Below are 56159 nucleotides of genomic sequence, written 5' to 3'. Positions count from 1 at the left end.
TTCATCCCTGCCAGGCGACGAACGCGGTCCACGAGGACGGTTCCACGGCGAACGTGGGGCCGTCCTGCACCTTCGAGTCCCGGAGGTGGACGGCGTGGGGGCAGGCGGCGACTTCCACGCAGTTGCCGCCGCCGTCGTCGCTGTACGAGGACTTGTGCCAGGCGAAGGCGACTTCGACGGTGTTTCTTTTGGCCCGCTGATCACCGTGGGCGCCTGCTCAACGGGACATGAAGGCGCTCTGTCTGAGTGACGTGTCGTGAGTCGATCAGCCGCGCGTGAGGTGTTCTGAACGCACGCGGGGTGGCAGCATCACCTCGTGATCGCTGGCGTTGGAGAGGGTGAAGTCGTGCTTCAGGGAGACGAGGTGGTGCGGGCACTTTTGGCGGCGGTGGCGACCCTGGAGGATCTCGTCAAGGTCGGGCCCGACTCACAGATGGCGTTGAGCACCTTGGAAGAGATCGCCTTTGAGCTCGGCAAGATGGACTCAGGGGAAGGTCGGCGGTTCATCGAGGCGCTGGATCGTGTCGCCGCTGCGGAGCCGGACCGCGCTGCCTGGATCCGGGACATTCCGAGTGCGCTGGGCCTTGAGCACATTTGATCAGGCAGAGTGCCGGGCAGCCGCCGGGTGTCGGAAGCAGATGAAGGCGGCGGCTATGCCTGCGAAGCCGAGGAAGTGCTCGGACTTTCGCTCGTAGCGGCGGTGGAGCCGTCGGCACCCAGCCGGCCAGGACACGGTCCGCTCCACCACCCACCCGTGGCGGCCCAGGCGACCGGAGGGCTCGATCCCGCGGCGGGCGATCCGGTGTTGGATCCCCCGGCCTCGAAGCCACCGGCGCAGGTAGTCGTAGTCGTATCCCTTGTCCGCGTGCAGCTTGCCCGGTCGTCGCCGGCGCGGCCCACGGCGCGAACGATCGGCGGGATGCCCTGGACGAGCGGTTGCAGAGCCAGGATGTCATGGGTGTTGGCGGCCGAGACGCCGAGCGAGATCGGGAGGCCGTTGCGGTCACAGATCAGGTGGATCTTCGACCCTTTCTTGCCGCGGTCGGTCGGATTCGGTCCGGTCAGGGGCCCCCTTTGGTGGCGCGAATACTCACAGAGTCGATCGCGCACCGGGACCAGTCGAGCTCTCCGCGACTGCCAAGCTCGTCCAGGATCACGCGGTGCAGCTGTGCCCGGACACGGTCGCGGCTCCACTGGGCAAACCGCCGGTACACGGTCTGCCGGCACGGCCCGAACACCGGCGGCAACTGTCGCCAGGTGCAGCCCGACGTGGCTACGAAAACAATCGCCGCCAGCGTTTCCCTGTCGCCAGCACGACGTCGACCGCCTCCCTGCGGACGCCGGGTGACCGTCTCCGGAACCACCCGTCTGAACAACTCCCACAGTTCGTCAGGCACCAGACGCTCGGCAAGACCCTCCACGCCAAGCTCAACGCGCCAGCCAACCAAAGGAAACGGTGTCTTCGACGCATCCCCCGCCGCCGCTGTCGCTGTAGCTGGACCTGAACCAGTGCGGGGCGTCGTTCACCTCCGTGCTCCCGCGAACTCCTCGATGAAGCCCGGCGACCTGCGCGGATCCAGGGCCTGTGCCCGGATCTTCGCGTACCGCTGCCGGTGGGTGCTGACCTTCGCCCGGTCGGTGATCAGCAGGATCCCCCTGGATCTCCAGGTACGTCACGTGGTCGTGGGTGGGGGTCTCGATGACCGTCGAGTTGCCGCTCCGGCGTCGGCTTCGGATAGCCGTCCGCGATCAACGCCCGCTCGTACGACTCCGTTTGGAACAGGCCGTGCACGACGTGGTTCGCGTACAGGCACAGCGCCACCGCCTTCTGCTCGATCGGCGCGTACCCCCGGAACTGCTCCGGCAGTTTCTCCAGCCGCACGAGTTCCCGCATCTCCTCGAAGATGCCCGTCCCGTCGCCGAGGACGCGTTCGAGCTGGACGAGCATCTCGTCGCTCACCGGATGGATGAGCCGTTCCATGGCGCTGACGGCCGCGCCCGTGAAACCCGTCCGGGCGCCCAGGCATTCCTGCGTCCACCCCTTCTTCTGTCGCAATCGCTTCGCTACGGTGGCCGCCATCCTGGCCGCGGGGCCGACCGTTTCCCTGCTCTCCGCTCGTGCCATTCATGCTCCCCATCCGGACTCAACCGATCTCAATCGGTCTCAACTGCTCCCCGCCGAATTCGACTGCGCGCGAGGCGCGTTGACGCAGGTCAAGGGGTTGTCGACGCGCCCGCCGCAGTCGTGGAAAACGCTGGCGCCGACGCGGGAACATGGTCTCGTGAATGAAGAGGATCGGGAAGTGAAGGTGGATTGGATTCCAGTTTCCGGATTCCAACTCCGTAAGGCGGGAGTGCAATTCGACGCCGTTCGCGTGGACGGTGACGAAGGGCGTCGACTGGCCGACTGGATGGAGGCGCTGACGGGCGGGGACCCGGGGCCGGTGGTCATCGAGGCGAACGGCCGACGCGGGGTCTATTTCCTCGTACCGCCCGGGTCGACGGCCCGCCGGGCGTGGCCGCGCGGGGTGACGCGCCTCAACGCGGGCCCGGCGCACATCAGTTACGTGCCGGTCCCGGCGCTGACGGGCCGGACCTGGCCCCTGGCGTGGCGCTGCCCGCCGACGTGCGCGGACCGTTTCGTGCACCCGCTGCTGCTGCGGAGCGCGGTGACGGAACTGTTCGCCGACCCGTACGCCGTCCGGGCGCGGTGAAACCGGTCCGAACCCTTTCAGACCCGCTTGACCAGCCAGGTGAGGGCCAGGGCCGGAGCCGGCACGGCGAGGAGGGCGAGAGGCCGGTCGAGGCCCGCCACCTGGAACTCCAGGGCCATCGGCAGGAGCAGGACCAGGCCCGCGAGGAGGATGCCGAGCGCGGGCAGGTGGACGCCCGGCTCGAAGCGGCGCAGCCGGTGGAGGTCGTCGGTGTCCATGTGGCCCGTCAGCCCCCCCGCCCACGATCAGGACCCACGGGCCGCCCAAGGCCGCGAAGGCGATGAGGCCGAACAGCCGCCCGTCGCGGGTGCCGTTCTCGACCACGGGCACCTCCGGGTCGCGGGGCGCGAAGTACACCTCCACCTTCGTGCGGCCGGGCACGGGCGGCTCGAAACGGGTGTAGAGCCCGCGGACGGTGACCTCGCGCGGGCCGGACTCGTACGGGATCCGCAGTACGAGGTCGGTGAGGTAGTACGGATCGCGGTCCTCGTCGCCCTCGTGGAACACGGGATCGCCCGCGAGGCGGACCACGGGGACCTCGTACTCGCCGTACCCGACGCGCTCCAGGCGCTCGGTCTCGCGGCCGTACGCACTGCTGTCGACGAAGAGCGTCAGGAACGCGGCGGCGGTGGCGAAGGAGATGCCGAAGCCGAGCACGTACCGCAGGACACGGTTCGGCCGGCGGGTCTCGCGGTACGGCTTGGCCAGCGGGTCCCGGGAGCGGGCGCCGGCCCGGTGCGAGGCGACGGCCCAGGCGGCGGCGAAGAGGACGGCGAGTCCGGCGAGCGCCAGCGGCGCCACGAGCGGCGGGTACGGGGAGACCCCCGCGAGGGAGACGAGCACGGCCGCCCAGGCGCTGAGGAGCATTCCCCAGCCGGTGAACGTCGTGGCGGCGCTGCGACCGGGCGTGTACATGCCGCGCAGCATAGGAGGGTCCGCCCCCCACCCCGCAACGTGTCGGGTCCGCCCCGGTCTCGGTGGACAAGATGGCCATGGCCCCTCCCACCTGCGCTTCCTTACCCTCGACGCCATGACCCCTCATGTCGAACCCGACCCCCAGGCCGGCGCGGCCGTCAAGGCCGCCGACCGCGCGCACGTCTTCCACTCCTGGTCCGCCCAGGGCCTGATCGACCCGCTCGCCGTGGCCGGCGCGGAGGGTTCGTACTTCTGGGACTACGACGGCAACCGCTACCTCGACTTCACCAGCGGCCTCGTCTACACGAACATCGGCTACCAGCACCCCAAGGTCGTCGCCGCCGTCCAGGAGCAGGCCGGTAAGCTCGCGACCTTCGCGCCCGCCTTCGCCATCGACGTCCGCTCCGAGGCCGCACGCCTCATCGCCGAGCGCACCCCGGGCGACCTGGACAAGATCTTCTTCACCAACGGCGGCGCCGAGGCCGTCGAGAACGCCGTCCGCATGGCCCGGCTGCACACCGGCCGCACGAAGGTGCTCTCCGCCTACCGCTCGTACCACGGCGCCACCTCCACCGCGATCAACCTGACCGGCGACCCGCGCCGCTGGGCCTCCGACACAGCCTCCGCGGGCGTCGTGCACTTCTGGGCGCCGTTCCTCTACCGCTCGCCCTTCTACGCCACCACCGAGGCGGAGGAGAGCGCGCGGGCCCTCCAGCACCTGGAGGACACGATCGCCTTCGAGGGTCCGGCGACGATCGCCGCGATCATCCTGGAGACCGTGCCCGGCACCGCCGGCATCATGACCCCGCCGCCCGGCTACCTCGCCGGCGTCCGCGAGATCTGCGACAAGTACGGCATCGTCTTCATCCTCGACGAGGTCATGGCCGGCTTCGGCCGCACCGGCAAGTGGTTCGCCGCCGAGCACTTCGACGTCGTCCCCGACCTGATGACCTTCGCCAAGGGCGTGAACTCCGGCTACGTGCCGCTCGGCGGCGTCGCCATCAGCGCCGAGATCGCCGCCACCTTCGACAAGCGCCCCTACCCCGGCGGCCTGACCTACTCCGGTCACCCGCTGGCCTGCGCCGCCGCCGTCGCCACCCTCCGGGTGATGGCCGACGAGAAGGTCGTCGAGCACGCCGCCCACATCGGCGAGACCGTCCTCGGCCCCGGCCTGCGCGAGCTCGCCGAGCGCCACCCGTCCGTCGGCGAGGTCCGCGGCACGGGCGTCTTCTGGGCGCTCGACCTCGTCAAGAACAAGGAGACCCGCGAGCCGCTCGTCCCGTACAACGCGGCGGGCGAGGCCAACGCGCCGATGGCCGCCTTCGCCGCCGCGGCGAAGAAGCAGGGCCTGTGGCCCTTCGTGAACATGAACCGCACCCACGCCGTTCCCGCCTGCAACGTCTCCGAGGCCGAGGCCAAGGAGGGCCTGGCGGCCCTGGACGCGGCCCTCGCGGTCGCCGACGAGCACACCGCATAACCGCAGTACCGGGAGGTCCCCTCCGTCTGGACTAGGGTGTCCGGAACCGTACGGAGGGGACCGACCACATGCCCGCGAGCGGAGCTGTCACGCGCAACACCTTGCGACAGCAGATCGCGGACGCGCTCCGTGACGAGGTGCTCGCAGGCCGTCTCCAGCCCGGCGAGGAATTCACCGTCAAACAGATCGCCGAGCAGTACGGCGTCTCCGCGACGCCCGTCCGCGAAGCCCTCGTCGACCTCTGCGCCCAGGGCCTCCTCGACTCCGACCAGCACCGCGGCTTCCGCGTCCACCAGTACTCGATCGACGACTACCGGGGCATGGTCGAGGCCCGGATGCTCGTCGTCGACGGCATCTTCCGCCGCCACGCCCCCGCGACGACCCCGCCGCCCTCCGCCCCGGAGCCCGACCTCAACATCGGTGTCGCGCTCGTCTCCGTCCGCCGCCGGGGCGAGGCCGCCGCCCGCGCCGCCCGCGCCGGGGACCTCGACGTCCTCATCGGCTACGACATCCGCTACTGGCGCGAGCTGGGCCGCCTCGTCTCCGCCAACGACTACATCGCCGACTTCCTGCACCGGCTCCGCGTCCAGGCCTGGGTCTTCTCCGTGCCCTACCTGCGCTCCGAGCGGGACGTCCTCGGCTGGCTGTGGAGCGGACACGTGGACCTGGTCGACGCGATCACCCGCGGCGACGCGGAGGCGGCCGTCGCACTCGTCCGGGCCTACAACGCGCACTCGCTGGAATGGGCCGACCGCCTGGAGGCGCGGGCCCGCTGAGCCCCCGTCGGGTTGAGGCCGGGCCCGCGGGGGCAGGTCATCGACGGGTGGGCGTCGTCGGCCCGGCCGACTACCCTGGCCGTCCCTGCATCTGACGGAGAGCGAGCCTCCCTTGGCCTGTGACCTGTGGCTGGTCCCCCTCGTCGACGTGCTGTGCCACAGCCCCGACAATCCCTTCGCCGAAGAGATAGCCGCCTACGACGCCGTGCTGACCGCGTCCGGCATGCCGACCGTGCCCGTCTACGCGTACATGCCGGGGCTCTCCGGGGACGTCGCTCCGGTCGCCGGTTTCGACTACACGGCCCTGCACTTCCTGCGCCGCGCCTATCTGCTCCGGATGTGCGGGCTGCCGGTCGAGCCCGTCGACGAGCTCGGCGGGGACTACGAGCAGCTCCTGGAGATGTTCGAGGCCACCGCCCAGCAGTCCCACCTGGTCTGGCACTACGACCACGCGGGCGCTTACGTGCCGGTGGACTTCCCCGTGCCGCTCGCCAACGACGAGCTCCTCGAAGGCGGCGGCCCGCTCGGCTCCTCGTACGGGCTGCTGCGGGAGCTGGAGTTCGTGGCGCCCTCGATCGGCATCGACCCGGCGAACCCGCCCGCGGCCCCGCTGCCGCCGGATCGGCCCACCACCCTGGAGGAGCCTGCCGCGGCCGTGCCGTACGACGGCCATCCCTTCGCGCGGGAGCGGCACGTCTGGCTGGGACTGCACGCGGCGGCGACTCGGAGCCTCGCCCAGGGCTCGATGATCATCCTGAGCTGAGGCCCACCGGGCCGTCCCGGGAAAGGTCCCTCCGGGCCGTCCCCGGGGGAGGTCCCTCCGGGCCGTTCTCGGCCGAGGCCCCCGGAGCAGCCCGCGTCAGCGGGTCTCCGGGGGCCGCTGACGCGGCATGTTCGGCCGGGTGCCCGGCGGCAGCGGGAAACGGCCCGAGGGGTGGGGGCTCTCGGGCCTGGCCGGGACCACGCCGACCGACTGGAGCGCCAGCGGCGCCGGACCCGATCGGAACTCGACCATCCAGTCCGCGGTCTCCGCCCGCACCAGCTCCGTCACGTCCTCCGAGAAGCGGCGCAGCACGCCGAGACAGCGCTCGGCCGCCTCGCTCGCCGTGCCCTCCGTGGGGCCCAGGACCTCCCGGACGCTCTCCGAGGCCCAGTCGAACTGGAGCGCCTGCAGCCGGCGCTGCACGGCCTGTGCCGTCGCCACGTCCCTTATCCAGCCGGACGTCAGCCCGAAGTACCGGTCGCAGGCCATGCAGGCGGCGCCGAGCAGCAGCGACAGATAGCCCCAGCCCGCGATGCCCTCGGCGACCCCGGTCAGGTCGAGCAGCGGGAGCGCGGCGCCCGCGATCACCCCCACGGCCGTGCCGATCCGCAGGATCCGGGCGGCCCGGCGCTTCCAGACGCGGTCGGAGAGGTACCACTCGGCGGTGCGCAGGGCGTTGCTCTCGACCCAGCGGTACAGCTCGTCGAGCCGTTCGGCCGGCTCGCCCCAGTCGCCCAGGGGGAAGGGCGTACCGGTCAGATCGCGGTGGACGTCTCCCCCGGGGGGTCCCGGTGGCTGCATCTCCGGCTGCTGGCTCACCGGGGGACTCCTCTGTTCAGCTCAGCGCTCGTGTCCTTCTGTGACGTGCGGTGCACGTGGTGCCTGCCCTTCCTACCGCCGAATGGTGGGCGATGGGCCCGGAATCCCGGGATTTCCGCCCACAAGAGGGTGTTGATCAGGTAGAGGAGCCCGCAGTTTCTCACTCGAAAGAGTTGCGTCGGCGCCCCGGTCCGCGACCACGTAGGCTCGGCATACCGACATATCGAACCTGAGGAGTGACCGTGATCCCCGGTGGTGGCCAGCCCAACATGCAGCAGCTTCTCCAGCAGGCCCAGAAGATGCAGCAGGACCTCGCCCGGGCCCAGCAGGAGCTGGCGGCGACCCTGGTCGACGGGCAGGCCGGCGGCGGCCTGGTCAAGGCGACCGTCACCGGCGCCGGCGAGCTGCGCGCCCTGGAGATCGACCCCAAGGCGGTCGACCCCGAGGACACCGAGACGCTGGCCGACCTGATCGTCGCCGCCGTGCAGGCCGCCAACGACAACGCGCAGCAGCTCCAGCAGACCAAGCTCGGTCCGCTCGCCCAGGGCATGGGCGGCATGCCGGGCCTCGGCTTCTGAGCCCTTCTCCTGAGCCCTTCTAAGGCTCGCTCCCAGCCACTACCGTAAGAATCAAGCACTCCGAGAGAGGCGTTCCGTTGTACGAAGGCGTGGTTCAGGACCTCATCGACGAACTGGGCAGGCTGCCCGGCGTCGGTCCCAAGAGCGCGCAGCGGATCGCCTTCCACGTCCTCCAGGCGGAGCCCACGGACGTCCGCCGTCTCGCGCACGCCCTCCTGGAGGTCAAGGAGAAGGTCAGGTTCTGCGCGGTCTGCGGGAACGTGGCACAGCAGGAGCGGTGCAACATCTGCCGCGACACGCGCCGCGACCTGACCGTCATCTGCGTGGTCGAGGAGCCCAAGGACGTCGTGGCGATCGAGCGGACGCGCGAGTTCCGCGGCCGGTACCACGTCCTCGGCGGCGCGATCAGCCCCATCGAGGGGGTCGGTCCGGACGACCTGCGCATCCGCGAGCTGCTCGCACGGCTCGCGGACGGCACCGTCACCGAGCTGATCCTCGCGACCGACCCGAACCTGGAGGGCGAGGCCACCGCGACGTACCTGGCGCGGATGATCAAGCCCATGGGACTCAAGGTGACCCGGCTCGCCAGCGGCCTCCCGGTCGGCGGCGACCTGGAGTACGCCGACGAGGTGACCCTCGGCCGTGCCTTCGAGGGGCGGCGGCTGCTAGATGTATGACGACAGGGCCGGCGCGCGCCGCGCGTTCTCAGGAAGGCTGCTCGATGTCTGATCCCACACTGCACTCCGTCACGCAGGACCCGGACGACTTCGCGGTCCAGATCGCCGACTCGATCGAGAGCTTCATCGTCGCGACGACCGAGGTCGCCAAGGGCGACGAGCCGGACAGCGCGGTGCCCTTCCTGCTCCTGGAGATCTCCCAGCTGCTCCTGGCGGGCGGCCGGCTCGGGGCGCACGAGGACATCGTCCCGGACGAGCGGTACGAGCCGGACACGGGCCCCGAGCCGGACGTCGACGACCTGCGCGAGCGGTTCGCGGTGATGCTGGAGCCGGTCGACGTCTTCTCCGAGGTCTTCGACCCGTACGAGCCGCGCAAGGCCCCGGTGCCGGCCCGGATCTCCGACAACCTCGCCGACATCGTCACCGACCTGCGCCACGGCCTCGCCCACTACCGGGCGGGCCGCACCAGCGAGGCGCTGTGGTGGTGGCAGTTCTCGTACTTCTCCAACTGGGGCCCGACCGCCTCGGCCACCCTCCGTGCCCTCCAGTCCCTCGTCGCCCACGTCCGCCTCGACCAGCCCCTCGCGGAGCTCGACGGCCTGGACACGGACGAGGACCTCACCGAGGAGGACCTGGCGGAGGAGGCGGGCCGCGTGATGCTGGAGGAGATCGCGACCCCGCTGGGGCTGCGGATCCGGTCTTTGAGGAAGTAGAGGAAGCAGCGGCCGGGCCCTGGCCGAGTACCGGGACCCGCTGCCCGTCTGCGTGCGCGGCCTGGGCGAGCGCCACCCCTGCACGGGCCACGTGGCGGGAGAGTCGCCGAACCGCCCCGGTGATCACTTGCTGAGCGCCCTGTCTCAGGATGCGATATACGGTCGGCGTTTCCGGGTCCCTCGATAGACTGAGTCGATCGCAGCGCCGGCTGCGGCACAGACTGAGCGAGGAGCGCACGTGGGCCTTGTCGTGCAGAAGTACGGAGGCTCCTCCGTTGCCGATGCCGAAGGCATCAAGCGCGTCGCCAAGCGGATCGTGGACGCCAAGAAGAACGGCCACCAGGTGGTCGTCGTGGTTTCCGCGATGGGCGACACGACGGACGAGCTGATCGATCTCGCCGAGCAGGTATCCCCGATCCCTGCCGGACGTGAGTTCGACATGCTGCTGACCGCCGGAGAGCGGATCTCCATGGCCCTGCTGGCCATGGCGATCAAAAACCTGGGCCACGAGGCCCAGTCGTTCACGGGCAGCCAGGCAGGCGTCATCACCGACTCGGTCCACAACAAAGCGCGCATCATCGATGTCACGCCGGGCCGGATCCGTACCGCCCTCGACGAGGGCAACATCGCCATCGTCGCCGGCTTCCAGGGCGTGTCCCAGGACAAGAAGGACATCACCACGCTGGGCCGCGGCGGTTCCGACACCACCGCCGTCGCGCTCGCCGCGGCGCTCGACGCCGAGGTCTGCGAGATCTACACCGACGTCGACGGTGTGTTCACGGCGGACCCGCGCGTCGTGAAGAAGGCGAAGAAGATCGACTGGATCTCCTTCGAGGACATGCTGGAGCTCGCCGCCTCCGGCTCCAAGGTGCTGCTGCACCGCTGCGTCGAGTACGCACGCCGTTACAACATCCCGATCCACGTCCGCTCGTCCTTCTCGGGGCTGCAGGGCACCTGGGTCAGCAACGAGCCGCAAGGGGACCGCAAGGTGGAGCAGGCCATCATCTCGGGCGTCGCCCACGACACCTCCGAGGCGAAGATCACCGTCGTCGGCGTGCCGGACAAGCCGGGCGAGGCCGCGGCCATCTTCCGCGCCGTCGCGGACGCCGAGATCAACATCGACATGATCGTGCAGAACGTGTCCGCGGCCTCCACCGGCCTCACGGACATCTCCTTCACCCTCCCCAAGGCCGAGGGCCGCAAGGCCATCGACGAGCTGGAGAAGGCGAAGACCGCGATCGGCTTCGAGTCCCTGCGCTACGACGACCAGATCGGCAAGATCTCCCTGGTCGGCGCGGGCATGAAGACGAACCCGGGCGTCACCGCCGACTTCTTCAAGGCGCTGTCCGACGCGGGCGTGAACATCGAGCTCATCTCGACCTCCGAGATCCGCATCTCGGTCGTCACCCGCGCCGACGACGTCAACGAGGCCGTGCGCGCCGTCCACACCGCCTTCGGTCTGGACAGCGACTCGGACGAGGCCGTCGTCTACGGAGGCACCGGACGATGAACCCGAAGCCGACGCTCGCGGTCGTGGGAGCGACCGGGGCGGTCGGCTCGGTGATGCTCCAGATGCTCACGCACCACGCGGACGTCTGGGGCGAGATCCGCCTGCTCGCCTCCCCCCGCTCGGCGGGCCGCAAGGCCCCCGTCCGGGGGGAGGAGTGCGAGATCCTCGCGCTGGGCGAGGAGGCCTTCGAGGGCGTCGACCTGGCCCTCTTCCTCGTGCCCGACGCCGTCGCCGCCCGCTGGGCGCCGATCGCCGTCTCCAAGGGCGCCGTCGTCGTGGACACCTCCGCCGCCTTCCGCGCCGACCCCGACGTGCCGCTCGTCGTCCCCGAACTCAACGCGCACGCCGCACGGCTGCGCCCCCGGGGCGTCGTCGCGGGACCCGGCTCCACCACCCTCGCGCTGATCGTCGCCGTGGGCTCCCTGCACGCCGAGTTCGGGCTCGCCGAACTCGTCGTCACCGCCCAGCAGGCCGCCGGCGGCGCCGGACAGGCGGGCGTCGACGCGCTCCGCGCACAGCTCGCCCTGGTGGCCGCCGACGGCGACCTGGGCACCCTCCCCGGAGACGTACGGCGGGCCGTCGGCGAGAACACCGGCCCCTTCCCCGGGCCCCTCGCGCTCAACGTCCTGCCCTGGTCGGGCGTCCCCGGCGCCGACGGGGCCTCCACCGAGGAGGAGCGCGTCCGCGACGAGACCCGCCGCATCCTCGGCCTCCCCGGCCTCCGGATCGCGGCCACCTGCGTCCGCGTCCCCGTCGTGACCGGGCACTCCGTCTCCGTGCACGCGCGCTTCGAGCGCCCCGTCCCGGTCGGCCGCGCACACGAGGTCCTGGCCACCTCGCCCGGGGTCGTGCTCTGCGACGACCCGGCCGCCGGCGACTTCCCCACCCCCGCCGACGTCGTCGGCACCGACCCCGCCTGGGTCGGCCGGGTCCGGCGCTCCCTCGACGACGAGTGCGCGCTCGACTTCTTCGTCTGCGCCGACAACCTGCGCAAGGGCGCGGCCCTGAATGCGCTTCAGATCGCGGAATCGCTTGTCACGGATTTCCGTGATCTGTGAACGACCTGTGAGCAAAAAGGCGTCAGATACCCCTTGAACTGCTGCGATGCCGTGGTCGACGATGCACTTCCCCCGTACTGCAACCAGAGTTGGGCGGGGCGCGTCTCTGCGTGCACCCACGACCGTGTGGCGCGGGACACGCCGAAAACGGGGCATCGGGGGAGAACGGTTACGCATGAGGACGAACAACTCGCCGTCGAAAAGGATGGCGTACGCGTACAACCCTGTCGGGGGGAAGCGTGTCCAACAAGCGTGGCAGAGGTACTCGACATCGCGACCATCGCCCCGCTGCGCGGCGCGGGCACGGCGGTGCTCCCCGTGCGGAGCGGCGCCGTCGTCCCCGTGCGCGGCTCCGCGGTCCGTCCGCTCAGGCGTCCGCGCGCACTCGGCGGCCTGCCGGTGATCGCCCCCGTGCCCACCGGATCCCGCACCGGCGGCGTCGAAGGCATCCCGTCGCCCCGCCGGAGCACCGAGACCGCCCCGGCCGCCGGCACCACCGTCGACCACCTGACCGAGACCTACCGCGCCCACTACCGGTCGCTGCTCGGTCTCGCCGCGCTGCTCCTCGACGACACCGCCTCCTGCGAGGACGTCGTCCAGGAGGCCTTCATCCGCGTGCACTCGGCCCGCAAGCGGGTGCGCGAGCCCGAGAAGACGCTCGCCTACCTGCGGCAGACCGTGGTGAACCTCTCCCGGTCCGCGCTCCGCCGCCGCATCCTCGGCCTGAAACTGCTGTCCAAGCCGATGCCGGACATGGCCAGCGCGGAGGAGGGGGCGTACGAGCAGCTGGAGCGCGAGGACCTGATCAAGGCGATGCGCGGACTCCAGCGGCGCCAGCGCGAGGTGCTCGCCCTGCGGTACTTCTCCGACATGACCGAGGTCCAGGTCGCCGAGACGCTCGGGATATCCCTGGGTTCGGTGAAGGCGTACGGTTCGCGGGGCATCGCGGCGCTGCGCGTCGCGATGGGAGCGACGACATGAGCGAGGCACCCGGCGGGGACGGCGTGGCCCACGAGAACGGTGACGGCGACGACGTCCCCGAGAGGCATGCCGCCGAGACGGCGCGCGAGGACGACACCGCGTCCCCCGCCGCTCCGGCCTCCACCTCGGAGAAGCCCGACGCCCTGGATGAACGTGACGAGCTGAGTGGACAGCGCATGGTGAAGATCGAGCCCGGACCCGGCGAGGGCGACGACGAGCTCGCGCTGCGGCGGCTCTTCCAGGAGGCCGTGGGCGGCATGGAGCCCTCCCTCGGCTCGCTGGAGCACCTGCGCCGTGCCGTGCCCGCGCGGCGCGCCCGCAAGCGGCAGGCCGTCGTCGGCGCCGCGGCCGCCGCCGTCCTCATCGGCACGGCCGTCCCCGCCTTCGTGCACGTCGCCGCCTCGGGCGGCCTCTCCGCCGCCAACCCCGTGAACGCCGGCCACGGCGAGCAGGCCCAGGGCGGCACCGGCACCGAGACCGGCATCGAGGGCGGCCAGAGCTCCAAGGCCCCCGCGAGCGGCGTCTCGCCGAGCCCCGGCGGAGCCGACGGCGCCTCAGGCAAGCCGCAGCAACCGGGCCCCGGCGTCTCGGGCGGCTTCCCCAGCCAGACGCTGGGCGCCGGCCTCGGCTCCACCCCGCGGTGCGCCGCCGACCAGCTCGGCGTCGCCGGGCAGGGAGCCGGCGGGCCCGACGCCGAGGGCAGGGTCCACGGCACCTTCCGCATCGCCAACGTCTCCGACCGGACCTGTCTGGTGGACGGCGCGGGCATCGTCAGCTTCGAGGCCAGGGGAGCGGCGGACCCGACCCGGATCTCGGTGGTCCGGCACACCTCGGGCGACGGGGGCAGCGGGCTGCCCGATCCCTCGCAGGAGTCGCTCGCGGTCGTCCTGAAGCCGAGCGGCAGCTACGAGGTGAAGTTCGTCTGGGTGCCGAGCGAGACCTGCCCGACGACCGGCACCACCCCGACCCCCACGCCGACCACCCCGAGCGAACCGCCCGCCTCACCGACCCCGACGGCCACTTCGACGCCGACCCCGACGGACGACCCGACGAGCGGGGCGGGCGGCACCGAGACCGGCGGCTCCGGGGTCGGTGCCGAGGAGGGCGCCGGCGCGGCACCCCAGCTGGTCCACGAGGACGGCGCCCCGGCGGACGGCAGCATCGTGGTCAGCCACACCGCGGAACCGGGCGGCCCCATGGCCACGGCCCTCATCCCGAACGCCTGCGCCGGCACCGTCTACCGCACGGGCACCCTGCCCGGCTCCTGAGACGCGAGCCCGGAACACCGGCGGCGATACCCGCGCCCCTCCGGGCCCCCGGCTCCTGGGCCGCGGGGGCGGGCTGCTGGGCCACGGGCCCGGGTCCCGGTCCTCGGGCGGCTGGACGTTCGCTCCGGCGCTCGGGCGCGGGACGTCCGGCTCCGGCCCTCGGGCGCGGGACGTTCGCCCGGGGCTTCGGGGCCCCGGACGTCCGCTCCGGGCCTCAGGCCCTGCGCCCCGGTCCTCCGGGCCCAGCGCCCCGGCGCGGGAGGCCTCCGCGGCCTACAGGCCCAGCGCCTCGTCGCGGGAGGCCTCCGCCTCGCGGCGCACGAGGCGGAACCACATGAAGACGACGAAGCCCGCGAAGACGAACCACTCCGCCGTGTAGCCGAGGTTCTGGAACGCCTTCGCGTCCAGGCCCGTGCCCGCCGCGGCCACCGCCGGGACCGGTGTGAGCCCGGCGGGGGAGTCCGCGAGGGTGATCCAGGCGTCGTAGACGTCGTCCGTGACCACATTCACCAGGGACGCCGCGCTGATCATGCCGAGCTGTCCCTCGGGCAGCCCGCCCGCCGTGTGGACGCCCTTCGTGCCCGGGTTCTCCGAGGCCTGGAGCGCGCCCACCACCGTCACCTCGCCGGACGGCGGGGCGGGGGCCTTCGCGCCCGCGGGGAGCCAGCCCCGGACCACCGGCAGCGACCGGCCGCCGTCGGTCCTCAGCAGCGTCAGGACGTACGAGCCGGTGCGGCCGTCCAGCTCGCGGTCCGGCACGAGGAACTGCTCCCCGAACCGGCCGCGCGCCTGCGCCGAGCGGCCCGAGGTCCTCTGGTCCACCGGCAGCAGGGAGTCCAGCGGCTCGGCCTTCTCCGCGCGCGCGGCGGGCTGCCGCTCGGCCTCCCGATGGGAGTCGACGCGGTCCTCGAACTTGCCGAGCTGCCAAGTCCCCATGAAGACGCAGAACGGGATCGCGAGGAGGACGAAGACGTTGATCCCCCACCAGCGGGGCGTTCTCAGGAACCGGTACACGCCCCCACGGTACGCAAGCGGACCCGACTCCCCGACGACCGGGTCCCCGGGCGCCCCGCCGGTCAGGCCGCGCCCGTGACGCCTCCCCGCACCGGCGGCTCGGTCCCCAGGTGCCTGGCCGCGAAGTCCAGGTCCAGGGCGACCTGCTTGATCCGCTCCTCCACCACCAGGGAGCCGTGGCCCGCGTCGTACCGGTACACCTCGTGGACCGCGCCCCTGGCCGCCAGCCGGTCGACGTAGTTGTCGATCTGCCGGATCGGGCAGCGCGGGTCGTTGACGCCGGCCGACACGTGCACCGGGGCCTTCACCGCGTCCACGTACGTCAGCGGCGACGAGGCCGCGTACCGCTCGGGCACCTCCTCCGGGGAACCGCCCAGGAGCGTCCGGTCCAGCGCCTTCAGGGCTTCCATCTCGTCCTCGTACGCCGTGACGTAGTCCGCGACGGGCACGGCCGCGAGGCCGACCGCCCAGTCGTCCGGCTGGGTGCCCAGACCGAGCAGCGTGAGGTAGCCGCCCCAGGAGCCGCCGGACAGGACGAGCCGTGCCGGGTCCGCGAGGCCGCTCTCCACGGCCCAGGAACGGACCGCCGCGATGTCCTCCAGCTCGATCAGGCCGACCCGGTGCTTGAGCGCGTCGGTCCACTCCCGGCCGTACCCCGTGGAGCCCCGGTAGTTGACCCGCACCACCGCGTACCCGTGGTCCACCCAGGCCGCCGGGCCCGAGGCGAAGGCGTCGCTGTCGTGCCAGGCGGGGCCGCCGTGCACCTCGAAGACCGTCGGGAAGGGGCCCTGGCCCTCCGCCGGGCGCTGGACGAGCGCGTGGACCCTGCCGCCGGGGCCGTCCACCCACACGTCCTCCACGGGCACCGACGGCGGCGCCTTCGGGCCGGGCGGGTCGAGGACGACGCCACCGGCCGTGGAGCGCACCACCGGCGGCTCGGCGGCCGAGGACCACAGGTACTCCACGGAGCCGTCGGGCCGGGCCGTCGCGCTCGACACCGAACCGGACGGGGTCTCCACCCGGATCAGGGCGCCGGTCGCGATCTCGTACCGCCACAGCTCGCTGCGGGCCTCGAAGCCGTGCACGATCAGCAGGCCCGAGCCGTCCGGATACCACTCCGCCGACACGTCGCCCGGCAGATCGAGCCGCAGGTCGGTCTCGGCGCCCGTCGCCACGTCCCAGAGCATCGGCTCCCAGCGGCCGCGCCGCTGGTGGCCGACGAGCAGCCGGGTGTCCCCGGCCAGCGGGGCGAAGCCGAGGACCGTGAGCCCCAGCTCCTCCGTGCCGCCCTTGGTGTCGTCGAGCTCGGCCACCACGCCCGCGTCCGAGGCGCGGAGCACGCGCAGCGCCGAGTGCATCGCGTCGCCGTGCTCGGTGTGCTCGATCGCGATCAGCGAGCCGTCGTAGGACAGGTCGCCGACGCCGGCCGACTCCCGGTGCCGGTAGATCTCGACCGGGGCGCCGGCCCCCGGCCGTACGAGATGGACCGTCGAACCCTCCTCGTCCGTGGACCGGCCCACCACGACCGTGCCCTCCCGGCCGATGGCGAGTCCGGCCGGGTAGGACGGGGCGAGGCCGGGCACGGCCGGCTCGTCCTCGCCGCCCGCGAACGGCTGGCGCATCCACACCCCGAACTCGTCCCCGTCGGTGTCCGCGAACCACCAGATCGAGGCGCCGTCCGGGGACAGCGCCCCGTCCGTCGTCCCGTTCGGCCGGTCCGTGACCTGCCGCTGCTCACCGCTCGCCCGGTCCCAGGCGTACAGCTCGTACGTCCCCGTCGCGTTGGACACGAAGAGTGAGCGGTCCGGGGCCTCCTCGGCCCATTCGGGCAGGGAGACGCGGGGTGCCCGGAAGCGCTGCTCCCAGACGGGGGTGTCGAAGTCCTTGCTCTCGGTGGTCATGGCCCCCATCATGCTCCGCGCGGCCGACAATCGGGTCGCGTCGTCCGTAGCCTGTGGATAACCTCGCCGACATGTACTCTCCGACCCCCGAGGACTGGCGCGAGGCCAACCGCGCGAAGTGGGACGAGCGCGTCCCGATCCACGCCGCCAGCGAGTTCTACGACCTCGACGCCTTCCGCGCGGGCAAGGACGCCCTGCGGGACTTCGAGCTCGCGGAGGTCGGCGACGTCACCGGACGCTCCCTGCTCCACCTCCAGTGCCACATCGGCCTGGACACCCTCTCCTGGGCCCGGCACGGCGCCTCCCACGTCGTCGGCCTGGACTTCTCCGAGCCGGCCGTCGAGACCGCCCGGGCGCTCGCCGCCGACCTGGGCCTCTCGCAGGAGCGGGCCGCCTTCGTCGCCGCCGACGTGTACGACGCCGCCGAGGCCGTCCCGGACCGGTCGTACGACGTCGTCTACACCGGCAGCGGCGCGCTGTGCTGGCTGCCCGACATCGAGCGCTGGGCGGAGACCGCCGCGTCCCTCGTCACCCCCGGCGGCTTCCTCTACGTGGCCGAGTTCCATCCGCTGACCGACTCGCTCGACGACGAGACCGGCAGCCGGGTCGTGCACGACTACTTCGTCCGCGATCCGTGGGTGGACACCACCCCGGGGACCTACGCCGACCTCGACGCCGTCACCGTCCACAACCGCAGCGTGGAGTGGGTGCACCCGGTCGGCGAGGTCGTCACGGCCCTCGCGAGGGCGGGGCTGCGCATCGAGTTCCTGCACGAGCACGACGCCTCGCTCTTCCCCCGCTACGGCGCCCTCCAGCGGCACGAGGACGGCTACTACCGCTTCCCCGTGGACCGTCCCCGCATCCCCCTCATGTACTCGGTCAAGGCGTCCCGCCCGGCCTGATCCCGATGCACGGGGTCAGGCCGCACCGTCCGGCCCGAGCCCGATGTGCCGGGTCAGGACGCACCGCCCGGTCCGATCCTGATGACGGCCCGCCCGCCGCCGAGATCCACCGTGGAGTGGCGCGGCGGGGCGCCGTCCTCCTCGTCGTCGCGCAGCACCAGGGCGCTCTGCCGCTCCTTGAGCTCGTTCTGCTTGCCCTGCGAGAAGGTGGCGTGCAGCTGCTCGAAGCCCGTCGAGGAGACCTGCCCGCCGCGCTTGCCGCGTCCGGTCACGCGCAGGAACTGGTCGGCGAAGGCGATCACGGTCAGCAGGATGACCAGGCCGGGCAGCGTCACGAACACGGCGAACTCCACGGGCCCATCAAAGCACGCGCCGGTCGCCCTGTCAGGAGTCGGTGGCGGGCCGTATGTGGTGGGTGCGCCGGCCGTCCGGTCCGAGGACCTGCGCGCCGATCTTGTGGGTGCGCAGGGACACCGAGGTGCCCGTGATCCGCAGTGCCGGCGCGGCCCGCACCAGCGCCGCCGTCACGTCGTGGAGCTCCTCGACCGTACGGAGCCACATGGCGAGGGCCAGGTTGTGCGGGCCGGTGACCGAGGTGATCACGCGGGTCTGGCGGAGCCGGGTCAGCGAGGCCACCGACTCGGCCACTTCCAGGGGCGGTACGTCCGCCGTGACCAGCGCCCACACCGGCCGCCCGGAGAAGCGCGGGGCCGGCAGGCAGTGGTGGTGCACGGCGCCGGCCGCGCCCAGGGCGTCCAGCCTGCGGCGCACGGTCGACTCGCTGGTGCCGCACTGCCGGGCCAGTTCGGCGGCGCTGCGCCGGGCGTCCCCCGCCAGCTCCGCGATGATCCGCTGGTCGAGCTCCGTGACGAGGGGGTACGCGCGCGTGGAGGGCCGGGCCCGCCGGTCGCCGCCGGTGAGCTCGGCGAGGTGCTGCGCCTGCGCCGGGGTGAGCTGCTCGATCCGCGAGCGGTACGGGCGGTTGTGCAGCTGGGTGACGACCTGCGTGCGGGCCCTGAGCACCCCGGGGAGCCGCCGCACCCGGCCGGCGAGGTAGCCGTCGAGGGCGTGGAGGTCCGGGCAGTTGACGAGCAGCACCAGATCGGCGTCGCCGGTCACCTGGTGGACGCCGAGGGTGCACGGGTCGCCCGCGACCTCGACCGCGGTGGCCTCGGCGGCTCCGGCGACGCACTCCAGCTCGACCCACGCGTACAGGGTGGCCTCCGTGCCGCGCCGGGCGGCGAGCAGCGAACTCCAGGCGTACCCTCCGGCGGTGAGGGTCTCCCAGCGCCGGGCGAGGGTGTCCGGGCTCACGGCGAGCACGCCGGAGAGCTGCGTCCAGCTGGCGCGCGGGGCGAGCTGCAGTGCGTGGATCAGTGCCAGATCCACCTCTCCCAGGACGGATTCCCTGGTATGCATGTGCCTCCTTGGTCGATCCCGGGGAAACCCTGGGTGCGGGCACGGGAAGGCCCCAGGATGTGGACCGGGGCAAATGCATTCAAGCCGCGGCGTCGGCCGTTTTCCATTGAATCCGTCCTGGATCACAGGAGAGGGCGGAGAAGTGACATCGGGGGCTGGAGTACATGTGGGCAGGAGAACCACCGGAGACCGAACGCCTGTGGGGCGAACACATCGGCCTTGACCAGATCGCCGCGGCCGAGCGCGGCTACGACGGCTGCGGCCCCGCCGAACAGCTCCTGTGGGAGCGGCTTTCCGTCTTCGAGGGCGCCTTCGGCCGGGAGGCCGTCCGCGAGGTCTGCGCCTCCGGGACGCTGCCCGCCGGGGAGATCCAGACGGTCCTGGACCGCCTCGCGCCCCTCGCGCTCCTCCCCGTCGACGACCTCTTCGACGGCGAGGACGGCCTGCCCCGCTACTGGATGCCGCACCCGATGCGGGCCGTCGGCGCCCGCCGTCTCACCGCACGCGGCGACCGCTGGGCCGTCCTCCTGCACCACCGCAGATGGTGCGCGAAGGTGGCCCGGCGGACCTCCGACTGGTGGCAGCGGGGCCGGCAGCTCGACGCCCGGGACCTGGCGCTGCGCGAACTCCCGGACCTGGCGGCCGCCATGGACCCGACGACCGCGCCGCTGTCGCCGAACGCCGAGGCCGAGACGTCCGTCGAGATCGCGGTCTCCCTGTGGTTCCTGTGGGTGGCCTGCGGGCGGATCGCCGAGGGCCGCTCCCGGCTGCGGCACGCCCTCAGCCTGCACGCCGGACCGCCGCCCGCCCGTGCCCTGTGGCTGGCGGCCTTCCTGGAGCTGGAGTCGGGCCGCCCCGAGGACGCCGACCCGCTCCTCGCACAGGCCTGGGCGGCGGCCGTACGGGACGGCGACGAGCGCTGCCTGTCGCTCCTGGCCCATCTGCGCGGCGCCACCGCCCTCTACCAGGGGCGTACGCGCGCGGCGGCGGCCGAGTTCCGGGAGGCCCTCGCGCTGATGGAGGAGCACCCGGAGTTCGGGCCGAGCCGGCAGGCGTGCTGGGTCGGGCTCGCGCTCTCCCTGTGCCGTTCCGACCCGGAGGCCGCGCAGGAGGCGCTGGACCAGGGGGACCTGGACCGGGAGAGCCAGTGGGCCTGGGTGGGCCGTGACGTGTTCGCCGAGGCCTGGGCGTACCACGTGCGGGCCGAACTCGGTGCCTGGGACGGGGACCGGAAGCGTGCCGCGGAGTACGCCCGGCGGGCCCTGCGCGAGCATCTGCGGCTCGGCTCCGCGGTGGGCGCGGCCTGTGCGGCGGAACTCCTCGCCCAGATGCGGGCGATGGACGGACAGCGCACCGCGGCGGCCCATCTCCTGGGCGCGGTCGACCTGTTGCGGACCTCGGTCTTCGACGCCTCGTACCGTCCGGCGGAGTACTGCGCGGTCACGCGCACGCGCGGGGAGGAGGCGCTCGGGGCGCCGCTCGGCGATCCGGATCTGCGGAAGGCCTACGAAGAGGGCGCGAGGCGAGGCCTGTTCGCGCTGTCGGGCGAGATCTAGGGCCGCCCTTCGGGGCGCCGGTGACGGGCTGACGACCGGAAACCGGACGCCGCGCTCCGTCACGTACGGCAAGAGCGGGGCGGGACATCGCGCCCGCCGACCGCCTGCACACAGAGGGTGACCGGACCGCCACGGCCCGAAGGTCCCCGACCGCCTACCCTGGAGGTACGCGTCCCGTTCCAGCGGCCCGCGTCGACCCCGGGGTACGGAGGTGGCCCATGAGGGCACGCCACCACTTCCACACCGACCACCTCGGCCACTCGGTCTCCGTGACCGTCCAGACCGGGCACGTCCCGGTCGTCGAGGTCCTCGTCGACGGCAAGGAGACCGGCCACGCCACGGGCCAGGGCGACCGTCCGGTCACCGTCACGATCGAGCTGCCGACCGACCCGCCGACACCGGCGACCGTCCACGCGATCCCGGGGCCCGGCGTACCGCGCTGCCTGCTGCTCGCGACGGTGGACGAGGAGCCGCGCGTGATGGCGCCGAGACCGTACTGAGCCGGTCCGCGGCTCGCCGGGGCGGCCGGGCAGTGCCGAGCCGGTCCGCGGCTCGCCGAGCGGCCGCGCCCGGCCCCTGGCCCGTCAGGACAGCCAGGCCATCCCGATGATCAGGAAGACCACGAAGGCGATGGCCCCGGCCACCGCGGCCGTCTTGCGCGGGCGGCGCCGGGAGAGCTCGGCGAGCCCGCCGCCGCTGCTCGCCGGGGCCTGACGCCGCCGGGTGGCGGGCGCGGGCCGGGGCATCGGCGGCCGGTTCATCGGCGGCGGGGTCGGCGCGGGCGTGTGCACCGGCGCGGGCATGGGCATGGGAGCGGACCCGGTCGGCTGGTGGGAGCCGTGGGGCGCGTGCGACAGGGCGGGCCCGGGACCGGCGGGCTGACGGGGCGCGTGCGGCCGGCCCGCGACGGGGGCGGCCCCGGGATACCCGGACCCGCGCCAGGCGCCGGAGGAGAACCAGTCCGTGATCGCCTGCGCCGAGGGCCGCTGTTCCGGCTGCTTGGCGAGCAGGCTCAGCAGGTACGTCTCGAAGTCGGGCGGCAGCGCGGCCCCGAGCCGGCTCGGCGGCACCGGCGCGGTGTCGATGTGCTGGTACAGCAGTGCCGTCGCCGTGTCCGCGCGGAACGGGGGTCTTCCGGTGAGGAGTTGGTACAGCACGCAGCCCAGCGAGTACACGTCGGAGGCGGGCGACGCGGGCTGCCCGAGGGCCCGCTCGGGCGCGAGGTACAGCCCCGTGCCCACGATCTGTCCGGTCGTCGTGAGCGCGGCCGAGGGGTCGTCGACGAACCGCGCGATGCCGAAGTCGGCCAGCTTGACCGTGCCTTCGCCGTCGACGAGCAGGTTCCCCGGCTTGATGTCCCGGTGCACCACGCCCTGCCGGTGCGCGGCCGCGAGCCCGGCGGCGGCGTGCGCGGCGACGACCGCGACCCGCTCGGCGGGCAGGACCAGCGGATCGGACGGGCTCCCGGCGAGGCTGTCGCCCTCCACCAACTCCATGACCAGGAACAGCTTTCCGTCCCAGGTGCCGAAGTCGAAGACGCCCACCACGTGCGGGTGGCTCAGCCGCGCGGCGGTCTGCGCCTCCAGCCGGAAGCGGTCGCCGGCGGAGGGGTCGGTCGCCTGCGCCAGCATCAGCTTCACGGCCACGGGCCGGCCCAGCACCTCGTCGGTGGCCTGCCACACTTCGCCCATGCCGCCCCGGCCGATACACACGTGAAGCCGATATCGGTCCGCGACCAGCACCTGGAGACCACCCTTTCGACGATCGATCAACCTGACGGAAGGGAACCAGCGTAGAGCCGCCCGCCCCCGCTCCTCGCCGCGCTCCCCCCTCCGCGCTTCCGTGCGGTGCACGGCACCCGTGGTCCGGGTGAACAGGAGGTGTCCCCGGACGGCTAGCATCGCGGCCCGGAGCAGGTTCCGGTGCAGAGGTTCATGGGACGGAGTGGGTCGTGGCGCGACCGCGTGTGGGTGTGGCGGTACTGACGATGGGCACGCGCCCCGCCGAGCTGCGGGCGCTGCTCGACGCCGTGGCGCGCCAGGACGAGCCCGCCGCCCGGATCGTCGTCGTCGGCAACGGCACCGGGTCGCTCCCGGACCTGCCCGAGGGCGTCACCGGCGTCGAACTCCCCGAGAACCGGGGCGTCTCCGGCGGGCGGAACGTCGCGATCGAGACGCTGCGCTCCTTCGGCGACGTCGACATCGTGGTGGACCTCGACGACGACGGCCTGCTCGTCGACACGGACGTCTTCCGCCGCCTCGTCGACCTGTACGAGGCGGACCCGCGCCTCGGCATCGTCTCGTTCCGCATCGCCGACGAGACCGGCGAGACCCAGCGCCGGCACGTCCCGCGCCTCGGGGCGAAGGACCCGATGCGCGGCGGCGAGGTGACCACCTTCCTCGGCGGCGGCCACGGCCTGTCGATGCCGATGCTCGACCGGATCGGCGGCTGGCCGGAGGACTTCTTCTTCACCCACGAGGAGACCGACCTCGCCTGGCGGGCCCTCGACGCGGGCTGGAAGGTCCTGTACGCGCCGGAACTCCTGCTCCAGCACCCCAGGACCAGTCCGGCCCGGCACGCCGTCTACTACCGGATGACGGCCCGCAACCGCGTCTGGCTGGCCAAGCGCAACCTGCCGGTCCTCCTCGTCCCCGTCTACCTCGGCGTGTGGACCCTCCTGACCCTGGCCCGCACCCGCTCGCTCCCGGGCCTGAAGGCCTGGTTCGGCGGCTTCGCGGAGGGCGTCCGCCGCTCCGGCGGGCCCCGGACCCCGATGCGCTGGAGCACGGTCCTCCGCATGACCCGTCTGGGCCGCCCGCCGGTGATCTAGGAGCCGGTCCGGAAGACCGCTCCCGGGTCCACTGCCCGGACGGCTTGACGCCCGGCAGCGGCTTGCCGATCAGCGCCGGCGGGATGAAGAAGTCCACCTGCCCGATGGCGAGGGCGAGCGTGGTGAGCTCCTTCTCGTCGTAGAGCTCGGCGGCCTTCGCGTACAGCTCGTCCGGGAACCGCTCGGCCCCGGGCGCGGCGGGCTGCAGGACGGCCTCCACGAGTGCTAGGGCGAGGCCTCCTCCTCGCTGAGGTACGACGAGTCCTGCCACGATGCCACGGCGGTGATCCGCTCCTCCGGGACCCCGTCCTTCCGGAGGCTCTCGGTGTGCGTGACGGTCAGGCACGTGTTCCCGGCGATCTGCCCGGCCCGCAGCTGCAGCAGGTCGATTCCAGGGTTCCGCGGTCCACGGCCGGGGCTCGCTTGTCACTGTCGGTCGGTCTTGAGTGGCCCCGTGAAGCCTCGCGCGGCCCGGAGACGGCCCGGAGACGGCCCAGGATCGACCGTCACGGGTTCGTCCACCGATCGGGCGCGTGGGTACCTCGCCGCACCCCTGTCGCCACAGCCATGCTTCGAGGTTCCGTATCGCTCGCCCTCGGCGTGCCTGTGTTCGAGGTGCTCGACGCCTCCTACAGAAAGTGAGCGATTTACTCCATTCGGGTGAAAACGGGTTGCTTTACTCATGTGACTCTTCGTGTGAGGTGGAGATGGGCGGATGTGTCGCACGGCTTGCCCGGCCGGGCGGGTCCGCCCCCACGGTTTTCCGCCGCTCCAGACCGTGGGCTGCTACTGCCTGCGACAGAGAATGCCGAGTCGTATTCCCGGTGCCTGACTGGTGGGAGATGAAAGTCCGGCTGAAACGACCAGGAAGGAGAGCGCTGTGGGATGGAACCGTAATGATCTGTCCGTCGCTTCGGGTAGCCCGGCCCTCGCTGCCGGGAACCCCGCCGGTTACACCTGGGACGTGGACAAGACGCAGCACGTCGTTTACCGCGGCCAGGACAATCGCATCCATGAGCTGTGGTTCAACGGTGCGTGGCACCACAACGACCTGATCGCCGCCTCGGGTGCTCAGGTGCTGGCGAACGGTGACCCCTCCGGTTACACCTGGGACGTGGACAAGACGCAGCACGTCGTTTACTGCGGCCTGAACACACACATCCAGGAACTGTGGTTCAACGGCACATGGCACCACAACGACCTGATCGCCGCCTCGGGCTGCCCGACGTCCGCCCACCCCAACGGTGACCCCAACGGATACACCTGGGCCGTGGACGGAACCCAGCACGTCGTGTTCTGCGATGAGGACAGCAATGTCCGGGAGCTGTGGTTCAACGGCGCATGGCACCACAACAACCTGAACGCCGCCTCAGGAAGTCCCGCGAAGGTGGCAGGATTTCCGGACGGCTACACCTGGGACGTGGACGGGACCCAGCACGTGGTCTACCGCGGTCCCGACCGCCATATTCACGAGCTGTGGTTCAACGGCGCGTGGCACCACAACGACCTCACCATCGCGTCCGGCAGTCCGGTGGAGGCCGACGGTGACCCCGCCGGATACACCTGGGACGTGGACAAGACCCAGCACGTGGTCTACCGCGGTCCGGACAGTCGCATCCATGAGCTGTGGTTCGACGGCGCGTGGCACCACAACGACCTGATCGCCGCCTCGGGCAGCCAGGTCGCGGCGTTTTCCGAGCCGTTCGGCTACACCTGGGACGTGGACGGGACCCAGCACGTGGTCTACCGCGGTCCCGACCGCCATATTCACGAGCTGTGGTTCAACGGCGCGTGGCACCACAACGACCTCACCATCGCGTCCGGCAGTTCCGTGCAGGCCGCCGGGAACCCCTTCGGTTACACCTGGGACGTGGACAAGACCCAGCACGTGGTCTACCGCGGCGAGGACCGTCACATCCACGAGCTGTGGTTCCCCGGATGACGGCTCCCCAAGGACGGCCGTGGTGGAGGAGGTCCACCGGAAGCGGATCCGGCCCGTGGTCCAGATCGCTGCCGTGGTCATGGACGGGATCTTCGGCGCCGATCCGCTGTGACCGTAGGCACACGGGGAGCGGTGGTCGCGCAGAGGGATCCGCAGACAGAGACAGGTGAGGCCGGTACTGGATCCAGTACCGGCCTCACCTGCTGTTTCGGCTGTCGGGGTGGCGGGATTTGAACCCACGACCTCTTCGTCCCGAAGCAACTCGGGTGGTGGCGCTTCCTTGAGCTGCCGCGTCTCTCACCTGCGCTGTTGGTCCGCAGACGTTCGCGCTCGTCCGCCGTTGTTCGTCGGCGTTGTCACGCAGTTAGACACTCACCGCTCAACGGCTCATCTTGGTTTCAAGCTCGGACAGCCTCAGCTGCGGGGCACGTTGATGCAGGGGCACGGCTTCCACTTCGCCGGCACCGCGTCTGGCGGGAACCTCAGAATCGGCGCCCCCTGATACCCGCGCTGAAACATGTCGCACTGTTCTGTGGCGTGGTAGCAGTCGCTCGTGTTCGTGGTGATGACCTCGACCAGGGGGTCGTACGTCCAGGTGCCGGGGCGCGCATACTGGCCGTACCAGGCGCGAAGTCCTGCAGCGATGCTGCCATCCTTCGAGCCCCGCTTGTTGAGCGTGTTCACCCCGCAGGCCTCGGCGAACTCGTAGACATCAAAGTTCGGATCCGAGTACCCCAGCGTCTGAGCAACCACCCACATGACATTGGTGCGGACCCGGTCAGTCTCCTTCTCGGAGAGGACCTGTTCGGTGCGCTTGGATTCTGAGTCACTGGCCCTGCTGTGGCCCGCACGGTCGATCCGGTAGGGGGCATCTGACCAGTCGTGCTGCGCGATTTCGGCAGCGAATTCTTGCGCAAGGCGGCTAAGAGCCATGTTGTCCTCCGAACGGACGTGAATGAAAGCCACCCACCGAGAGGGTGGCCACCTAGAACAGTAGGGGGCCGAGTCGAAAAGAGACAGCTTTCTCGGCGTAAATGTGGCCTATATCACTGCGAGAGTCGCCTGTCTGTGATATCTGGCGCGAGGTTGCTAGTTCACCGCCCCGGCCATCCCTGCCCCCAACTCCCATCCCGTCTGCCGTCGACCCACACACCGTGGAGCAGGCGCGGTGCCGGGCGTCCAGGTGGAGCGCCCAACTGGACGAACGACCTGGACGCCCGGTGCCGTGTCTGCTCGGCTCTGCCTGGGTCGACGGCAGACGGGATGGGAGCCCCCACCTCAACAACCCACCGGCCGGCACCCGCACACGGAGCCCCCGCCATCCCGGAGCCTGAGCGCCCCCGCCGGAGGCATCGTCCTGAGCCGCACTCGCGTACCGCCTCAGCCACCTCGTGGGTTCGCCACCCATCAACCCGAGCTGCCAGGCGTGCGGCCGGCGGCCGGGCTGGAGCGGGGCGCAGACAGGAGCGCAGGCCCGGGCGACGGGCCGCGCGCGCCGCGCCGTGCGCGGCGGGTGCCTTGATGAGGTAGAGAAACCTGTAACAGCTCCCCCGTGCTCCTCGGCTACGCCGTGGTGAATGCGTCGGCGATGGCGTGCATGTCCTCGGTGATGGCGTCGGCCTGAGCGTCGGCGAACTGGTCTGCCTTGTGGGGCTTGTTGGCATACCCGACCACTGTTGCCCCGGCTGCGTGGGCCGCCTGGATGTCGGTGAGCGAGTCACCGATCAGCGTGCAGCTCGTGACGTCGATGTGCATCTGCTCGGCTGCCGTGATGAGCGGGAACGGGTTCGGCTTCATCAGGTGCGGCTGCTCGGAAGGGCGACCCACGATCTTCGTGACGTACTCCTCCAGGCCGTGGAGCTCCAGGAAGGCCCGTACGCACTCGGCGGAGTTATTGCTCACCACGGCTACGCCTCGACCGGCTACACGCGCCGCCTGGAGTGCTTCGGCCGCTCCTGGAGTCGGCTGCCCGGCTACCGCGACGGCTCGGACCTCGGCATTCGTCAGGGCCTGCTCGATCTTCTGGCCGAGCTCGGTGTCGGCCTCGTGCGCGATGCGCAGGACCTCGATCGGATCGTCTGTCTGCGCGGCCTTCATGCCCGCGGCTTCATCCTGGGCGGAGAGCAGCGCAGTCAGTTCCCGCGCCACCTCGGGTGCCGGCAGTCCCGCGAACACGTCGCAGACGGGTCCGTCGAAGTCGAAGAGGATGACGCGGGCGTTCGCCAGGGTTTCGGTGAGCGGGTCAGCGTGCGTCAAGGTCGAAGTCCCTTCCGATGGTTTCCCAGACGCTGTCGAACCACATCCGGGCCTGCTGGACCTGCTGGGTTCCCCCTGAGGACTCGCCGTCGTTGATCGAGTGGTGGAAGAGGACGGTGTCCTTGCCCACGAGGTCGTAGATCTCGATCGTCTCGCCCTGGGCGACGACCTTGTTGGGGCGGATCGGGTAGTACCCGAAGAACGCGTCTTCGTTGTTGATCACGTACAGCTTGAAGAACTGCGTGCCGCTGTGGACGCGGACGTTGATGCTGGTCTCTGCGACCAGCCCGAGGTGTCCGAGTTCGGTGATGGCGTCTCGGATACTGCGGGTGTAGCCGACCATGATGTCGTGCATGCGGTCGCGGAGCCGCTTGTCGTCGGCGCCGTCCTCCATCCGCACGGGCGCGGCCTGCGGCACGGACATGTCCGGGACGAGTATCCGCATGGTGATGCTCGACGGCGTGAGCCTGCCGATCCGGATCTTGTCGAGCGGCTCCTGAAGCGCGCCGTGCAGGGTCTCGCTGGAGAATCCGGCGAAGTCGATGGTGACGTGATCCTTGGCGAAGGCCTGCTCGACGTACGGCCGCAGTCCCGCCGGCCTTTCCGTGCGGTTGCGTACGTAGACCCCGCTGCCCTTGCGGGAGACCACGAGCCCCTCGTCTTCAAGGTCGCGCAATGCGCGCTGGATCGTCGCCCGGGCGAACCCGTAAAGCTCCGTCAGTTCCTTGTGGGACGGGAGCTTCTCGCCGGGACCCAGTCGCCTCGTTCGGATGGCAGCGCCGAGGCTGCTGGCCACCTGCTCGTAGGGGGCGCGGTCGTCGTCTGGGTCGAGGGGCTCGGGGACAAAGGTCATGGGTCGATAGTAGGGGACACCGGCATGATCAGGACAGCCATGTCAGCCAGGCTGTTGACATGGCTAGCCACCTTCCCTACGTTAAAGATGTGACCAACCGGGCTAGCCATGTTGGTCACGTGATGTGACTCCGGAGGGCGACGCACTACCGCCAAGCAGACCGCCGCCCTCCTTCGCTCCCACGAAGGGAAGTTCCATCATGCCTGGTTCTGTTGAGGTCTACCGTCGGTCGGTGTCGGGTCGGGCCTGCCCGGCGTGCTTGGAGGGGCGGTGCTCCGACCCCGCTGGGTGCCTGTACTTCCTGACCTCGCGTCCGTGGGCCGACTGCTCCGTCTGTGAGGGGTCCGGCTGGGCGGGCGAGGACGCTGATCCGGCGATGGTTTTCTGCGAGTACTGCGGGGGTTCCGGCCTCAACGAGTACGCCACTCGCTCCGTCGGCCTGATCGAGGTCAGCGAGGGTGCCAAGCAGCGGCACGCGAGCCACGTCGCTCGCCTCACCGCCTGCGTGTCCCAGTGCACGGCACCCGTGGTGGTGGCCGCGTGACGGTCTTCCCCGTCGCCCCGGAGGCCGTGGCCGGTGTCGCGGCCTCCCTGGGCACCGACCCCCTCGCCCTGGCCGACCTCCTGCGGGTCGCGAACACCCCGGGCTTCGACCGCTGGCGGGAGCAGATCCGGCGTACGGGCGGCTGCGCGGACCCGATCCACCTGACCGGCAGCACGGTCACCCGCGACCGGCGGACCGGGGATGTCCTGTACTCCTACTCGACGGCCGAGGAGCCGGGGGGTCGGTTACGGGTCGCCTGCGGCAACCGCCGGGCTTCGCGCTGCCCGTCCTGCGCCTGGACGTACGCGGGGGACACCTACCACCTGATCCGTGCCGGGATCACCGGCGACGAGCGCAAGAACGTCCCCGCCACCGTGCGGGACCACCCGAGGGTCTTCGTCACCCTCACCGCCCCGTCCTTCGGCCCGGTCCACAACCGGCCCACCTCCGGCCGCTGCCGCTGCGGCACCGCCCACCCCGAGCACGATCCCGCCCTGGGCACGGCCCTGGACCCGGCCCGGTACGACTACGCGGGCGCGGTGCTGTGGAACAACCACGCCGGGCACCTGTGGCAGCGCTTCACGATCTACCTGCGCCGCCAGATCGCCGCCCGCGCCGGGATCACCCAGGCCACGCTGAGGGAGTCGTGCCGGGTCTCCTTCGGCAAGGTCGCCGAGTTCCAAAAGCGCGGCGCGATCCACTTCCACGCCGTGGTCCGCCTCGACGGCCCCGACGGCCCGGACACCGCCCCGCCCGCCTGGGCCTCGGTCGCCCTGCTGGACGACGCCATCCGCGCCGCTGCCGCCCGGGTCGCCGTCACCGTCCCCGCCGCCGGCACCCAGCCCGAACGGACGCTGACGTGGGGCACGCAGGTCGACGTCCAGCCGATCGGCGCGCTCGGCCAGGAGGAGCTGACCGAACAGGCCGTGGCCTCCTACGTCGCCAAGTACGCCACCAAGGCCGCCGAGACCACCGGCACCGTCGACCGCCGCATCGGAGAGACGGCGGAGCTGGCCAGGCTCGACGTCCCCGACCACACCCGGCGCCTGATCGAAGCCTGCTGGACCCTCGATGCGGACTATCCCGGCCGGATGCTGGCCCGCTGGTCCCACATGCTCGGCTTCCGCGGCCACTTCTCCACCAAATCCCGCGCCTACTCCACCACCCTTACCGCCCTGCGCCAGACCCGCGCCGACTACCGCGCCGCCCAGGAACGACGGGAGCGGGGCCTGCCGGAGCCGGACGACGACCCGGAGGGCTCCACCCTCGTGATCGCCCACTGGACCTACGCCGGACACGGCCACACACCCGGCGAGTCCTGGCTCGCCGCCAGCATCGCCCGCGACATCCGAACCAACCGAGACACCGCACGGGAGGCCCTCAGCGACCTTCCCGACCACGACGACATGGGGGACTGAGATGGCTGACGAACTGCTGACCGTTCCGGAGGTCATGACCCGGCTCAAGGTCGGACGCACCAAGGTGTACGACCTGATCCGCACCCGGCGCCTGGTCTCCATCAAGGTCGACGGCTGCCGTCGCATCCCCTCCTCCGCCCTGGGCGCCTTCATCGCGGGGCAGATGGAGCGTGCGGCCTGATGACCAAGCGTCGTAGCCGGGGTGACGGCGGCCTGCACTGGGACGAGAACCGCCAACGGTGGATCGCCACGGCGAACTTGGGCTTCGACCCGAGCGGCAAGCGGATCGTCAAGCGGGGGAGCGGCAAGACCAAGACGGAGGCCAAGAACAAGCTCAAGGAGGTGCTGCGGGACCACGAGGACGGCCTCGCGATCGCTCCCACCAACTACACCGTCAAGGATGCGGTGACGGACTGGCTCACGTACGGCCTGGTGGGCATGGATCCGAGCACGGCCGAGACCTGCTCGACCCTGGCCCGGACGCACGTCATCCCGTCCCTCGGTGCTCGCAAGCTCCGTGACCTCAGCGCAGAGGACGTAGACCGCTGGCTGGCCGCCAAGGCGAAGACGCTCAGCACCCGCACTCTTCAGGCGATCCACTCCTGCCTGAACCGCTCGGTCAAGCGCGCCATGGCCCGGGACAAAGTGAAGCGCAACGTCGTCGAGCTGTGCTCGGTGCCGCAGGGGCAGGCCGGGCGCCCCTCCAAGGCGCTCACCTTCGCCCAGGCCGAAGCCGTGCTCAAGGGCGCTGAGGGGACCTCGATGCACACGTACATCGTCGTCGCCCTCCTGACCGGCGCCCGCACCGAGGAGCTGCGGGCGCTCACCTGGGACCACGTCTTCCTGAAGGGCATCCCAGACGCCGACCCGCCGCAGCCTCCGCACATCGCGGTGTGGCGCTCGGTTCGGCGTGGCGGAGACACCAAGACCCGGAAGTCCCGGCGGACGCTCGCCCTGCCGGCGCGCTGCGTCGACGCTCTCTGGCAGCAATTTGAAGATCAGGGATGGGACCGGCTCGCCGCCGACGAGAAGTGGGAGGAGCACGGTCTCGTCTTCTCCTCGGCCGTGGGCAAGCCGCTCGACGCGGCCAACGTCCGCCGTGCCTTCCGCCAGGCGCTCAAGGGCATCGATGGGATCAATCCCGACGAGTGGACGCCTCGGGAGCTCCGGCACAGCTTCGTGTCCCTGCTCTCCGACCGTGGTGTCCCGCTGGAAGTGATCTCCCGCCTCGTCGGCCATTCGGGGACGGCCGTGACCGAGGAGGTCTACCGGAAGCAGATCCGGCCCGTGATCCAGACCGGTGCCGTGGTCATGGACGGGATCTTCGGTGCCGACCCGCAGCGCACCTAGACACGCGAGGAGCCGTAGTCACGCAGATAGACACGCAGACAAAAGCAGGTGGGGCAGTCCTCGAATTCGAGTACTGCCCCACCTGCTGTTTCGGCTGTCGGGGTGGCGGGATTTGAACCCACGACCTCTTCGTCCCGAACGAAGCGCGCTGCCAAGCTGCGCTACACCCCGATGTCGCTGCTCTGTTCTTCACGTCGCGGCGACATCGATTACTTTAGCCCACGCGCGCGCTCAGACGAAATCCGGTATTCGGCGGGCCCCGGCGCAGGTCGGATGCGGTCCAGGCCGACGATCACGAGACCGAGGGCGTAGAAGGCCGCGCCGAGGACGACGGCGTTGACGAGGACGCCCCCGTAGCCGTGGACGGCGACGTCGAGGAACGGGTACGTGTAGCGGGTGGGCGCGTCGGGGGAGAGCAGGGCGCCGCGGACCAGGGCGAAGGCGAAGTAGAGGCCCGGGAGGGCCGTCCACTGGGCGGCGTGGCGCCACCGGAGGCCGCCGGGCGCCGTGAGCAGCAGGAAGTCCAGGGCCGTGCCGATCGGGGTCACGGTGTGGAGGAGCTGGTTGGCGACGGCCCTGCCGCCGCTGAGGCGGGCGATCTCGGCGGCCTGGTTGAACTCGCTCGCCTCGTTGTCGAGGACCAGGTGGAAGACGAGGCCGACCACGGAGATGCAGAGCAGGGTCCCGCCGGTCCACAGCGCGGGCAGCGGCGGACGGCGGGTCCAGGCCCGGGCGGCGCCCAGGCCGAGGACGACGGCGACCAGGATGTTGGACCAGACGGTGAAGAAGCTCAGGACGACGAGCACGTTCCCGTACGCGCACTCGATGACCAGGCCCGTGACGGCGGACAGGGCGATCAGGCCCCGGAAGGCCGCCGCCCAGGGGCGGCGGCCGGGGGACATGTCGCAGGGGGCCGGCACGGCCGTGGTGCGGGGCGTGAGCATGCCCCCACCGTAAGTGTTCAGGCGCGCGCCGTCAGGGTGAGCAGGGTGACCTCGGGCGGGCAGGCGAAGCGGACGGGGGTGAACCGGTTGGTGCCGCAGCCGGCCGAGACGTGGAGGTACGAGGTGCGGTGGCCCACCGTGTGCGTGGAGAGGCCCTTCACCCGGTCCGTGTCCAGGTCGCAGTTGGTGACGAGCGCCCCGTAGAAGGGGATGCACAGCTGGCCGCCGTGGGTGTGTCCGGCGAGGATCAGCTCGTATCCGTCGGTCGTGAAGGCGTCGAGCGAGCGCAGGTACGGGGCGTGCACGACGCCCATCGTGAAGTCGGCCGCCGCGTCGGGGCCGCCGGCCACCTTGTCGTACCGGTCGCGCTTGATGTGCGGGTCGTCCAGGCCGGTGAAGGCGAGCTCGGCCTGCGGCAGCTTGAGCCGGCCGCGGGTGTTGGTGAGGTTGACCCAGCCGGCCGCGTCGAAGGCGTCCCGGAGGTCCTCCCACGGGTTGTGGACGGCGCCGACCACCGGCGGGTTGCCGTTGAGGCCGTGGCGGCCCTGCACCTTCTCGAGGAGGTAGCGGGCGGGGTTGCGCAGTCGGGGCCCGTAGTAGTCGTTGGAGCCGAAGACGTACACGCCGGGGAACTCCATCAGCGGCCCGAGCGCGTCGAGGACCTCCGGCACGGCCTCCGTGTCGGAGAGGTTGTCGCCGGTGTTGACGACGAAGTCCGGGCGGAGCCCCGCCAGGGACTGCAGCCAGGCGCGCTTCTTGCGCTGGCCGCTCACCATGTGGATGTCGGAGACCTGGAGGACCCGCAGGTCGCGCATGCCGCGCGGGAGGACCGGGACCGTCACCCGGCGGAGCCGGAAGGAGCGGGCCTCGATGCCGGCCGCGTAGGCGACTCCGGCCGCCGCCGTCGCCGTGAGGCCTGCCGTGATCTTCAGAGGAATGCCGTACCGTGCGCGCATCCCCCCATCGTCGCAGACCCGCTGGGGCGAAATGCGCGGGCGGCGCGGGGGGTGCACCTGCGACACTTGGCCCCATGACCACGCTCAAGGCGAAGCTCCAGGACGACCTCAACGCCGCGATCCGGGAGCGCGACGAACTGCGCTCCTCGACCCTGCGGCTGACCATCACCGCGATCACGAAGGAGGAGGTCGCGGGCACGACGAAGCGCGAACTCTCCGACGACGAGGTGCAGAAGGTGATCGCGAAGGAGGCGAAGAAGCGCCGCGAGGCCGCGGACGCCTTCGCCAAGGGCGGTCGCCACGAGTCCGCCGAGCGGGAGAAGGCCGAGGGCCTCATCCTCGACGCGTACCTGCCGAAGCAGCTCAGCGACGAGGAGCTCGACTCCGTCGTCGCCGCGGCCGTGGAGGAGGCGAAGGCGGCGGGCGCCGAGGGGCCGCGTGCCATGGGCGCCGTCATGAAGATCGTGAACCCGAAGGTGGCCGGCCAGGCCGAGGGCGGCCGTGTCGCCGCCGCCGTGAAGAAGCTGCTCGCGGGCTGATCCGCGGAGCGGGTACGAGGAAGGGCGCCCCACTCGAGTGGGGCGCCCTTCCTCGTGCTCACCGCGTCAGCGGCCTCCGCCGCGGGGCTTGTCGCGTCCGTCCCCGCCGCCGAGCAGGTCCGTCGGGAACGTGAACCCGGGGCTCGGCTCGGTGTCGCCGGGCTTGTCGCTGGGCTTCCGGGGCTTGTTCGGGCCCTCGCCGCCCTCTTCCTTGTCCTTGGGCTTCTCGGCCCGCGGCACGGAGACGGGGACGAAGTTCGGCGTCTCGCCGGCCTCCAGGGCGCCCGTCATCGCGATCTTCCAGATCGGGCCGGGGAGGCAGCCGCCGCAGACCTTGTCGTAGTACTCGCCGCCGATGGTGATGTCGTACATCGACTCCTTCTCGCCGACATCGTCACCGACCCAGACGGCGGTGGACAGGTTCGGGGTGTAGCCGACGAACCAGGCGTCCTTGCGGTCGTTGGTCGTACCGGTCTTGCCCGCGTTGTCGCGGTCGCTGAGACCGGCCTTCGTACCGGTGCCGTCCTCGACGACGCCCTTCAGCATCTGGTTGATGGTGTCGGCGGTCCGGTCGCTCATGGCCCGCGTGCACTTGGTCTGCGGCACGTTCAGCTTGTCGCCGTTCGCCGCCTTGATCGACTCGATGGCGATCGGGGTGCAGTAGATGCCGCGGTTGGCGAAGGTCGCGTAGACGGACGCCATGTCGAGCGGGGTGCTCTCGACGCTGCCGAGGGTGACGGACGGGCTCTGCTTGATGGGCTTGCCCAGCTCGCGCTCGTAGCCGACGTTCTTCGCCATCGTCAGCGTCTCGCACAGGCCGGCCATCTGCTCCAGCTTGGCGAAGTACGTGTTGATGGACTTTCCGAGGGCGCTGGTCATGTCGTAGAGGCCCTTCTCCGACTTGACCTCGTTGTTCACCTCCCAGTTCGCGTAGCCCGCCGGCTTGCCGTCACAGCGGGTGTACTCGCTCTCGCTGATGTTGATCTGCGCCGGGGTGTTGAAGCTCTGCGCCGGGCTCAGGCCCTTCTCCAGCGCCGCCGCGGCCGTGATCGGCTTGAAGGTCGAGCCGACCTGGAAGCCGTACGTCGTGCCGCCCATCTTGCTGCCGACGGCGAGGTTCAGCGTCGTCTGGTGCTGCTTCTGGTCCAGGCCGTACGGGCGGGACTGGCCCATCGACAGGATGCGGCCGGTCTTGGGCTGGACCTGCACCACCGAGGCCGCGACCGGGTCGTCCTTGTCGACCTTCGCGACGGCGGCTTCGTTGGCGGCGGCCTGCGCGCGCGGGTCGAGCGTGGTCCTGACGGTGAGACCGCCCAGGTTCCACAGCTTCTGCCGCTCCTCGGCGGTCTTGCCGAAGACCGGGTCGTTGAGGATCGTCTTGCGGACGTAGTCGCAGAAGAAGCCGGCGCCGTCGACGGCGGTGATGCAGCCGTTCCTCGGGGTCTTGACCTTCAGCTTGATCGGCTCGGCCTTGGCGGCGTCCGCCTCGGCCTGGCTGATGTCCTTCACGTCGGCCATCCGCTGGAGGACCGTGTTGCGGCGCTTGGTGGCTTCCTGGATGTCGTTGATCGGGTCGTAGCGGCTCGGCGACTGGACGAGGCCGGCCATCATCGCCGCCTCGCCCAGGTTCAGGTCGGCGGCGTGCTTGGAGAAGTACCGCTGGGAGGCGGCCTCGATGCCGTAGGCCTGCTGCCCGAAGAACGTGATGTTGAGGTAGTTCTCCAGGATCTTCTTCTTGCCCAGCTCCTCCTCGACCTGGATCGCGAACTTCAGCTCGCGGACCTTGCGGCCGATGGTCTGCTGGGTGGCCTGTGCGACCTTCTCGGGGTCGTCACCGGCCTCCTCGACGAAGACGTTCTTCACGTACTGCTGGGTCAGCGTGGACGCGCCCTGCGCGACCCCGCCCGACTGCGCGTTCCGGTTGATGGCGCGCAGCACGCCCTTGAGGTCGATCGCCCCGTGCTCGTAGAAGCGTCCGTCCTCGATCGCGACGATCGCCTTCTGCATGTACGGGGAGATCTTGTCCAGCGGCACGACCTTCCGGTCCCGCGAGTACACCGTGGCGATCAGACCGCCCTCGGCGTCCAGGATCGTGGTGCGCTGACTCAGCGGTGGGGTCTTCAGGTTGGAGGGGATCTCGTCGAACCCCTCCACCGTGCCCTTCGCGGCCAGCCCGAGTGCGCCGGCCGCGGGCAGGGCGATGCCCGCCAGCACGGCTCCGGCGAGCACACTGACACCGAGGAACTTGGCGGCCTGCTGGGTCCCGGTCAGACCACCGCCCGAGCGCTTCTTTGGCATGGGGGCAGCCTACGTTCTCATTCGCCGGACACACGTATATGCCTTGGCCTAAGCTGCTCCCAACTGTCACAGCAGTGCGGTCTCGCATCAAGACCCGGGTGTGACATCGGCATGAATTCCCGTGACCCCGAAGCGCGGGAAGCCTCGTGTCCGATTCCGGCTCATGCGTCACGCGGTGTCCGAAGTGGCACCGCCAAAGACGGGCATGTCTGCACCGTATGTCCGCTATCACACGCATGTCCTTCGATCACTCCCCTGGGTGATCTGACGCGCACGCATAGTCCGTTCGGGCCATTCAAGATTGGGCCCGAAGGGGGTGTTGCGCTGTGCCCACCTTCCGTAACGTCCCAACTGGCAGCGGTGAATATGCCGCTGCCGCCGTGGGGGAGCCTCGATTCGGGAGAGGACGGCGCCGGTATGGGCTGGGTAGCTGACTGGAGTGCGCAGGCGGCCTGCCGCACTACCGATCCGGATGAACTTTTCGTGCAGGGAGCGGCACAGAACAGGGCAAAGGCGGTGTGCACCGGATGCCCGGTGCGGACCGAGTGCCTCGCCGACGCCCTCGACAACCGCGTGGAGTTCGGCGTGTGGGGCGGGATGACGGAGCGCGAGCGCCGTGCCCTGCTGCGCCGGAGGCCGACCGTCACCTCGTGGCGCCGGCTCCTGGAGACCGCGCGGACGGAGTACGAGCGGGGAGCGGGCCTGCTGCCCGTGGCGATAGAGGACGACGCGACGTACGAGGCGTACGCCGCGGTCGGCTGATCCCGCCCCGTACGACACGCGGCTACGAGTACGGAACGGACACGGGTACTCGTACGCGAGACGGGCTCAGGCCGAGGGCATCCGCCCCGCCGTGAGCCGGTCACCGATGGCCCGCAGCCCGGCGAGGTCGTGCACATCGCCGGGCAGGGCGGCCACTTCGGCCACCGCCACCTCGGGGTGGAGCGCGGTGAAGCGGTCGCGTGTGCGCTGCTCACGCGCGAGCACCCGCATGCGCTCGGCGTGCAAGCGCAGAAGTCCCGCGGTGAGATGACGTACGTCCACGTCTGTTTCCTGTGCCGGTTCGGCTGTGGGGGCAGCCTCGGGTACGGGATGTGCGGCGGCGGTGGCGAGATCGTTCGACTCGGGCTCGGTATCGGGCTCGGGCGTGGTGGCCGGGGAGCCACGCAGTCCAGCCTTCCCGCCCCCCTGATCCACAATGCGCCCCTCGTCAAGATTTTCCGCGGCGGCCCGCGCCCGCTCGGCCGACAGCCGGGCGGCGCCGCTGCCGTGGACGCGGTTGAGGACGAGACCGGCCAGCGGCATCTCCTCGGCGGCCAGCCGCTCCACGAAGTACGCGGCCTCGCGCAGCGCGTCCCGCTCCGGCGTGGCGACCACGAGGAAGGCCGTGCCCGGTGCCTGGAGCAGCTTGTACGTGGCGTCCGCGCGGGTCCGGAAACCGCCGAACATCGTGTCCATCGCCGCCACGAACGTCTGGACGTCCTTGAGGAACTGACCCCCCAGCAGCTTTCCCAGGGTCCCCGTCATCATCGACATGCCGACGTTGAGGAACTTCATCCCGGCGCGGCCGCCGACCTTCGCCGGGGCCATGAGCAGCTTGATGAACTTCCCGTCGAGGAAGGACCCGAGCCGCTTCGGCGCGTCGAGGAAGTCCAGCGCGGACCGGGACGGCGGGGTGTCGACGACGATCAGGTCCCACTCGTCGCGGGCCCGGAGCTGGCCCAGCTTCTCCATCGCCATGTACTCCTGCGTACCGGCGAATCCGGCCGACAGGGACTGGTAGAAGGGGTTCTCCAGGATCGCCCGCGCCCGCTCGGGCTCCGCGTGGGACTCGACGATCTCGTCGAAGGTCCGCTTCATGTCGAGCATCATGGCGTGCAGTTCGCCACCGTCGGACCCCTTGATCCCGTCGACCTTGCGGGGCGTGTTGTCCAGGGAGTCGATGCCCATGGACTGGGCGAGCCGGCGCGCCGGGTCGATGGTGAGGACCACGACCCGCCGGCCGCGTTCCGCCGCGCGCACGCCGAGGGCCGCCGCCGTGGTCGTCTTGCCGACCCCGCCCGCACCGCAGCACACGATGATCCGGGTGCCCCGGTCGTCGAGGAGCGGATCGAGCTCGAGAAGGGGCGCTTGATCGAGCCCGTCGGCACCGTCGGCCCCCCGCGCGGCCTCGGACCTGCCCGTGGCGTCCGGCCCGCTCGCGCCGTCGGGCCCGCTCGCGCCGTCGGGCCCGCCCACGGTGCCCGGTCCGCTCGCGCCGTCGGGCCCGGCCGTGGCGGGGTCCGCTTCGGGGGCCGTCGTGTCGTCCGCCTTCTCCGTCACGCACCCACCCCTTGCTTCCGCAGTTCCTTCGCCAGCCGGTAGAGCCCGGCGATGTCCGCCCCGTCCCCGAGGAAGGGCAGTTCGTACGAGGGGACGCCGACGCCGTCCAGGACGGCGCGCTGCGTCCGCTCCAGCTCCACCCGCCGCGCGTGCTCGGCCGCCTGGTCGAGGAGCGGCTCGACCAGCCGCGTGCCGCCCGTGACGCCGACGGACGCCAGGGTCCGGGCGATCCCGTCCCGGTGGTCGCCGGAGGCGGCCCGCACGGCCGCCTCGTCGAGGACGTGCGGACGGACCATGTTCACCACGACCCGCCCCACCGGCAGGTCGACGGCCCTCAGCTCCGCGATGCCGTCCGCGGTCTCCTGGACCGGCATCTCCTCCAGGAGCGTCACCAGGTGCACCGCCGTCTCGGGGGACTTCAGGACCCGCATGACGGCCTGCGCCTGGTTGTGTATCGGGCCGATCCTGGCCAGGCCCGCGACCTCGTCGTTCACGTTGAGGAAGCGGGTGATGCGGCCGGTGGGCGGCGCGTCCATGACCACGTGGTCGTAGGTGGGACGGCCGTCCTTCTCGCGCCGCCGGACCGCCTCGCACGCCTTGCCGGTCAGGAGCACGTCCCGGACGCCCGGCGCTATCGTCGTCGCGAAGTCGATCGCGCCGAGCTTCTTCAGTGCCCGTCCCGCGCCGCCCAGTTTGTAGAACATCTGGAGGTAGTCGAGGAGCGCGCGCTCGGCGTCGATCGCCAGCGCGTACACCTCGCCGCCGCCGGGGGCGACGGCGATCTTGCGCTCCTCGTACGGAAGGGCTTCCGTCTCGAAGAGCTGTGCGATGCCCTGTCTGCCTTCGACCTCGACGAGGAGGGTCCGCTTCCCCTCCGTCGCGAGGGCGAGGGCGAGGGCGGCGGCGACCGTCGTCTTACCGGTACCGCCCTTGCCGCTGACGACCTGGAGCCTGCTCACGCTGTCGAGCCTAACCACTGGCGGCCGCGCGCAATCAGCAGGCCGCCCCGGAGAAGCCACCTAGGGGGAGCTTCGGGGGCCACCTCGCCGGGCGGCCCCGCGGCAGCGGATACAGTCGGCCCCATGACCAAGTGGGAGTACGTCACGGTGCCGCTTCTGGTGCACGCGACCAAGCAGATTCTGGACACCTGGGGCGAGGACGGCTGGGAGCTCGTCCAGGTCGTTCCCGGGCCGAACAACCCCGAGCAGCTCGTGGCCTACCTGAAGCGGGCCAAGTCGTGAGCGGGGCCGTCGAGGCGCGGATCGCCGAGCTCGGCCTGACCCTGCCCGAGGTCGTGCCGCCGCTCGCCGCCTACCAGCCGGCCGTGCAGTCCGGCGTGTACGTCTACACCTCGGGCCAGCTCCCGATGGTGGCGGGCAAGCTTCCGGTGACCGGCAAGGTCGGCGCCGAGGTCACGCCGGAGGAGGCCAAGGAGCTCGCCGCCACCTGCGCGCTCAACGCGCTCGCGGCCGTGAAGTCGGTCGCCGGTGACCTCGACCGCATCAAGCGCGTCGTGAAGGTCGTCGGCTTCGTGGCCTCCGCCGCCGACTTCACCGGTCAGCCCGCCGTCATCAACGGCGCCAGCGAGCTCCTCGGCGAGATCCTCGGCGAGAAGGGCGTGCACGCGCGCAGCGCCGTCGGCGTGGCCGTGCTGCCGCTCGACGCGCCGGTCGAGGTCGAGGTCCAGGTCGAGCTCGCCGAGGCCTGACCGAGGTCCGGGTCGGGCTCGTCGGGGCCTGACCGCCGGCCCTCACCTCGTCGTACGGCATGGAGCCGGTTTTCCACAGCCCTGGGAAACCGGCTCTCGTGCATTCCGATGCTTGCGCATAGCATCCGGCCATGTCGAATGGTCAGTCGAAGCGGTCGAACGGTCAGTGGTACCCGGCGGAATGGCCCGACCGCATCCGCGCCCTCGCCGCCGGTGAGCTCACCCCCGTGACGCCCCGGCGTGCCGCCACGGTCCTGCTCCTGCGGGACGGCGCCGCCGGGCCCGACGTCCACATGCTGCGCCGCCGCACCTCGATGGCCTTCGCGGGCGGTGCGTACGCCTACCCCGGCGGCGGCGTCGACCCGCGCGACGAGCAGCCGGTGCGCTGGGCGGGCCCGTCCCTGGAGACGTGGGCGGCCCGGCTCGGCCTCGACGACCCGGCACAGGCCCAGGCCGTGGTCTGCGCCGCCGTGCGCGAGACGTTCGAGGAGGCGGGCGTGCTGCTCGCCGGGGAGACCGTGGACGGCGTCGTGGGCGACACGACCGGCGAGGAGTGGGAGCGGGACCGGGAGGCGCTCGTCGCCCGGGAGCTGTCCTTCGCCGACTTCCTGGACCGGCGCGGGCTCGTCCTGCGCTCGGACCTGCTGGGCGCGTGGGCCCGCTGGATCACCCCGGAGTTCGAGCAGCGCCGGTACGACACCTGGTTCTTCGTGGCGGCGCTCCCGGCCGGGCAGCGCACCCGGGACGTCTCGGGGGAGGCGGACCGCACGGTCTGGATCCGCCCGGCGGACGCCGCGGCCGGCTACGACCGGGGCGAGCTGACGATGATGCCGCCGACGATCTCCACCCTGCGCACCCTGGAGCCGTACGGGACGGCCGCCGAGGCGCTGGCGGCGGCGGGGGCGCAGGACATGGCCCCCGTCCTCGCGCAGGCGCGCCTGGAGGGCGACGAGCTGGTCCTGAGCTGGCCGGGGCACGAGGAGTTCACCAAGATCATCCCCGCTGGAGGCGAGCGATGAGCGACGCCGCCGCCCTGCCCGGACAGCCGCGCGGGCTCGTGGCCTCCGGGCCCGCGACCGCCCGCGCCGTGAACGTCCTGGCGCCGAACCCGTCCGCGATGACCCTCGACGGCACCAACACCTGGCTGCTCTCCGAGCCGGGCTCGGAGCTGGCCGTCGTGGTCGACCCGGGGCCGCTCGACGAGGACCATCTGCGCCAGGTGATCGACACGGCCGAGAAGCTCGGCAAGCGGGTCGCGCTGACCCTGCTGACCCACGGCCACCCGGACCACGCGGAGGGCGCCGGCCGTTTCGCGGAGCTGACCGGGACGGCCGTGCGGGCCCTCGACCCCGCGCTGCGGCTGGGCGACGAGGGGCTCGGCGCGGGGGACGTGGTGACGGTCGGCGGCCTGGAGCTGCGGGTCGTCCCGACGCCCGGGCACACCTCGGACTCGCTCTCCTTCCACCTGCCGGCCGACCGGGCGGTGCTGACGGGCGACACGATCCTGGGGCGCGGGACGACGATGGTCGCGCACCCGGACGGGCGGCTCGGGGACTACCTGGACTCGCTGCGGCGGTTGCGCTCGCTGACCGTCGACGACGGGGTGCACACGGTCCTGCCGGGGCACGGGCCGGTCCTGGAGGACGCGCAGGGGGCCGTGGAGTTCTACCTGGCGCACCGGGCGAGCCGGCTCGCCCAGGTCGAGACGGCGGTCGAGGCGGGGCACCGGACGGCGGCGGAGGTCGTCGCCCACGTGTACGCGGACGTGGACCGCTCGCTGTGGCCGGCGGCCGAGCTGTCCGTGCGGGCACAGCTGGAGTACCTGAGGGAGCGCGGTCTGGCCTGATCCGACCGGCCTCGCGGTCCGTGACACGGGACCCGGAACCTTTCGGCTTCCCCGCGTGTCTTACGCTCCGCTTACATCCGGCCGTAGCTCTCGGGGGGAACGCCCGTGTTCGTCATCGCCATCCTGTTGGTCATAGCCGCAGTGGTGCTCTTCTTCGTCGGCCGCGCCAACGACTCCGCGGGGCTGAAGTTCGGCGCCCTCGGCGCGGTCCTGGCCGGCCTCTTCTCGCTGATCGTGAGCATGACGTACGTGATCAGCGCGTACGAGGTGGGCGTGCCGGTCGCCTTCGGCAAGGTGGGCTCGCCGATGACCTCGGGCATGCACATGAAGTCGCCGTTCACGGACGTCACGACCTTCTCCACCCGCCCGGTCGACCTCAACCTCTCCGACAAGGACGTGGTCGAGGTCCGCTCCTCGCAGGGCGGCGTCATGTACGCCGAGGTGACGGTGAAGTGGTCCGTCGACCAGGCCAAGGCCGTGGAGCTCTACAAGCTCGCGGGCAGCGAGGAGGCCATCCAGCAGCGGCTCGTCTACCCCGACAGCCGGGAGATCGTCCGCAACGTCTTCGCCCACTACACCAGCGAGCAGGGGTACGCCACCGACCGCGAGAAGATCAACGCCGAGATCGGCGCCCTGATCAAGGAGCGCCTGGCCCCGCGGGGCATCGACGTGACCACGGTCAACCTGCGCAACGTGAAGCCCTCGGACGCCCTCCAGGGCCAGATCGACCGCAAGATCCAGCAGCAGCAGGCCACCGAGCGGGCCACCGAGGCCGCCCGTACGGCCAAGGCCGAGGCCGACCGGCGCCGCATCGAGGCGGAGGGCATCGCCCGCGCCAACAAGATCCTCAACGACTCGCTGACGGACAAGGTCCTGATGAACCAGTGCATCGACGCGTACAAGGAGGCCGCGGCGAAGAACCCGGTCTACGCGGTGCCCTGCGGGAACGGCGGCTCCGCCCCGGTGATCGTGGACGGCTCGAAGCGCTGACCTCCGCACCCACGCGAAAGGCCGCCCCGGTCGTCGGACCGGGGCGGCCTTTCCGTGCGTGAGACGCGTGCGGAGGTGCTTACCGCGAGCGCTTCGCGAGGCGCTCCACGTCGAGCAGGATCACGGCGCGGGCCTCCAGGCGCAGCCAGCCGCGCTGGGCGAAGTCGGCGAGCGCCTTGTTGACCGTCTCGCGGGAGGCGCCGACCAGCTGGGCCAGCTCCTCCTGGGTGAGGTCGTGGACGACGTGGATGCCCTCCTCCGACTGCACGCCGAAGCGGCGCGACAGGTCGAGGAGCGCGCGGGCGACACGGCCCGGGACGTCGGAGAAGACCAGGTCGGACATCTGGTCGTTGGTCTTGCGCAGTCGGCGGGCGACGGCGCGCAGCAGCGCGGTGGCCACCTCGGGCCGGGCGTTCAGCCAGGGCTGGAGGTCGCCGTGGCCCAGGCCGAGCAGCTTGACCTCGGTCAGCGCGGTCGCCGTGGCGGTGCGCGGGCCCGGGTCGAAGAGGGACAGCTCGCCGATGAGCTCGCCGGGGCCGAGGACGGCCAGCATGTTCTCGCGGCCGTCGGGGGAGGTGCGGTGCAGCTTCACCTTGCCCTCGGTCACCACGTAGAGGCGGTCACCGGGGTCGCCCTCGTGGAAGAGTGCGTCGCCACGGGCGAGCGTCGCCTCACTCATCGAGGCGCGCAGCTCGGCAGCCTGCTCGTCATCGAGCGCCGCGAAGAGCGGGGCGCGCCGCAGAACGTCGTCCACGAGTTCTCTCCTACTGTCGACCTGCTCAAAGGACCTGGGTCCCATGATGCCGGACGCACAAAACAGTGCGATCAATCACAACAAGTTTGACGTACCGAGCCGCCCATCCGTACGTCAGGGGCCCGATTGGGCTCCGATCGGCCGCGCCCGGGGCGGATGTCGGCGGCGGCGCCTAGGCTGGCCGGGTGTCCAACTCGCCGGTGAGAGCGCAGGCCAAGGGGGCTGAAAGAGTGTCGGCCGAAGGTAATTCCGCTGTGGGCGAACGCGGCGTGTCGAAACGGGCGAAAGGCGCAAAAAGGAAGCCTGTGACGGTTCCCGAGACCCCCGCCCACGCCAAGGCCGCCGGCCCCGTGAAGCCCGTCGGGTCCGCCAAGCCCGAGTCGCGGCTCGCGATGGTCCGCCGGGCGCGCCGGATCAACCGCGAACTGGCCGAGGTCTACCCGTACGCCCATCCGGAGCTCGACTTCCGCAACCCCTTCGAGCTCCTCGTCGCCACGGTGCTCTCGGCCCAGACCAACGACCTGCGGGTCAACCAGACCACCCCCGCCCTCTTCGCGAAGTACCCCACGCCCGAGGACCTCGCGGCGGCCGTGCCCGAGGAGGTCGAAGAGCTGATCCGGCCGACCGGCTTCTTCCGCGCCAAGACCAAGTCGATCATGGGCCTCGCCGCCGCCCTCAGGGACGACTTCGGCGGCGAGGTCCCCGGCCGGCTGGAGGACCTCGTCAAGCTCCCCGGCGTCGGCCGCAAGACCGCCTTCGTCGTCCTCGGCAACGCCTTCGGGGTCCCCGGCATCACCGTCGACACCCACTTCATGCGCCTCGCCCGGCGCTGGCGGTGGACCGAGTCCGACGACCCGGTGAAGATCGAGACCGAGGTCGCCACGATCTTCCCCAAGAGCGAGTGGACGATGCTCTCGCACCGGGTGATCTTCCACGGCCGCCGGATCTGCCACGCCCGCAAGCCCGCCTGCGGCGCCTGCCCGATCACCCACCTCTGCCCCTCGTACGGAGAGGGCGAGACCGACCCCGAGAAGGCGAGGAAGCTGCTCAAGTACGAGATGGGCGGCTTCCCCGGCCAGCGGCTGAACCCGCCGCCCGACTACCCCGGCACCCCGGCGCCCCCGCTCGGCGGCGGTGCCTGAACCCGCCCCGGGAGCCCCGGGCGCGTCTCCCCCGCCCGGAAGGCCGGGACGGGGGAGCACCGGGAACGAACCCGTCCACCGATCGCGTTGTGAACCACGGGGGTGCCTATGACGCGCACTGACGAAGAGATCCACGGACCCGGCACCGCCGGGCTGCTCAGCCGGGACGGGCTGCCCGACTGGCTCGAACCGGTCGACCGGGCCGCCCGCACGGTCAGGCCCGAGCAGCTGAGCCGCTTCCTGCCGCCCGAGAGCGGCGCCGGCCGCCAGTCCGCCGTCCTCGTCCTCTTCGGCGAGGGCGAGCGCGGACCCGAGCTGCTGCTCATGGAGCGCTCCGGCAGCCTCCGCTCGCACGCCGGGCAGCCCTCCTTCCCCGGCGGCGCCCTCGACCCCGAGGACGGCGACCCGGCGGACGGCGGACTGCTGCGCGCCGCCCTGCGCGAGGCCCAGGAGGAGACCGGCCTCGACCCGGCGGGCGTCCAGCTCTTCGGAGTCCTGCCCCGGCTCTACATCCCGGTCAGCGGCTTCGTCGTCACCCCCGTCCTCGGCTGGTGGCGCGACCCCAGCCCGGTCGGCGTCGTCGACCCCGGAGAGACCGCCCGCGTCTTCACCGTCCCCGTGGCGGATCTCACGGACCCCGCGAACCGCGCGACCACCGTGCACCCGAGCGGCCACAAGGGCCCCGGGTTCCTCGTCGCATCCGCTCTGGTCTGGGGTTTTACAGCCGGAGTCATCGACCGGCTGCTGCACTACGCCGGCTGGGAGCGCCCCTGGGACCGGTCCAGGCAGGTCCCGCTCGACTGGCGCTCATGACAGGCTGACCTCCGGGCGGACCGGCCTTCGGGCCGGCCGACCCCGGGCGACCGGAAACGAATCTGCGAGGCTATTGACGGTGAACGTGCTGGACATCTTGTTGCTGCTCGCCGCCGTGTGGTTCGCGATCATCGGTTACCGCCAGGGATTCGTCGTCGGCATCCTCTCGGTCATCGGCTTCCTCGGCGGCGGTCTCGTCGCCGTCCTGCTGCTCCCGGTCCTCTGGGACCAGCTGACCGACCACAGCGAGGTCTCGACGACGGCCACCGTCGTCTTCGTGATGGTGGTCATCGTCTGCGCCTCCGTCGGCCAGGCCTTCACCACCCACCTCGGCAACAAGCTGCGCCGCCACATCGTCTGGTCCCCGGCCCGCGCCCTGGACGCCACCGGCGGCGCCCTGGTCAACGTCGTCGCGATGCTGCTCGTGGCCTGGCTGATCGGCTCCGCCCTCGCCCGCACCTCCTTGCCCACCCTGGGCAAGGAGGTGCGGAACTCCAAGGTGCTGCTCGGCGTGGAGCAGGTGATGCCGGATCAGGCCTCGGGCTGGTTCGACGACTTCAGCTCCACCCTGGCCCGCAGCGGCTTCCCCCAGGTCTTCAGCCCCTTCGCGAACGAGCCGATCACCCCGGTCACCCCGCCCGACCCGGCGCTCGCCGACAGCCCCGTCGCCGCCCGCGCGCAGCGCTCCATCGTGAAGGTCGTCGGCACCGCGCAGAGCTGCGGCAAGGTCCTGGAGGGCACCGGCTTCGTCTTCGCCGACCGCCGCGTCATGACCAACGCCCACGTCGTCGGCGGCGTCGACGAACCGACCGTCCAGATAGGCGGCGAGGGCAGGCTCTACGACGCCAAGGTCGTGCTCTACGACTGGCGGCGCGACATCGCCGTCCTGGACGTGCCCGGCCTCAGGGCCACGCCGCTGGCCTTCACCGACGAGGACGCCCGCAGCGGCGACGACGCGATCGTCGCCGGCTTCCCGGAGAACGGCTCGTACGACGTGCGGTCGGCCCGTGTACGGGGCCGCATCAGTGCCAAGGGCCCCGACATCTACCACCGCGACGAGGTGCGCAGGGACGTGTACTCGCTGTACGCGACGGTCCGCCAGGGCAACTCCGGCGGCCCGCTCCTCACCGAGGACGGCAAGGTGTACGGCGTGATCTTCGCCCGCTCCCTCGACGACGCGAACACCGGATACGCCCTGACGTTCGACGAGATCCGCGAGGACATCGAGCGCGGCCGTACCGCCGACCAGCAGGTCGACACCCAGGCCTGCGCCCTCTGAGGGCGGGCGCACCCCTGAGGCGGGCGCACCCCTGAGGCGGGCTCGCCTCTGAGGCGGGCCCGCAGGGGCTTACGGGGTGTTTCTGGGGTGCCGCAGCCGGGCCGAGACCCAGCGGGCCCGGCGGCGCAGGATGCGCGAGATCCCCACCCCTGGTACCGCGTAGCCCGCGTCCGCCGGGCCACCCCTCTCGCGGGAGCCCGGCCCCGTGGCCGAGCGGCGGTCGCGTGCTGTCGTGTCACCGTAGTCGTGCGTCCAGCCCATACTTCGACCTCTGCCCGGGGGCCAAGGTCGGTAACCGCTCCCGGGCCCGCCAATTGGAGTATGCGCGGGGCACATGGCCGTTCGACGGATGCCTGTGCGCCGGACGGGGTGACGGGTGCTCAGCGGTCGGGCTCGGGGTCCTTCAGCCAGTTGACGAGCTCCGTGGTGAAGGCCACCGGGTCCTCCTCGTGCGGGAAGTGCCCGAGGCCGTCGAAGAGCCGCCAGCGGTACGGCGCCTCCACGTACTCGCCGGACCCCGCCGCGCTGCGGGTCCGCATCACCGGGTCCAGGGAGCCGTGCAGATGGAGCGTCGGCACCCGGACCGGACGCTTCATGCGCCGGTTGAACTGGATGCCGTCCGGCCGGGCCAGCGACCGCACCATCCACCGGTACGGCTCGATCGAGCAGTGCGCCGTCGACGGGACGCACATCGCCCGCCGGTACGCCTCGACGGCCTCCTCGTCGACCGGCTTCGGACCCGACCAGTCCCGGATCAGCTCGCCCACGAGCGCGCCGTCGTCCGCGACGAGCTGACGCTCCGGCAGCCACGGCCGCTGGAAGCCCCAGATGTGCGAACCGGCCCGCGACTGGGCGAAGTCGGAGAGCATCGCCGAGCGCCAGCGGCGCGGGTGCGGCATCGAGGAGACCGCGAGCCGGCGCACCAGCTTCGGCCGCATGACGGCGGCCGTCCAGGCGAGGTAGCCGCCCAGGTCGTGCCCGACGAGCGCCGCGTCCGGCTCGCCCAGGGAGCGGACGACGCCGGTGATGTCGAGGGCCAGGTTGGCGGGGTCGTAGCCCCGTGGTGTGCGGTCGCTGCCGCCCACCCCGCGCAGGTCCATCGCGACCGCCCGGAACCCGGCCTCGGCGAGGGCGGGCAGCTGATGGCGCCAGGTCCACCAGAACTGCGGGAAGCCGTGCAGGAGCAGCACCAGCGGGCCGTCGCCCATCTCGGCGATGTGGAAACGGGCGCCGTTGGCGGCCACGTCGCGGTGCGTCCACGGCCCGTCGAGCCGTACGGGCCCGCCGTTGCCGCCGCTGCTCTCGGGAAGGGTCATACGGACGAGCGTGCCACAACGGAGGCCTTGTCCAGCGCCGGGCGCGACTCCGGACGGGGGTGCGGCTTCACGTTCTGCATGATCGCCGCCGTCTGCTTGGCGGAGGCGATGGACTTCTCCGGCGGCTTGACCTTCTTGAACTTGGCGACCGCGATCACCGCGAGGAGGCCCGCGAGCAGCACGTTGAAGGCGAAGGACAGCAGGAAGCACCAGACGAGGTTCCAGCCCCCGTGGCCGTTGTGCCCTCCGGTCCAGGTGTTGATGGCGTACGCGAGCGCGAAGCTCAGCATCGGCAGCGAGAAGAGCAGCACCACGGCGGCCGCGATGCCCGCCGCGCTGCCGATCGCGCCACGCTTGACGTCCTGTCGGATCTCGGCCTTGGCCAGGGCGATCTCGTCGTGCACCAGCGCGGACATCTCGGCGGTCGCCGAGGCGACCAGCTGACCGAGGCTGCGCTCGGTGCCGTCGAACGGGTCGCTCATCGCTGCTCCCTCTCCTTCTGTCTACGGTCCGACTCAGATCATGCCGGACGGTCGGCGCCGTCGCGCGATGCCCCCGCCAGTTGGGCGCGCTGCCGGTGTTCCGCCGCCTTCCGTTCGTAGATCTCGGCCATCCTCAGGTGGTACTCCGGGTTGTCCTGTTCGTAGATGTCGGGGATGCCGTCCTCGTCGTCGTCGCGCTCCTCGTCGGCGCAGAGCGCCTGGTACTTCCGGACCCGCAGTTTCAGCAGGACGGAGGCGAGGACGGCCGCGAGGAGCGAGCCGATCAGGACGGCGGCCTTCACCTCGTCGGTGAGGGCGGCGTCCCCGGCGAAGGCGAGTTCGCCGATGAGGAGCGAGACGGTGAAGCCGATCCCGGCGAGGGTGGCGACGGCGAACACGTCCGGCCAGGCCAGGTCCGGGTTGAGCTCCGCCCGGGTGAAGCGGGCGGCGAGCCAGGTGCCGCCGAAGATGCCGATCGCCTTGCCGACGACGAGGCCGAGGACCACGCCGAGGGTGACCGGCTGGGTGAAGACGTCGTGGATCGCGCCGCCGGAGACGCTCACACCGGCGGAGAAGAGAGCGAAGAGGGGCACGGCGAACCCGGCCGAGAACGGCCGGACCAGGTGCTCGATGTGCTCGCCGGGGGAGTGCTCCTCACCCTCCCGGGTGGTGCAGCGGAGCATCAGGCCCATGGCGACGCCGGCGATGGTGGCGTGGACGCCGCTGTTGTACATCAGGCCCCAGACGACCAGGGCCAGCGGCACGTACACGTACCAGCCGCGGACTCCCTTGCGGAGCAGCAGCCAGAAGACGAGGAGCCCGGCGACGGCGCCGCCGAGCGCGGCGAAGTTCAGGTCGCTGGTGAAGAAGATCGCGATGATCAGGATCGCGAACAGGTCGTCGACGACGGCGAGGGTGAGCAGGAAGGCGCGCAGCGCGGACGGCAGCGAGGTGCCGATGACGGCGAGGACGGCGAGCGCGAAGGCGATGTCGGTCGCGGTGGGCACGGCCCAGCCGTCCGGTGAGCCGTCGCCGATGACGTTGACCAGGGTGTAGACGAGGGCGGGCGCCGCCATGCCGCAGAGCGCGGCGACGACGGGGAGCGCCGCGGCCTTGGGGTCGCGCAGCTCGCCCGCGACGAGCTCGCGCTTGAGCTCGATGCCGGCGACGAAGAAGAAGATCGCGAGGAGGCCGTCGGCGGCCCAGTGCTGGATCGACAGGTCGAGGCCGAGGGCGGCGGGGCCTATGTGGAAGTCCCGCACGGACTCGTAGCCGGCGCCGAACGTGTTCGCCCAGACGAGGGCGGCGACGGCGGCGAGGAGCAGCAGGACGCCGCCGACGGTCTCGGTGCGCAGGGCGTCGGCGATGTACCGTCGCTCGGGCAGCGAGAGACGGTCGAGGAACTTGCGGTCGTGGGACACGGGCACGTGGGAGACCTCCGTCGGGCAGGCAGGGCAAAGCACATGCCGACCAGACTTCCCGGCTCACCTGGATCTTTCTGTCGCGTTCCTGACGCGATCCTTACCTTACCTAACGAGCCCGGGGTGTGTCCGGCGAGATTCACTTTAGGGAGATGTGGGACTTTCGTCCCGTCGGGTGCAGGGGTACGCGAACGCCCGCCCCGAGCGTCTCGGGGCGGGCGTCCTTCAGGGCGTGGGGATCAGTCCTCGCTGGACGTCGCCGGCAGCTGGTCCTGGATGAGCGACATGACCGAGGAGTCGGTCAGGGTGGTGACGTCACCCAGCTCGCGGTTCTCCGCGACGTCGCGCAGCAGACGGCGCATGATCTTGCCCGAGCGGGTCTTCGGCAGCTCCGCCACCGGCAGGATCCGCTTCGGCTTGGCGATCGGGCCGAGGGTCGCGCCCACGTGGTTGCGCAGCTCGGCGACCAGGTTCTCGTCCTCGCTCGCCGTACCGCGCAGGATGACGAAGGCGACGATCGCCTGACCGGTCGTCTCGTCGGCGGCGCCGACGACGGCCGCCTCGGCGACGGACGGGTGCGAGACGAGGGCCGATTCGACCTCGGTCGTCGAGATGTTGTGGCCCGAGACGAGCATGACGTCGTCGACCCGGCCCAGCAGCCAGATGTCGCCGTCCTCGTCCTTCTTGGCGCCGTCACCGGCGAAGTACTTGCCCTCGAAGCGGGACCAGTACGTGTCGACGTAGCGCTGGTCGTCGCCCCAGATGGTGCGGAGCATCGACGGCCACGGCTCGGTGAGGACCAGGTAACCGCCGCCGCCGTTCGGGACCTCGTTCGCCTCGTCGTCGACGACGGTGGCGGAGATGCCCGGCAGCGGGCGCTGGGCGGAGCCCGGCTTGGTCTCGGTGACGCCCGGCAGCGGCGAGATCATCATCGCGCCGGTCTCGGTCTGCCACCAGGTGTCCACGATCGGGGTCTTGCCGGCGCCGATGTGCTCGCGGTACCAGACCCAGGCCTCGGGGTTGATCGGCTCGCCGACGGAGCCGAGCACGCGGAGGCTGGAGAGGTCGAACTTCGCGGGGATGTCGTCTCCCCACTTCATGAACGTGCGGATCGCGGTGGGCGCCGTGTAGAGGATCGTGACGCCGTACTTCTGCACGATCTCCCAGAACCGTCCCTGATGCGGGGTGTCCGGGGTGCCCTCGTACATGACCTGCGTCGCGCCGTTGGCCAGCGGGCCGTAGACGATGTACGAGTGTCCGGTGACCCAGCCGATGTCGGCGGTGCACCAGTAGACGTCGCTCTCCGGCTTGAGGTCGAAGACGGCGTGGTGGGTGTAGGCGGCCTGGGTGAGGTAGCCGCCCGAGGTGTGCAGGATGCCCTTCGGCTTCCCCGTGGTGCCGGAGGTGTAGAGGATGAAGAGCGGGTGCTCCGCCGGGAAGGCCTCCGGGGTGTGCTCGGCGGACTGACGGGCGACGACGTCGTCCCACCAGACGTCCCGGCCCTCGGTGAAGGAGGTGTCCTGGCCCGTGCGGCGGACCACGAGGACGTGCTCGACCTGCGGGCACTTGGCGACGGCCTCGTCGATGGCCGGCTTGAGGGCGCTCGGCTTGCCGCGGCGGTAGCCGCCGTCGGCGGTGACGACCACCTTGGCGTCGGCGTCCTGGATGCGGGAGGCCACGGCGTCGGCCGAGAAGCCGCCGAAGACCACCGAGTGGGCGGCGCCGATGCGGGCGCAGGCCAGCATGGTGACGGCCGCCTCGGGGATCATCGGCAGGTAGACGGCGACCCGGTCGCCCTTGCGGACGCCCAGCTCGATCAGGGCGTTGGCGGCCTTGGAGACCTCGTCCTTGAGCTCGGCGTAGGTGATCGCGCGGCTGTCGCCGGGCTCGCCCTCGAAGTGGATGGCGACCCGGTCGCCGTGGCCGGCCTCGACGTGCCGGTCGACGCAGTTGTACGCCACGTTCAGCTCGCCGTCCGCGAACCACTTGGCGAACGGCGGGTTCGACCAGTCGAGGGTCTCGGTCGGCTCGGTGGCCCAGCTGAGACGCCTGGCCTGCTCGGCCCAGAAGCCCAGCCTGTCCGCCTTGGCCTGCTCGTACGCCTCCGCCGTCACATTGGCGTCCGCGGCCAGCTCGGTGGGCGGCGCGAACCGCCGCTCTTCCTTGAGCAGGTTGGCCAAGGATTCGTTGCTCACGACATCTCCCTTTCCCAGGGCGTCCTCTGTGCGTATGTGTCCCGCGTCATAGCTCACCAGTCAGATGCCCGGGTGACAAGAGCATCCAGGAAATTGGTTTAGACCTGTGAGTGGCCTGACGCGCGGTGGCCCCTTCTTCCCGAGCGGTGGGAGAAGGGGCCACACAGTCTCACGTCCGGGAGGGCCGAAAGGTTCAGGACGCGCACGCCGCCGGCGTCGCGGTCGCCGGTTCAGGACGCGCGCGCCGTCTCCAGGTGGTCCGTCGGCATGACCCGGGTGAAGACGTCGTCGTAGCCGTGCACCTCGTCCGTCCCGGAGAGCAGGTACGCCTGCGCCTCGCCCACGTGGAAGTACACGCCGTGCAGCGTGAGCGTGCCTTCGGCCAGCCGGCGCGCGACCGGCTCGTACGCCCGCAGGTGCTCCAGCTGCTGGACCACGTTGGTCAGACAGAGCTGCTCGACCGCGTCGGCCGGAAGGCGCCCGGCGATCCGGGCCCAGGCGTGTCGCCGACTCGCCATCCGCTCCAGGCTGGGCCGTCCGTGGCGCAGCCAGCGCCGGAGCGGGGACGGCGGGTCGTCCGGGCTGCCGTTGAGCAGCGCCTGCATCGCGCCGCAGCCGGAGTGGCCGCAGACGGTGATCGACTCGACCTGCAGCACCTCCACCGCGTACTCGATCGCCGCCGCCACCGAGTCGTCCCCGCTCTCCTCGCCGGGGAGCGGGACGAGATTGCCGACGTTGCGCACGGTGAAGAGGTCGCCCGGGCCGCTGGAGGTGATCATGCTGGTGACGAGACGGGAGTCGGCGCAGGTCAGGAAGAGCTGAGAGGGCCGCTGTCCCTCCCGGGCGAGCCGCGCGAGCTCGTCCCGCACCAGCGGGGCGGTGTTCCGCTGGAACTTGCCGATGCCGCTCGCGAGGCGCAGTCCCGTCATCTGTCCGGTCTCGGCCGGCTCGGCGGTGCCGGTGGGTTCCTCCCCGCACTGGTGGTTGTGCCAGGGCGTCCAGGGACGGCAGCAGGGGTGCGAGGCGGAGTCGGTGACGGGCGCGGGGTCGGCGATCCGGACACCGGAGGGCCCGGTGGTCTCGACCGTCCCGCCGTGGGCGAGGTGTCCGGTGGTCCAGTCGCTCAGCGTCTCGTAGGCGGCGTGGTCCATGAAGGACCCGTCGAGCTCGACCACCACGTCGGAACCGCGCGGCAGTTGGTGCAGCGCCCGGCTGAGCCGGGGCACGGCGAGGAAGGTCAGCTGCCCCCGGACGTGCAGCAGGTGGCGGCCGTCCCGCTCCTCCCGGGTGATCCGGGTGCGGGCGAGCCGGTGCAGCGAGACCGCGATGGCCACGGCGATGCCGAGGGCGACGCCCTCCAGGATGCCGACGAGGACGACCCCGGTCAGCGTCACCGCGTAGACGATGACCTCACGGTGCCGGGTGACCGTACGGATGTGGGTGATGTTCACCATCTGGATGCCGACCACCATGACGAGGGCGGCGAGCGCGGGCAGCGGGATCAGGTCGAGCACCGGCACGAGCAGCAGGGCCGCGAGCACGATCCACAGGCCGTGCAGCATGGTCGAGGCGCGACTCACCGCGCCCGCCGAGACGTTGGCGACGCTGCGGACCGCGACCCCGGCGACCGGCAGGCCGCCGAGCGCCCCTGAGACCAGGTTGGCCGCGCCCTGTCCGGCGAGCTCGCGGTCGAGACGGGACCGGGGGATGCCCCGGCCGCTGTCCCCTCGGGCGGCGACCAGCTTGTCGACCGCGACGGCCGACAGCAGTGACTGCACGCTGGTGACGAGCGTGATCGTGAGCACGCCGGCCGCGATGCCGAGGACAGGGCCCTCGGGCAGGCCGGGCAGGGCGTGACTGCTCCAGGACGGCAGGTCCACGCGCGGCACGGCGAGCCCGGCGAAGGCGGCCGCCGCCGTCGCTCCCGCCACCGCGACGAGCGCGGCGGGAACCTTCCGTACGAGCCGCCCCGCACGGCCCGGCAGGCGCGGCCAGCACAGCAGCACGGCCACGGTGAGGGCGCTGATGGCGAGCGCCTCCGGGTGGGCGCGCGCCAACTGGGCCGGCAGACCGAGGAAGTTGTCCACGGCGGAGCTCTGCGGGGTGCCGCCGAGCACGATGTGGAGCTGGGCGAGGGCGATGGTGACGCCGATGCCGCCCAGCATGCCGTGCACGATCGCGGGCGAGACGGCGAGCGCCGATCGGGCCACGCGCAGGGCCGAAAGGGCGAGTTGGGAGAGACCGGCGAGGGCGGTGATGGCGCAGGTGGTGCGCCAGCCGTACCGCTGGATGAGCTCGGCGGTCACGACGGTGAGCCCGGCGGCGGGGCCGCTCACCTGGAGCGGGGCGCCGCCGAAACGGCCGGCGACGAGGCCGCCGACGGCGGCGGCCACCAGGCCGGCCTGGAGCGGGGCTCCGGTGGCGAGTGCGATGCCGAGGGAGAGCGGCAGCGCGATCAGGAAGACGGCGATGGACGCGGAGACGTCGGCGCCGGCGAGGCGGAACCGGCGGGGCCCTTCCGGCGGGCTGTGGGGCCGCTGGATCCGGGGCCGGTTGGTCGTGCGGGCAGGGGTGCAGAGGGTCATGTTCCCGTCTCCTCCGGGGCAGCGTGGTCGCGGCTCGTGCGGGGTGCAGTGGCGGGACGTCAGGCGAGACCTCCGACGTGGCGGGGTGGAGGATCAACGCTCGGTAAATGGATCGTAATGAAGAGTAAAGAGTCCGGCATTATTTTCGGGGCAAACGGGGCAATGATTCACCGGTTCCGGTGACAGAACGTGCACATGCCGCTTGTCGCTGACGACCCCCGGTCCTCGTGGTGCGACGTTTACGCCGCTTGTACGTAAATCCGAGGATCTGAGGAGAGGTGCGCGGATGTCAGCCGCCCGCAGAACGACCACTGTCCGGAGGAAGGCGCTCGCCG

General features: G+C 71.4%; 55 protein-coding genes, 1 tRNA gene and 2 pseudogenes (1 of these 58 cut by a window edge). 32 read left to right on the top strand and 26 right to left on the bottom strand.

Translation table 11 applies throughout. From position 1 onward, the window contains the following. Nucleotide 1: 1 nt before the first annotated feature. Nucleotides 2-178, bottom strand: a pseudogene (locus tag K7G60_RS01945) (DUF397 domain-containing protein); the annotation flags it as partial. A 138-nt stretch (nt 179-316) separates the two neighbouring features. Here K7G60_RS01945 and K7G60_RS01940 point away from each other — a divergent pair. Continuing rightward, nucleotides 317-598: a hypothetical protein gene (locus tag K7G60_RS01940; protein ID WP_225798989.1), complete on the top strand. Its 282-nt coding sequence runs from the start codon at nt 317-319 to the stop codon at nt 596-598. Here the strand turns inward: K7G60_RS01940 and K7G60_RS01935 are convergent. Continuing rightward, nucleotides 599-1421: pseudogene (locus K7G60_RS01935) on the bottom strand (IS5 family transposase). Nucleotides 1422-1642: 221 nt separating this feature from the next. Next, on the bottom strand, nt 1643-2080 hold the full coding sequence (locus K7G60_RS01925) for a Scr1 family TA system antitoxin-like transcriptional regulator (protein ID WP_308079939.1): 438 nt from the start codon (nt 2078-2080) through the stop codon (nt 1643-1645). 223 nt (nt 2081-2303) lie between these two features. Here K7G60_RS01925 and K7G60_RS01920 point away from each other — a divergent pair, with 223 nt between their 5' ends. Continuing rightward, on the top strand, nt 2304-2714 hold the full coding sequence (locus K7G60_RS01920; protein ID WP_225799030.1) for a hypothetical protein: 411 nt from the start codon (nt 2304-2306) through the stop codon (nt 2712-2714). A gap of 17 nt (nt 2715-2731) precedes the next feature. On the opposite strand, the gene K7G60_RS01915 is transcribed toward K7G60_RS01920, so the two are convergent. Then, entirely contained in the window at nt 2732-2932 is a 201-nt protein-coding gene (locus K7G60_RS01915) for a hypothetical protein (RefSeq protein ID WP_225798987.1), read from the bottom strand. 812 nt (nt 2933-3744) lie between these two features. On the opposite strand from K7G60_RS01915, the gene K7G60_RS01910 reads away from it, so the two are divergent. The 3 genes from K7G60_RS01910 (at nt 3745) to K7G60_RS01900 (ending at nt 6645) form a co-directional block, all read left to right on the top strand. Next, on the top strand, nt 3745-5106 hold the full coding sequence (locus K7G60_RS01910) for an aspartate aminotransferase family protein (protein ID WP_225798986.1): 1362 nt from the start codon (nt 3745-3747) through the stop codon (nt 5104-5106). 68 nt (nt 5107-5174) lie between these two features. Continuing rightward, complete coding sequence (locus K7G60_RS01905) at nt 5175-5882, top strand: GntR family transcriptional regulator (protein WP_225798985.1); 708 nt, start codon at nt 5175-5177, stop codon at nt 5880-5882. Nucleotides 5883-5994: 112 nt separating this feature from the next. Continuing rightward, entirely contained in the window at nt 5995-6645 is a 651-nt protein-coding gene (locus tag K7G60_RS01900; RefSeq protein WP_225798984.1) for a hypothetical protein, read from the top strand. Nucleotides 6646-6741: 96 nt separating this feature from the next. On the opposite strand, the gene K7G60_RS01895 is transcribed toward K7G60_RS01900, so the two are convergent. Further along, complete coding sequence (locus K7G60_RS01895) at nt 6742-7446, bottom strand: SLATT domain-containing protein (protein ID WP_225799029.1); 705 nt, start codon at nt 7444-7446, stop codon at nt 6742-6744. A 260-nt stretch (nt 7447-7706) separates the two neighbouring features. Here K7G60_RS01895 and K7G60_RS01890 point away from each other — a divergent pair, with 260 nt between their 5' ends. The 7 genes from K7G60_RS01890 to K7G60_RS01860 all read left to right on the top strand — a co-directional run bounded on the left by K7G60_RS01890 (nt 7707) and on the right by K7G60_RS01860 (nt 14249). After that, on the top strand, nt 7707-8042 hold the full coding sequence (locus K7G60_RS01890) for a YbaB/EbfC family nucleoid-associated protein (protein WP_093878766.1): 336 nt from the start codon (nt 7707-7709) through the stop codon (nt 8040-8042). Between the two features lie 77 nt (nt 8043-8119). Then, nucleotides 8120-8719, top strand: coding sequence for a recombination mediator RecR (gene recR / locus K7G60_RS01885; protein WP_225798983.1), 600 nt, complete (start codon nt 8120-8122; stop codon nt 8717-8719). 44 nt (nt 8720-8763) lie between these two features. Then, on the top strand, nt 8764-9432 hold the full coding sequence (locus tag K7G60_RS01880; RefSeq protein WP_225798982.1) for a DUF5063 domain-containing protein: 669 nt from the start codon (nt 8764-8766) through the stop codon (nt 9430-9432). 238 nt (nt 9433-9670) lie between these two features. Further along, nucleotides 9671-10942, top strand: a complete 1272-nt coding sequence (locus K7G60_RS01875; RefSeq protein WP_225798981.1) for an aspartate kinase — start codon at nt 9671-9673, stop codon at nt 10940-10942. Continuing rightward, on the top strand, nt 10939-12000 hold the full coding sequence (locus tag K7G60_RS01870; RefSeq protein WP_225798980.1) for an aspartate-semialdehyde dehydrogenase: 1062 nt from the start codon (nt 10939-10941) through the stop codon (nt 11998-12000). Before K7G60_RS01875 ends, K7G60_RS01870 begins: the two co-directional genes overlap by 4 nt. Nucleotides 12001-12252: 252 nt before the next feature. Next, nucleotides 12253-12981 carry a SigE family RNA polymerase sigma factor gene (locus K7G60_RS01865; RefSeq protein ID WP_374115563.1) on the top strand — a complete coding sequence of 243 codons (729 nt, stop codon included), beginning with the start codon at nt 12253-12255 and terminating at the stop codon, nt 12979-12981. Next, nucleotides 12978-14249 carry a hypothetical protein gene (locus K7G60_RS01860; protein ID WP_225798979.1) on the top strand — a complete coding sequence of 424 codons (1272 nt, stop codon included), beginning with the start codon at nt 12978-12980 and terminating at the stop codon, nt 14247-14249. The genes K7G60_RS01865 and K7G60_RS01860 overlap by 4 nt, the downstream gene beginning before the upstream one ends. Nucleotides 14250-14522: 273 nt before the next feature. Here K7G60_RS01860 and K7G60_RS01855 read toward each other — a convergent pair whose 3' ends face one another. Next, nucleotides 14523-15263 (bottom strand): SURF1 family protein, encoded by a 741-nt coding sequence (locus K7G60_RS01855; protein ID WP_225798978.1) that lies wholly within the window; start codon nt 15261-15263, stop codon nt 14523-14525. Between the two features lie 62 nt (nt 15264-15325). Continuing rightward, a complete protein-coding gene (locus tag K7G60_RS01850; protein WP_374115565.1) occupies nt 15326-17173 on the bottom strand; it encodes a prolyl oligopeptidase family serine peptidase in 1848 nt (615 codons plus the stop codon). A 62-nt stretch (nt 17174-17235) separates the two neighbouring features. On the opposite strand from K7G60_RS01850, the gene K7G60_RS01845 reads away from it, so the two are divergent. Beyond that, the gene (locus K7G60_RS01845) at nt 17236-18066 is read left to right on the top strand and encodes a bifunctional 2-polyprenyl-6-hydroxyphenol methylase/3-demethylubiquinol 3-O-methyltransferase UbiG (RefSeq protein ID WP_225798976.1); all 831 of its coding nucleotides are present in this window, start codon (nt 17236-17238) and stop codon (nt 18064-18066) included. 53 nt (nt 18067-18119) lie between these two features. On the opposite strand, the gene K7G60_RS01840 is transcribed toward K7G60_RS01845, so the two are convergent. After that, the gene (locus tag K7G60_RS01840) at nt 18120-18419 is read right to left on the bottom strand and encodes a DUF6191 domain-containing protein (RefSeq protein ID WP_225798975.1); all 300 of its coding nucleotides are present in this window, start codon (nt 18417-18419) and stop codon (nt 18120-18122) included. Between the two features lie 31 nt (nt 18420-18450). Beyond that, on the bottom strand, nt 18451-19485 hold the full coding sequence (locus K7G60_RS01835; protein ID WP_225798974.1) for an Lrp/AsnC family transcriptional regulator: 1035 nt from the start codon (nt 19483-19485) through the stop codon (nt 18451-18453). Between the two features lie 164 nt (nt 19486-19649). Between K7G60_RS01835 and K7G60_RS01830 the strand changes: the two genes are divergently transcribed. Both K7G60_RS01830 and K7G60_RS01825 read left to right on the top strand, forming a co-directional pair. Further along, the gene (locus K7G60_RS01830) at nt 19650-21041 is read left to right on the top strand and encodes a tetratricopeptide repeat protein (protein WP_225798973.1); all 1392 of its coding nucleotides are present in this window, start codon (nt 19650-19652) and stop codon (nt 21039-21041) included. 218 nt (nt 21042-21259) lie between these two features. After that, nucleotides 21260-21541 carry a hypothetical protein gene (locus tag K7G60_RS01825; protein WP_225798972.1) on the top strand — a complete coding sequence of 94 codons (282 nt, stop codon included), beginning with the start codon at nt 21260-21262 and terminating at the stop codon, nt 21539-21541. An 84-nt stretch (nt 21542-21625) separates the two neighbouring features. Here the strand turns inward: K7G60_RS01825 and K7G60_RS01820 are convergent, their stop codons facing one another. Further along, entirely contained in the window at nt 21626-22783 is a 1158-nt protein-coding gene (locus tag K7G60_RS01820) for a serine/threonine-protein kinase (RefSeq protein WP_225798971.1), read from the bottom strand. 209 nt (nt 22784-22992) lie between these two features. On the opposite strand from K7G60_RS01820, the gene K7G60_RS01815 reads away from it, so the two are divergent. Continuing rightward, nucleotides 22993-23871: a glycosyltransferase family 2 protein gene (locus K7G60_RS01815; protein WP_225798970.1), complete on the top strand. Its 879-nt coding sequence runs from the start codon at nt 22993-22995 to the stop codon at nt 23869-23871. Between the two features lie 964 nt (nt 23872-24835). Further along, nucleotides 24836-25813, top strand: a complete 978-nt coding sequence (locus K7G60_RS01805; protein WP_225798969.1) for a hypothetical protein — start codon at nt 24836-24838, stop codon at nt 25811-25813. Between the two features lie 414 nt (nt 25814-26227). On the opposite strand, the gene K7G60_RS01795 is transcribed toward K7G60_RS01805, so the two are convergent. From K7G60_RS01795 to K7G60_RS01785, 3 genes are all read right to left on the bottom strand, one after another. Then, on the bottom strand, nt 26228-26779 hold the full coding sequence (locus tag K7G60_RS01795) for a hypothetical protein (RefSeq protein ID WP_225798968.1): 552 nt from the start codon (nt 26777-26779) through the stop codon (nt 26228-26230). Nucleotides 26780-27376: 597 nt separating this feature from the next. After that, nucleotides 27377-28069, bottom strand: coding sequence for an HAD family hydrolase (locus K7G60_RS01790; protein ID WP_225798967.1), 693 nt, complete (start codon nt 28067-28069; stop codon nt 27377-27379). After that, nucleotides 28056-28922 carry a GntR family transcriptional regulator gene (locus K7G60_RS01785; protein ID WP_225798966.1) on the bottom strand — a complete coding sequence of 289 codons (867 nt, stop codon included), beginning with the start codon at nt 28920-28922 and terminating at the stop codon, nt 28056-28058. Before K7G60_RS01785 ends, K7G60_RS01790 begins: the two co-directional genes overlap by 14 nt. Nucleotides 28923-29298: 376 nt before the next feature. Between K7G60_RS01785 and K7G60_RS01780 the strand changes: the two genes are divergently transcribed. Genes K7G60_RS01780 through xerC form a run of 4 tightly spaced genes read left to right on the top strand, consistent with a single transcriptional unit; the run spans nt 29299 to nt 32234 of the window. Further along, nucleotides 29299-29466, top strand: a complete 168-nt coding sequence (locus K7G60_RS01780; RefSeq protein ID WP_225798965.1) for a hypothetical protein — start codon at nt 29299-29301, stop codon at nt 29464-29466. Next, a complete protein-coding gene (repSA, locus tag K7G60_RS01775; RefSeq protein ID WP_374115562.1) occupies nt 29463-30884 on the top strand; it encodes a replication initiator protein RepSA in 1422 nt (473 codons plus the stop codon). Before K7G60_RS01780 ends, repSA begins: the two co-directional genes overlap by 4 nt. A gap of 1 nt (nt 30885) precedes the next feature. Beyond that, nucleotides 30886-31065, top strand: a complete 180-nt coding sequence (locus tag K7G60_RS01770; RefSeq protein ID WP_225798964.1) for a helix-turn-helix domain-containing protein — start codon at nt 30886-30888, stop codon at nt 31063-31065. Beyond that, complete coding sequence (xerC, locus tag K7G60_RS01765; RefSeq protein WP_225798963.1) at nt 31065-32234, top strand: tyrosine recombinase XerC; 1170 nt, start codon at nt 31065-31067, stop codon at nt 32232-32234. Before K7G60_RS01770 ends, xerC begins: the two co-directional genes overlap by 1 nt. A gap of 97 nt (nt 32235-32331) precedes the next feature. On the opposite strand, the gene K7G60_RS01760 is transcribed toward xerC, so the two are convergent. The 3 genes from K7G60_RS01760 to K7G60_RS01750 form a co-directional block, all read right to left on the bottom strand. Next, nucleotides 32332-32405, bottom strand: a tRNA-Pro gene (locus K7G60_RS01760). A gap of 38 nt (nt 32406-32443) precedes the next feature. Further along, nucleotides 32444-33178 carry a Pr6Pr family membrane protein gene (locus tag K7G60_RS01755; protein ID WP_225798962.1) on the bottom strand — a complete coding sequence of 245 codons (735 nt, stop codon included), beginning with the start codon at nt 33176-33178 and terminating at the stop codon, nt 32444-32446. A 17-nt stretch (nt 33179-33195) separates the two neighbouring features. Continuing rightward, nucleotides 33196-34134: a metallophosphoesterase gene (locus tag K7G60_RS01750; protein ID WP_225798961.1), complete on the bottom strand. Its 939-nt coding sequence runs from the start codon at nt 34132-34134 to the stop codon at nt 33196-33198. A gap of 74 nt (nt 34135-34208) precedes the next feature. On the opposite strand from K7G60_RS01750, the gene K7G60_RS01745 reads away from it, so the two are divergent. Continuing rightward, nucleotides 34209-34673: a GatB/YqeY domain-containing protein gene (locus K7G60_RS01745; RefSeq protein WP_225798960.1), complete on the top strand. Its 465-nt coding sequence runs from the start codon at nt 34209-34211 to the stop codon at nt 34671-34673. Nucleotides 34674-34739: 66 nt separating this feature from the next. Here the strand turns inward: K7G60_RS01745 and K7G60_RS01740 are convergent, their stop codons facing one another. Then, nucleotides 34740-36971, bottom strand: a complete 2232-nt coding sequence (locus K7G60_RS01740) for a transglycosylase domain-containing protein (protein WP_225798959.1) — start codon at nt 36969-36971, stop codon at nt 34740-34742. Between the two features lie 417 nt (nt 36972-37388). Between K7G60_RS01740 and K7G60_RS01735 the strand changes: the two genes are divergently transcribed. Continuing rightward, nucleotides 37389-37733: a WhiB family transcriptional regulator gene (locus tag K7G60_RS01735; protein WP_015034550.1), complete on the top strand. Its 345-nt coding sequence runs from the start codon at nt 37389-37391 to the stop codon at nt 37731-37733. A gap of 66 nt (nt 37734-37799) precedes the next feature. Here K7G60_RS01735 and K7G60_RS01730 read toward each other — a convergent pair whose 3' ends face one another. Both K7G60_RS01730 and K7G60_RS01725 read right to left on the bottom strand, forming a co-directional pair. Continuing rightward, a complete protein-coding gene (locus K7G60_RS01730) occupies nt 37800-39209 on the bottom strand; it encodes an ArsA family ATPase (protein WP_374115564.1) in 1410 nt (469 codons plus the stop codon). An 80-nt stretch (nt 39210-39289) separates the two neighbouring features. Continuing rightward, nucleotides 39290-40252 (bottom strand): ArsA-related P-loop ATPase, encoded by a 963-nt coding sequence (locus tag K7G60_RS01725; protein WP_225798958.1) that lies wholly within the window; start codon nt 40250-40252, stop codon nt 39290-39292. Between the two features lie 123 nt (nt 40253-40375). On the opposite strand from K7G60_RS01725, the gene K7G60_RS01720 reads away from it, so the two are divergent. The 5 genes from K7G60_RS01720 (at nt 40376) to K7G60_RS01700 (ending at nt 43837) form a co-directional block, all read left to right on the top strand. Next, on the top strand, nt 40376-40534 hold the full coding sequence (locus tag K7G60_RS01720) for a DUF4177 domain-containing protein (RefSeq protein ID WP_015034547.1): 159 nt from the start codon (nt 40376-40378) through the stop codon (nt 40532-40534). Next, nucleotides 40531-41001, top strand: coding sequence for a RidA family protein (locus K7G60_RS01715; RefSeq protein WP_225798957.1), 471 nt, complete (start codon nt 40531-40533; stop codon nt 40999-41001). Before K7G60_RS01720 ends, K7G60_RS01715 begins: the two co-directional genes overlap by 4 nt. Before the next feature lie 131 nt (nt 41002-41132). Continuing rightward, nucleotides 41133-42020, top strand: coding sequence for an NUDIX hydrolase (locus K7G60_RS01710; protein WP_225798956.1), 888 nt, complete (start codon nt 41133-41135; stop codon nt 42018-42020). Next, a complete protein-coding gene (locus K7G60_RS01705) occupies nt 42017-42847 on the top strand; it encodes an MBL fold metallo-hydrolase (RefSeq protein WP_225798955.1) in 831 nt (276 codons plus the stop codon). The genes K7G60_RS01710 and K7G60_RS01705 overlap by 4 nt, the downstream gene beginning before the upstream one ends. Nucleotides 42848-42952: 105 nt before the next feature. Continuing rightward, entirely contained in the window at nt 42953-43837 is an 885-nt protein-coding gene (locus K7G60_RS01700; RefSeq protein WP_225798954.1) for a prohibitin family protein, read from the top strand. A gap of 79 nt (nt 43838-43916) precedes the next feature. Here the strand turns inward: K7G60_RS01700 and K7G60_RS01695 are convergent, their stop codons facing one another. After that, nucleotides 43917-44591, bottom strand: coding sequence for a Crp/Fnr family transcriptional regulator (locus K7G60_RS01695; RefSeq protein WP_015034542.1), 675 nt, complete (start codon nt 44589-44591; stop codon nt 43917-43919). 305 nt (nt 44592-44896) lie between these two features. Between K7G60_RS01695 and nth the strand changes: the two genes are divergently transcribed. From nth to K7G60_RS01680, 3 genes are all read left to right on the top strand, one after another. Beyond that, nucleotides 44897-45733 carry an endonuclease III gene (gene nth, locus K7G60_RS01690; protein WP_308079911.1) on the top strand — a complete coding sequence of 279 codons (837 nt, stop codon included), beginning with the start codon at nt 44897-44899 and terminating at the stop codon, nt 45731-45733. 108 nt (nt 45734-45841) lie between these two features. After that, nucleotides 45842-46546: a CoA pyrophosphatase gene (locus K7G60_RS01685; protein WP_123453139.1), complete on the top strand. Its 705-nt coding sequence runs from the start codon at nt 45842-45844 to the stop codon at nt 46544-46546. A 79-nt stretch (nt 46547-46625) separates the two neighbouring features. Beyond that, nucleotides 46626-47825, top strand: a complete 1200-nt coding sequence (locus tag K7G60_RS01680; RefSeq protein WP_225798953.1) for a MarP family serine protease — start codon at nt 46626-46628, stop codon at nt 47823-47825. A gap of 69 nt (nt 47826-47894) precedes the next feature. Here K7G60_RS01680 and K7G60_RS01675 read toward each other — a convergent pair whose 3' ends face one another. The 6 genes from K7G60_RS01675 to K7G60_RS01650 form a co-directional block, all read right to left on the bottom strand. Beyond that, on the bottom strand, nt 47895-48086 hold the full coding sequence (locus K7G60_RS01675) for a hypothetical protein (protein WP_093875378.1): 192 nt from the start codon (nt 48084-48086) through the stop codon (nt 47895-47897). A gap of 119 nt (nt 48087-48205) precedes the next feature. Beyond that, the gene (locus K7G60_RS01670; protein WP_225798952.1) at nt 48206-49141 is read right to left on the bottom strand and encodes an alpha/beta fold hydrolase; all 936 of its coding nucleotides are present in this window, start codon (nt 49139-49141) and stop codon (nt 48206-48208) included. Next, nucleotides 49138-49623, bottom strand: coding sequence for a phage holin family protein (locus K7G60_RS01665; protein ID WP_225798951.1), 486 nt, complete (start codon nt 49621-49623; stop codon nt 49138-49140). The genes K7G60_RS01670 and K7G60_RS01665 overlap by 4 nt, the downstream gene beginning before the upstream one ends. A 38-nt stretch (nt 49624-49661) precedes the next feature. Continuing rightward, nucleotides 49662-51050 (bottom strand): Na+/H+ antiporter NhaA, encoded by a 1389-nt coding sequence (gene nhaA / locus K7G60_RS01660; RefSeq protein WP_225798950.1) that lies wholly within the window; start codon nt 51048-51050, stop codon nt 49662-49664. Nucleotides 51051-51283: 233 nt separating this feature from the next. Further along, nucleotides 51284-53239, bottom strand: coding sequence for an acetate--CoA ligase (acs, locus tag K7G60_RS01655; RefSeq protein WP_225798949.1), 1956 nt, complete (start codon nt 53237-53239; stop codon nt 51284-51286). Between the two features lie 230 nt (nt 53240-53469). Next, nucleotides 53470-55824: a SulP family inorganic anion transporter gene (locus K7G60_RS01650; protein ID WP_225798948.1), complete on the bottom strand. Its 2355-nt coding sequence runs from the start codon at nt 55822-55824 to the stop codon at nt 53470-53472. Nucleotides 55825-56110: 286 nt separating this feature from the next. Between K7G60_RS01650 and K7G60_RS01645 the strand changes: the two genes are divergently transcribed. Next, nucleotides 56111-56159, top strand: partial view of a hypothetical protein gene (locus K7G60_RS01645; protein ID WP_225798947.1) — the 5' end (the start) only. 1250 nt of this gene lie beyond the right edge of the window; 49 of the gene's 1299 nt are visible here — the first part of the coding sequence; its start codon is at nt 56111-56113; its stop codon lies beyond the right edge, outside the window.

This window comes from Streptomyces sp. NK15101 (genome assembly GCF_020400725.1).
In the GTDB taxonomy this organism is placed as follows: Bacteria; Actinomycetota; Actinomycetes; order Streptomycetales; family Streptomycetaceae; genus Streptomyces.
Note: the sequence above shows the minus strand (reverse complement) of the source record. Positions and strands in the feature narration are given on the sequence as shown.

Coding starts and splice junctions, on each gene's coding strand:
- K7G60_RS01925 (WP_308079939.1), bottom strand. CDS start 2,080: ATGGCGGCCACCGTAGCGAAGCGATTGCGACAGAAGAAGGGGTGGACG.
- K7G60_RS01915 (WP_225798987.1), bottom strand. CDS start 2,932: ATGGACACCGACGACCTCCACCGGCTGCGCCGCTTCGAGCCGGGCGTC.
- K7G60_RS01910 (WP_225798986.1), top strand. CDS start 3,745: ATGACCCCTCATGTCGAACCCGACCCCCAGGCCGGCGCGGCCGTCAAG.
- K7G60_RS01905 (WP_225798985.1), top strand. CDS start 5,175: ATGCCCGCGAGCGGAGCTGTCACGCGCAACACCTTGCGACAGCAGATC.
- K7G60_RS01895 (WP_225799029.1), bottom strand. CDS start 7,446: ATGCAGCCACCGGGACCCCCCGGGGGAGACGTCCACCGCGATCTGACC.
- K7G60_RS01880 (WP_225798982.1), top strand. CDS start 8,764: ATGTCTGATCCCACACTGCACTCCGTCACGCAGGACCCGGACGACTTC.
- K7G60_RS01870 (WP_225798980.1), top strand. CDS start 10,939: ATGAACCCGAAGCCGACGCTCGCGGTCGTGGGAGCGACCGGGGCGGTC.
- K7G60_RS01860 (WP_225798979.1), top strand. CDS start 12,978: ATGAGCGAGGCACCCGGCGGGGACGGCGTGGCCCACGAGAACGGTGAC.
- K7G60_RS01850 (WP_374115565.1), bottom strand. CDS start 17,173: ATGGGGGCCATGACCACCGAGAGCAAGGACTTCGACACCCCCGTCTGG.
- K7G60_RS01845 (WP_225798976.1), top strand. CDS start 17,236: ATGTACTCTCCGACCCCCGAGGACTGGCGCGAGGCCAACCGCGCGAAG.
- K7G60_RS01835 (WP_225798974.1), bottom strand. CDS start 19,485: ATGCATACCAGGGAATCCGTCCTGGGAGAGGTGGATCTGGCACTGATC.
- K7G60_RS01830 (WP_225798973.1), top strand. CDS start 19,650: ATGTGGGCAGGAGAACCACCGGAGACCGAACGCCTGTGGGGCGAACAC.
- K7G60_RS01825 (WP_225798972.1), top strand. CDS start 21,260: ATGAGGGCACGCCACCACTTCCACACCGACCACCTCGGCCACTCGGTC.
- K7G60_RS01785 (WP_225798966.1), bottom strand. CDS start 28,922: ATGACCTTTGTCCCCGAGCCCCTCGACCCAGACGACGACCGCGCCCCC.
- K7G60_RS01780 (WP_225798965.1), top strand. CDS start 29,299: ATGGTTTTCTGCGAGTACTGCGGGGGTTCCGGCCTCAACGAGTACGCC.
- K7G60_RS01770 (WP_225798964.1), top strand. CDS start 30,886: ATGGCTGACGAACTGCTGACCGTTCCGGAGGTCATGACCCGGCTCAAG.
- xerC (WP_225798963.1), top strand. CDS start 31,065: ATGACCAAGCGTCGTAGCCGGGGTGACGGCGGCCTGCACTGGGACGAG.
- K7G60_RS01755 (WP_225798962.1), bottom strand. CDS start 33,178: ATGCTCACGCCCCGCACCACGGCCGTGCCGGCCCCCTGCGACATGTCC.
- K7G60_RS01750 (WP_225798961.1), bottom strand. CDS start 34,134: ATGCGCGCACGGTACGGCATTCCTCTGAAGATCACGGCAGGCCTCACG.
- K7G60_RS01745 (WP_225798960.1), top strand. CDS start 34,209: ATGACCACGCTCAAGGCGAAGCTCCAGGACGACCTCAACGCCGCGATC.
- K7G60_RS01740 (WP_225798959.1), bottom strand. CDS start 36,971: ATGCCAAAGAAGCGCTCGGGCGGTGGTCTGACCGGGACCCAGCAGGCC.
- K7G60_RS01735 (WP_015034550.1), top strand. CDS start 37,389: ATGGGCTGGGTAGCTGACTGGAGTGCGCAGGCGGCCTGCCGCACTACC.
- K7G60_RS01720 (WP_015034547.1), top strand. CDS start 40,376: ATGACCAAGTGGGAGTACGTCACGGTGCCGCTTCTGGTGCACGCGACC.
- K7G60_RS01710 (WP_225798956.1), top strand. CDS start 41,133: ATGTCGAATGGTCAGTCGAAGCGGTCGAACGGTCAGTGGTACCCGGCG.
- K7G60_RS01705 (WP_225798955.1), top strand. CDS start 42,017: ATGAGCGACGCCGCCGCCCTGCCCGGACAGCCGCGCGGGCTCGTGGCC.
- K7G60_RS01685 (WP_123453139.1), top strand. CDS start 45,842: ATGACGCGCACTGACGAAGAGATCCACGGACCCGGCACCGCCGGGCTG.
- K7G60_RS01675 (WP_093875378.1), bottom strand. CDS start 48,086: ATGGGCTGGACGCACGACTACGGTGACACGACAGCACGCGACCGCCGC.
- K7G60_RS01670 (WP_225798952.1), bottom strand. CDS start 49,141: ATGACCCTTCCCGAGAGCAGCGGCGGCAACGGCGGGCCCGTACGGCTC.
- K7G60_RS01665 (WP_225798951.1), bottom strand. CDS start 49,623: ATGAGCGACCCGTTCGACGGCACCGAGCGCAGCCTCGGTCAGCTGGTC.
- K7G60_RS01650 (WP_225798948.1), bottom strand. CDS start 55,824: ATGACCCTCTGCACCCCTGCCCGCACGACCAACCGGCCCCGGATCCAG.